Annotated in this window: 55 protein-coding genes and 5 tRNA genes (1 of these 60 only partly in view); 27 read left to right on the top strand and 33 right to left on the bottom strand. The window is 59.8% G+C overall.

Annotated features, from left to right (window positions below):
- Positions 1-117 precede the first annotated feature (117 nt).
- Positions 118-909 carry a hypothetical protein gene (locus WC698_01215; GenBank protein MFA6038869.1) on the bottom strand — a complete coding sequence of 264 codons (792 nt, stop codon included), beginning with the start codon at positions 907-909 and terminating at the stop codon, positions 118-120.
- A 254-nt stretch (positions 910-1,163) separates the two neighbouring features.
- Here WC698_01215 and argS point away from each other — a divergent pair, with 254 nt between their 5' ends.
- Entirely contained in the window at positions 1,164-2,876 is a 1,713-nt protein-coding gene (gene argS / locus WC698_01220; GenBank protein MFA6038870.1) for an arginine--tRNA ligase, read from the top strand.
- A gap of 60 nt (positions 2,877-2,936) precedes the next feature.
- Complete coding sequence (locus WC698_01225; protein MFA6038871.1) at positions 2,937-4,418, top strand: SH3 domain-containing protein; 1,482 nt, start codon at positions 2,937-2,939, stop codon at positions 4,416-4,418.
- A 234-nt stretch (positions 4,419-4,652) separates the two neighbouring features.
- Here WC698_01225 and WC698_01230 read toward each other — a convergent pair whose 3' ends face one another.
- Both WC698_01230 and WC698_01235 read right to left on the bottom strand, forming a co-directional pair.
- Complete coding sequence (locus WC698_01230; GenBank protein MFA6038872.1) at positions 4,653-4,949, bottom strand: hypothetical protein; 297 nt, start codon at positions 4,947-4,949, stop codon at positions 4,653-4,655.
- Between the two features lie 155 nt (positions 4,950-5,104).
- The gene (locus WC698_01235; GenBank protein ID MFA6038873.1) at positions 5,105-6,169 is read right to left on the bottom strand and encodes a peptidoglycan bridge formation glycyltransferase FemA/FemB family protein; all 1,065 of its coding nucleotides are present in this window, start codon (positions 6,167-6,169) and stop codon (positions 5,105-5,107) included.
- A gap of 298 nt (positions 6,170-6,467) precedes the next feature.
- Here WC698_01235 and WC698_01240 point away from each other — a divergent pair, with 298 nt between their 5' ends.
- Entirely contained in the window at positions 6,468-7,712 is a 1,245-nt protein-coding gene (locus WC698_01240; GenBank protein ID MFA6038874.1) for a serpin family protein, read from the top strand.
- Here WC698_01240 and WC698_01245 read toward each other — a convergent pair whose 3' ends face one another.
- The 3 genes from WC698_01245 to WC698_01255 form a co-directional block, all read right to left on the bottom strand.
- The gene (locus WC698_01245) at positions 7,713-8,978 is read right to left on the bottom strand and encodes an aminotransferase class I/II-fold pyridoxal phosphate-dependent enzyme (protein MFA6038875.1); all 1,266 of its coding nucleotides are present in this window, start codon (positions 8,976-8,978) and stop codon (positions 7,713-7,715) included. It abuts the gene before it with no gap.
- 54 nt (positions 8,979-9,032) lie between these two features.
- Complete coding sequence (gene murF / locus WC698_01250) at positions 9,033-10,658, bottom strand: UDP-N-acetylmuramoyl-tripeptide--D-alanyl-D-alanine ligase (GenBank protein ID MFA6038876.1); 1,626 nt, start codon at positions 10,656-10,658, stop codon at positions 9,033-9,035.
- A gap of 353 nt (positions 10,659-11,011) precedes the next feature.
- The gene (locus WC698_01255; GenBank protein MFA6038877.1) at positions 11,012-11,734 is read right to left on the bottom strand and encodes an alpha/beta hydrolase; all 723 of its coding nucleotides are present in this window, start codon (positions 11,732-11,734) and stop codon (positions 11,012-11,014) included.
- A 184-nt stretch (positions 11,735-11,918) separates the two neighbouring features.
- Here WC698_01255 and WC698_01260 point away from each other — a divergent pair, with 184 nt between their 5' ends.
- From WC698_01260 to WC698_01275, 4 genes are all read left to right on the top strand, one after another.
- The gene (locus tag WC698_01260; GenBank protein MFA6038878.1) at positions 11,919-12,176 is read left to right on the top strand and encodes a type II toxin-antitoxin system Phd/YefM family antitoxin; all 258 of its coding nucleotides are present in this window, start codon (positions 11,919-11,921) and stop codon (positions 12,174-12,176) included.
- A 97-nt stretch (positions 12,177-12,273) separates the two neighbouring features.
- Positions 12,274-12,870: a phosphoribosyltransferase gene (locus WC698_01265; GenBank protein MFA6038879.1), complete on the top strand. Its 597-nt coding sequence runs from the start codon at positions 12,274-12,276 to the stop codon at positions 12,868-12,870.
- Between the two features lie 457 nt (positions 12,871-13,327).
- A complete protein-coding gene (locus tag WC698_01270) occupies positions 13,328-13,615 on the top strand; it encodes a hypothetical protein (protein ID MFA6038880.1) in 288 nt (95 codons plus the stop codon).
- 132 nt (positions 13,616-13,747) lie between these two features.
- Positions 13,748-14,029, top strand: coding sequence for a hypothetical protein (locus tag WC698_01275; protein ID MFA6038881.1), 282 nt, complete (start codon positions 13,748-13,750; stop codon positions 14,027-14,029).
- Between the two features lie 18 nt (positions 14,030-14,047).
- On the opposite strand, the gene WC698_01280 is transcribed toward WC698_01275, so the two are convergent.
- The 3 genes from WC698_01280 to WC698_01290 form a co-directional block, all read right to left on the bottom strand.
- Positions 14,048-14,123 (bottom strand) — tRNA-Met (locus WC698_01280).
- 57 nt (positions 14,124-14,180) lie between these two features.
- Positions 14,181-14,477, bottom strand: coding sequence for a DUF134 domain-containing protein (locus WC698_01285; protein ID MFA6038882.1), 297 nt, complete (start codon positions 14,475-14,477; stop codon positions 14,181-14,183).
- A gap of 12 nt (positions 14,478-14,489) precedes the next feature.
- Entirely contained in the window at positions 14,490-14,741 is a 252-nt protein-coding gene (locus WC698_01290; protein ID MFA6038883.1) for a DUF5320 domain-containing protein, read from the bottom strand.
- Between the two features lie 196 nt (positions 14,742-14,937).
- Between WC698_01290 and WC698_01295 the strand changes: the two genes are divergently transcribed.
- Complete coding sequence (locus WC698_01295; protein ID MFA6038884.1) at positions 14,938-15,420, top strand: cupredoxin domain-containing protein; 483 nt, start codon at positions 14,938-14,940, stop codon at positions 15,418-15,420.
- 112 nt (positions 15,421-15,532) lie between these two features.
- The gene (locus tag WC698_01300) at positions 15,533-15,742 is read left to right on the top strand and encodes a hypothetical protein (GenBank protein MFA6038885.1); all 210 of its coding nucleotides are present in this window, start codon (positions 15,533-15,535) and stop codon (positions 15,740-15,742) included.
- 149 nt (positions 15,743-15,891) lie between these two features.
- On the opposite strand, the gene WC698_01305 is transcribed toward WC698_01300, so the two are convergent.
- Positions 15,892-17,061, bottom strand: coding sequence for a sulfite exporter TauE/SafE family protein (locus tag WC698_01305; GenBank protein ID MFA6038886.1), 1,170 nt, complete (start codon positions 17,059-17,061; stop codon positions 15,892-15,894).
- 173 nt (positions 17,062-17,234) lie between these two features.
- On the opposite strand from WC698_01305, the gene WC698_01310 reads away from it, so the two are divergent.
- Complete coding sequence (locus tag WC698_01310; GenBank protein MFA6038887.1) at positions 17,235-17,759, top strand: nucleotide exchange factor GrpE; 525 nt, start codon at positions 17,235-17,237, stop codon at positions 17,757-17,759.
- 7 nt (positions 17,760-17,766) lie between these two features.
- On the opposite strand, the gene WC698_01315 is transcribed toward WC698_01310, so the two are convergent.
- From WC698_01315 to WC698_01325, 3 genes are all read right to left on the bottom strand, one after another.
- Positions 17,767-17,955, bottom strand: coding sequence for a hypothetical protein (locus tag WC698_01315; protein ID MFA6038888.1), 189 nt, complete (start codon positions 17,953-17,955; stop codon positions 17,767-17,769).
- A gap of 164 nt (positions 17,956-18,119) precedes the next feature.
- Positions 18,120-19,406, bottom strand: a complete 1,287-nt coding sequence (murD, locus tag WC698_01320; GenBank protein MFA6038889.1) for a UDP-N-acetylmuramoyl-L-alanine--D-glutamate ligase — start codon at positions 19,404-19,406, stop codon at positions 18,120-18,122.
- Between the two features lie 3 nt (positions 19,407-19,409).
- Positions 19,410-20,684, bottom strand: a complete 1,275-nt coding sequence (locus WC698_01325; GenBank protein ID MFA6038890.1) for a hypothetical protein — start codon at positions 20,682-20,684, stop codon at positions 19,410-19,412.
- Positions 20,685-20,771: 87 nt separating this feature from the next.
- On the opposite strand from WC698_01325, the gene WC698_01330 reads away from it, so the two are divergent.
- The 3 genes from WC698_01330 to WC698_01340 all read left to right on the top strand — a co-directional run bounded on the left by WC698_01330 (position 20,772) and on the right by WC698_01340 (position 23,067).
- Positions 20,772-20,857 (top strand) — tRNA-Leu (locus WC698_01330).
- A gap of 359 nt (positions 20,858-21,216) precedes the next feature.
- Complete coding sequence (locus WC698_01335; protein MFA6038891.1) at positions 21,217-22,740, top strand: hypothetical protein; 1,524 nt, start codon at positions 21,217-21,219, stop codon at positions 22,738-22,740.
- Between the two features lie 78 nt (positions 22,741-22,818).
- Entirely contained in the window at positions 22,819-23,067 is a 249-nt protein-coding gene (locus WC698_01340) for a hypothetical protein (GenBank protein MFA6038892.1), read from the top strand.
- Here WC698_01340 and WC698_01345 read toward each other — a convergent pair whose 3' ends face one another.
- The 3 genes from WC698_01345 to WC698_01355 are packed head-to-tail and all read right to left on the bottom strand — an operon-like array spanning position 23,068 to position 25,512.
- Positions 23,068-23,556, bottom strand: coding sequence for a hypothetical protein (locus WC698_01345; GenBank protein MFA6038893.1), 489 nt, complete (start codon positions 23,554-23,556; stop codon positions 23,068-23,070).
- A 36-nt stretch (positions 23,557-23,592) separates the two neighbouring features.
- Entirely contained in the window at positions 23,593-24,279 is a 687-nt protein-coding gene (locus WC698_01350) for a phosphoribosyltransferase family protein (GenBank protein ID MFA6038894.1), read from the bottom strand.
- A 51-nt stretch (positions 24,280-24,330) separates the two neighbouring features.
- Positions 24,331-25,512 (bottom strand): 6-phosphofructokinase, encoded by a 1,182-nt coding sequence (locus WC698_01355; GenBank protein ID MFA6038895.1) that lies wholly within the window; start codon positions 25,510-25,512, stop codon positions 24,331-24,333.
- Between the two features lie 139 nt (positions 25,513-25,651).
- Between WC698_01355 and WC698_01360 the strand changes: the two genes are divergently transcribed.
- The 4 genes from WC698_01360 (at position 25,652) to WC698_01375 (ending at position 28,783) form a co-directional block, all read left to right on the top strand.
- Positions 25,652-26,599, top strand: a complete 948-nt coding sequence (locus tag WC698_01360; protein ID MFA6038896.1) for an FAD-dependent oxidoreductase — start codon at positions 25,652-25,654, stop codon at positions 26,597-26,599.
- 105 nt (positions 26,600-26,704) lie between these two features.
- Complete coding sequence (locus WC698_01365; protein ID MFA6038897.1) at positions 26,705-26,893, top strand: hypothetical protein; 189 nt, start codon at positions 26,705-26,707, stop codon at positions 26,891-26,893.
- Positions 26,894-26,945: 52 nt separating this feature from the next.
- A complete protein-coding gene (locus tag WC698_01370; protein ID MFA6038898.1) occupies positions 26,946-27,455 on the top strand; it encodes an NUDIX domain-containing protein in 510 nt (169 codons plus the stop codon).
- Positions 27,456-27,679: 224 nt separating this feature from the next.
- Positions 27,680-28,783 (top strand): DNA replication/repair protein RecF, encoded by a 1,104-nt coding sequence (locus WC698_01375; GenBank protein MFA6038899.1) that lies wholly within the window; start codon positions 27,680-27,682, stop codon positions 28,781-28,783.
- Positions 28,784-28,811: 28 nt separating this feature from the next.
- Here WC698_01375 and ruvC read toward each other — a convergent pair whose 3' ends face one another.
- Entirely contained in the window at positions 28,812-29,300 is a 489-nt protein-coding gene (gene ruvC / locus WC698_01380; protein ID MFA6038900.1) for a crossover junction endodeoxyribonuclease RuvC, read from the bottom strand.
- A 70-nt stretch (positions 29,301-29,370) separates the two neighbouring features.
- Between ruvC and WC698_01385 the strand changes: the two genes are divergently transcribed.
- Entirely contained in the window at positions 29,371-30,936 is a 1,566-nt protein-coding gene (locus WC698_01385; protein MFA6038901.1) for a hypothetical protein, read from the top strand.
- Between the two features lie 345 nt (positions 30,937-31,281).
- Here WC698_01385 and WC698_01390 read toward each other — a convergent pair.
- The 3 genes from WC698_01390 to WC698_01400 form a co-directional block, all read right to left on the bottom strand.
- A tRNA-Ile gene (locus tag WC698_01390) sits at positions 31,282-31,357 on the bottom strand.
- A 661-nt stretch (positions 31,358-32,018) separates the two neighbouring features.
- Positions 32,019-32,606 carry a hypothetical protein gene (locus WC698_01395; GenBank protein ID MFA6038902.1) on the bottom strand — a complete coding sequence of 196 codons (588 nt, stop codon included), beginning with the start codon at positions 32,604-32,606 and terminating at the stop codon, positions 32,019-32,021.
- A 97-nt stretch (positions 32,607-32,703) separates the two neighbouring features.
- Positions 32,704-33,633 (bottom strand): ribose-phosphate pyrophosphokinase, encoded by a 930-nt coding sequence (locus tag WC698_01400; protein MFA6038903.1) that lies wholly within the window; start codon positions 33,631-33,633, stop codon positions 32,704-32,706.
- Between the two features lie 146 nt (positions 33,634-33,779).
- Between WC698_01400 and WC698_01405 the strand changes: the two genes are divergently transcribed.
- Positions 33,780-34,313: a PRC-barrel domain-containing protein gene (locus WC698_01405; protein MFA6038904.1), complete on the top strand. Its 534-nt coding sequence runs from the start codon at positions 33,780-33,782 to the stop codon at positions 34,311-34,313.
- A 73-nt stretch (positions 34,314-34,386) separates the two neighbouring features.
- Here WC698_01405 and WC698_01410 read toward each other — a convergent pair whose 3' ends face one another.
- Together WC698_01410 and WC698_01415 are read right to left on the bottom strand one after the other, a co-directional pair.
- Positions 34,387-34,764 carry a hypothetical protein gene (locus WC698_01410; GenBank protein MFA6038905.1) on the bottom strand — a complete coding sequence of 126 codons (378 nt, stop codon included), beginning with the start codon at positions 34,762-34,764 and terminating at the stop codon, positions 34,387-34,389.
- A 122-nt stretch (positions 34,765-34,886) separates the two neighbouring features.
- A complete protein-coding gene (locus WC698_01415; protein MFA6038906.1) occupies positions 34,887-35,444 on the bottom strand; it encodes a hypothetical protein in 558 nt (185 codons plus the stop codon).
- Positions 35,445-35,604: 160 nt separating this feature from the next.
- Between WC698_01415 and truB the strand changes: the two genes are divergently transcribed.
- Positions 35,605-36,459 carry a tRNA pseudouridine(55) synthase TruB gene (gene truB / locus WC698_01420; protein MFA6038907.1) on the top strand — a complete coding sequence of 285 codons (855 nt, stop codon included), beginning with the start codon at positions 35,605-35,607 and terminating at the stop codon, positions 36,457-36,459.
- On the opposite strand, the gene WC698_01425 is transcribed toward truB, so the two are convergent.
- From WC698_01425 to WC698_01450, 6 genes are all read right to left on the bottom strand, one after another.
- Positions 36,460-36,536, bottom strand: a tRNA-Lys gene (locus WC698_01425).
- Positions 36,537-36,605: 69 nt separating this feature from the next.
- Positions 36,606-37,397, bottom strand: coding sequence for a hypothetical protein (locus WC698_01430; GenBank protein MFA6038908.1), 792 nt, complete (start codon positions 37,395-37,397; stop codon positions 36,606-36,608).
- The gene (locus tag WC698_01435; GenBank protein MFA6038909.1) at positions 37,394-37,747 is read right to left on the bottom strand and encodes a hypothetical protein; all 354 of its coding nucleotides are present in this window, start codon (positions 37,745-37,747) and stop codon (positions 37,394-37,396) included. Before WC698_01435 ends, WC698_01430 begins: the two co-directional genes overlap by 4 nt.
- A gap of 82 nt (positions 37,748-37,829) precedes the next feature.
- Positions 37,830-39,395 carry a hypothetical protein gene (locus tag WC698_01440; GenBank protein ID MFA6038910.1) on the bottom strand — a complete coding sequence of 522 codons (1,566 nt, stop codon included), beginning with the start codon at positions 39,393-39,395 and terminating at the stop codon, positions 37,830-37,832.
- Positions 39,396-39,399: 4 nt separating this feature from the next.
- Positions 39,400-39,747: a hypothetical protein gene (locus WC698_01445; protein MFA6038911.1), complete on the bottom strand. Its 348-nt coding sequence runs from the start codon at positions 39,745-39,747 to the stop codon at positions 39,400-39,402.
- Between the two features lie 3 nt (positions 39,748-39,750).
- The gene (locus WC698_01450; protein ID MFA6038912.1) at positions 39,751-40,383 is read right to left on the bottom strand and encodes a hypothetical protein; all 633 of its coding nucleotides are present in this window, start codon (positions 40,381-40,383) and stop codon (positions 39,751-39,753) included.
- A 208-nt stretch (positions 40,384-40,591) separates the two neighbouring features.
- Here WC698_01450 and WC698_01455 point away from each other — a divergent pair, with 208 nt between their 5' ends.
- From WC698_01455 to ftsZ, 3 genes are all read left to right on the top strand, one after another.
- A complete protein-coding gene (locus WC698_01455) occupies positions 40,592-41,539 on the top strand; it encodes a 5'-3' exonuclease H3TH domain-containing protein (protein MFA6038913.1) in 948 nt (315 codons plus the stop codon).
- A gap of 250 nt (positions 41,540-41,789) precedes the next feature.
- Positions 41,790-43,025, top strand: a complete 1,236-nt coding sequence (gene ftsA, locus WC698_01460; protein ID MFA6038914.1) for a cell division protein FtsA — start codon at positions 41,790-41,792, stop codon at positions 43,023-43,025.
- A 76-nt stretch (positions 43,026-43,101) separates the two neighbouring features.
- Positions 43,102-44,358: a cell division protein FtsZ gene (gene ftsZ / locus WC698_01465; protein MFA6038915.1), complete on the top strand. Its 1,257-nt coding sequence runs from the start codon at positions 43,102-43,104 to the stop codon at positions 44,356-44,358.
- A 171-nt stretch (positions 44,359-44,529) separates the two neighbouring features.
- Here the strand turns inward: ftsZ and dut are convergent, their stop codons facing one another.
- The 5 genes from dut to WC698_01490 form a co-directional block, all read right to left on the bottom strand.
- The gene (gene dut, locus WC698_01470; protein ID MFA6038916.1) at positions 44,530-44,967 is read right to left on the bottom strand and encodes a dUTP diphosphatase; all 438 of its coding nucleotides are present in this window, start codon (positions 44,965-44,967) and stop codon (positions 44,530-44,532) included.
- 41 nt (positions 44,968-45,008) lie between these two features.
- The gene (locus WC698_01475) at positions 45,009-49,643 is read right to left on the bottom strand and encodes a hypothetical protein (GenBank protein MFA6038917.1); all 4,635 of its coding nucleotides are present in this window, start codon (positions 49,641-49,643) and stop codon (positions 45,009-45,011) included.
- A gap of 2 nt (positions 49,644-49,645) precedes the next feature.
- Positions 49,646-50,125, bottom strand: a complete 480-nt coding sequence (locus WC698_01480) for a hypothetical protein (protein MFA6038918.1) — start codon at positions 50,123-50,125, stop codon at positions 49,646-49,648.
- Positions 50,126-50,390: 265 nt separating this feature from the next.
- Entirely contained in the window at positions 50,391-50,825 is a 435-nt protein-coding gene (locus tag WC698_01485) for a hypothetical protein (GenBank protein MFA6038919.1), read from the bottom strand.
- A gap of 512 nt (positions 50,826-51,337) precedes the next feature.
- Positions 51,338-51,414: transfer RNA gene (locus tag WC698_01490), tRNA-Val, on the bottom strand.
- A gap of 171 nt (positions 51,415-51,585) precedes the next feature.
- Between WC698_01490 and WC698_01495 the strand changes: the two genes are divergently transcribed.
- The 4 genes from WC698_01495 to thrS form a co-directional block, all read left to right on the top strand.
- Positions 51,586-52,230 (top strand): ComF family protein, encoded by a 645-nt coding sequence (locus WC698_01495; protein MFA6038920.1) that lies wholly within the window; start codon positions 51,586-51,588, stop codon positions 52,228-52,230.
- A 98-nt stretch (positions 52,231-52,328) separates the two neighbouring features.
- The gene (locus tag WC698_01500) at positions 52,329-53,444 is read left to right on the top strand and encodes a M50 family metallopeptidase (protein MFA6038921.1); all 1,116 of its coding nucleotides are present in this window, start codon (positions 52,329-52,331) and stop codon (positions 53,442-53,444) included.
- Positions 53,445-53,452: 8 nt separating this feature from the next.
- Positions 53,453-54,907: a chromosomal replication initiator protein DnaA gene (gene dnaA, locus WC698_01505; GenBank protein MFA6038922.1), complete on the top strand. Its 1,455-nt coding sequence runs from the start codon at positions 53,453-53,455 to the stop codon at positions 54,905-54,907.
- 243 nt (positions 54,908-55,150) lie between these two features.
- Positions 55,151-55,380, top strand: the start of a protein-coding gene (gene thrS / locus WC698_01510; protein MFA6038923.1) for a threonine--tRNA ligase. Its footprint extends 1,591 nt past the window's final position; the window shows 230 of its 1,821 coding nt (coding positions 1-230); it begins with the start codon at positions 55,151-55,153; the stop codon falls past the right edge of the window.

Consider the following 55,380-nt stretch of genomic DNA (forward strand, 5'->3'; position numbering starts at 1 on the left):
TCGTATTAAGTATCCCGTATTACGTATAAAAAACACATACGTAATACGCAATACGTGATACGTAATACGTTGAATCAACACATACGTAATACGCAATACGCCATACGCGATACGTTCTTAGAGCATCCACGTGCGGTCCTGGATCGTGGAGCCGCCGCTCCGCCTGCGGTTCTGGGCTTCCTCCAAGATCCCCAAGCTCTCCACTCCCGGCACTTCCACCACCTTGAGCCCGGAGATGAGGATTTCGCGGTTCTCCCCGATCGCCTGCAGCCGTTCATCCGCGATTTCCAGCAGCTCCTCGTAGGTGCGCCCCAGGTCCCGCACCTCCTCGTTCTCCCCGCCCACCTTCGTCTGCTCCAGCTTCGCGGTGCTCAATTCCTGGCGCAGCGCTCCCGCGGCGGAATAGTCCTGGTCGCGGAACGCCCGGTCAATGTTCTTCTGGAGCGTGGAAACCGCGGTGCGCGCCTCCCGCTCCTTCACGCGCAGGACATCCTCGCGCTGCTGCAGGTCTTCGCGCATCCGCAGGCAGCGTGCCGTAATGTTCTCGAGGGATTCCACGTACGCGTTCAGCGTGGTGGTGCGGTCCGTGCTGCGGTTGAGGAGGTCGGGGATGTCCACCTGCAGGATGTTCCCGAATTCCTGGAGGAGCGCGAACGTATCTTGGCTCTCCAGAGGGTTGAAGCCCGCGACGAGCACCAAACCCGCTTCCAAGCCGGTCATGGCGGAGGAAGTGAGCGGCAAAATGCCGCCTCCCAAGTAGTGGCTCACGAACATCCCCAGCGAGGCGCTCGGCCGTGCGAGGGTGGGCAGCTCCTCCTGCTGCGTCACGGGAGGAGGTTCTTGTTTGCGGCATCCTCCGAGGACGATGAGGGGGACGATGAGGATGGAGAAGAGGGGACGAAGTTTCATCGACGGGGATTGTAGTGTTTTTTGAAGAAGATAGGAATCACGGGAGCGCGCCAACCTCCGGAACCTGTGTTTTGCGTGTCTATACACTGTATAAACACTGTCATTACAGACGTTCACAAATAGTGTTCAGAATATGAGGACATTCTGTGTGCAAGATCAATTTTTTGTTTCAAGTGGAATCTGTACATACAGCTGCTACATTTGCGTACATTCCTGAGTAGCATTGTTGTTCAGGAGACGTCTGAGTCGCCCAGATGTTTTCCACACTGACAGCAGAGGCCTTGCGTGTTATCCGAAGCATAGCGGGTGACGAAGCTGTTGTAGAAGCCACTCTTTGGCAGTTCCCACGGGAACCGGAGCGTGGGGATTTGGCGACGAGCATCGCATTGAGCTTGAGCAAATCATTGAAACAGAACCCTCTCGATATCGCGAAGACTTTGGCGGAGGGAATGGGAAAAGTGGCGGGAGTGGAGCGGGCGGAAGCGACGGCCCCCGGCTATGTGAACGTTTGGCTCACCACCGCGTCGTTCATGGAAGAGTTGAAGGAGGCGAGAGATTCCACCGCTCCGGCGAAGACGCGGAAGAAAGAGGCGCCGGTGATCATCGATTTCTGCGGACCGAATATCGCCAAGCCCCTCGGCGTGCACCATTTGGGATCGCACGTCATCGGGCAGGCCATCATCAACCTCTATCGGCACACCGGCGCGAACGTCATCGGCTGGAGCTATCCAGGCGATTGGGGGACGCAGTTCGGCAAATTGGCGGTGGCATTCCGCAAATGGGGCGGGGGGAAGAGTCCCAAGGACTACTCCGTGGAGGAATTGTTGGCGCTCTACGTCCGCTTCCACGACGAAGCGGAGAAGGATCCGTCCCTGGAGGACGAAGCGCGGGCAGCGTTCAAGAAGATCGAGGACGGGGATCCGGAGCTGCGCAGCTTCTGGGCGGACGTGGTTGCGGTGAGCAAAGAGGCTCTCCTGAAGCTTTATGAGCGGCTGCATCTCCATGTGGATGTGGAGACGGGGGAGAGCTTCTATGAGGGGAAGATGGCGCCGATATTGGAAGAGGGGAAGAAGAAGGGGGTGTTCCGGACGGGGGAGGGTGGCGCCCTCATCGTGCCGTTCCCGGAAGAGGCAGGCATGCCGCCGCTTCTCATGCAGAAGAGCGACGGGTCCACCCTCTATGCCACGCGCGACCTGGCGATGATCCGCCATCGTATAGACGAGTACCATCCTTCCGCCCTCTATTACGTGGTGGATGTAGCCCAGAGCATGCACTTTAAGCAGCTCTTCGAGACGTGCCGTTTGTTGGGGTGGGAACTTCCCGTGCTGGAACACACGCTCTTCGGACGCATGCGCTTCCCGGATACGTCGATGAGTACACGTAAAGGGACGGCTCTCCGCATGGAACAAGTGCTGGACGAAGCGGTGAAGCGCGCAGACGACACCATCCGTTCACATGGGGAGTCGATACAGACGGACGATCCCTCCGGTTTGGCCGAAATGATGGGCATCGGGGCGGTGGTCTATGGCATTCTGAGCCAGAACCGCAAGATGGACATCGTGTTCGATTGGGACAAGATGCTCAGTTTCGATGGGAACAGCGCCCCCTACCTGCAATACACCCACGCCCGCGCGCGTTCCGTCCTCCGCAAGGCGAAAGAGGGGAAGATGGCAGTGAAGGAGGGGATTGTCCCAGAAGCATTGGGAGCCGGTGAACGCATCCTCCTGCGCTCCCTTCTGCAATTTCCCCTCGTCCTGGAAGAGGCGCGGGAGACGCGGTTGCCCCACAAGCTCACCAACTACCTCTACGCGCTCTGCCAGGACTTCAACAAATTCTACAACACGGACCCCATCCTCAAAGCGGAGGATCCCGCCCGTTCCTTCCGCCTCACCCTCACCGGCCTTGCTGCGGACATTCTCAAGAGCGGCGCGGCGATCCTCACCCTGCGTGTTCCGGACCGTATGTAATTCTTTTCGCGGGTACGAACATCCGCGCTTCATTCTCTTCTTCTCTTCCCTTCCCGTCCCATGAACGCCTATCGTCGCACGGCCCGCCGGCGCCCCTCGCGCCTCCACGCCGGTCCCATTCTCGCCTTTCTCCTTGTCGCTTCCTTCGGCATCCTGTTCGCGGGGTGCGGAAAGCAGGTGAACGTGAAAGGCCCCGAAGACATGCCGCAGGATGACATCACCTTCACGGAGGAAGACCTGGCGCGCTTCCGGCGCCTCGCGGGGGTGGATGAGGAGACGAGCTCGGCCGGGCTTGCGGGGGACCAGGCATCATCCGGAAGTGCAGAGGCCTCCAGCGCTCCGGTATTGCGGGCGGGCGAGGGGAGCGGGGCGGCGGTGGCGTCGAACATTCCCGTCCTGGATCTCAGCATGGTCCAGCGCTACGACGCCATGCGGTCCGCGGGGGCGGTGGAGGGGGAGAACCGGTACCGCGTGACCAACACATTCCTCAATGTGCGGTCGGAAGCCAAAGTGCAATCGGCGCTCGTCGCGCGGCTGAACGGGGGGGATGAGGTCATCGTGCTGGAGTTCGTGAATGCGGGGTGGGCGAAGGTGAAAGTGGGGGACAAGCAGGGATACGCCGCCATCCAATACCTGGCCAAAGTGACGACGGATGACCTGCTGGCCAAGGAACAGAAGGCATTCGAGGGGCTCTACTACGTGAGTTTCGGCTTCGTGAACGTGCGCGCGAAACCGGAGCAGAAGAGCGAGAAGCTGGGGGAAATCCCCGGGCAGGCGTTCATCCGCCCCTTGGCCATCGAAAACGATTGGGCGCGCGTGGCGTTCCAGGGGAAGGAAGGGTACGTCTCCATGGGGTACCTGGCGCCGTTCCGCCCCACCTTCGTGGTACGGCAGGAGAAGTTCGTGCTCCCCATCTTCCGCTACGCCATCGGACAACCGGGAATGCTGGACGCGCTTGCGGCGCACGTGGTGGCGCTCAAGCAAGCGGGGGCCGCCTTCACCACGCTGCGGGATTTCCAGGCGGTTCTTTTGCAGCAGGACCAGAAGAAGGATGCGCGCCTGCCGGAGAAGAGCGTGCTCATCGCCATCACCGACGTGACGCCGGAAACCGTGAGAAAGGCCTCGGACATCCTGTACGGCAACAGCGTGCGGGCGACGTTCTTCCTCCAATCGGGCCGCGTGGGCCTCTCCGGCATCACGCAGAAAGCCCTCATGACCTTGCTTGCCAACGGGTTCGACATCCAATCCGCCGGGCACAGCGGGGATGACCTGCGCGCCCTCACCAACACCCAGGTGCAGGCGGAGGTGGCGCAGAGCCGCAAGACGCTGGAGGACATGCTGGGGAAGCAGGTGTTCGCCATCGACTATCCCCAGGGCGGCGTGAACGACCGCGTAAGCGCGGTGGCGGCGGAGGCGGGGTACCTGTTCGGGGTGGGGAACGCGCCCGATAAGCAGTTCCTGCGCTCGCAGTTCCTGCGCCTGCCCAGTTACGCCGTCACCACCAGCATGACGGCGGAAGACATCCTGCAGATCATCAAATAGGACGCCCCACAAGCGTCCATCCATCCCTTTCCTCCCCATGACCAGCACCAGCTCGCCATAACCGGCCCTCCCGCGCGTGTGGACCATCGTCTGCGTTCCCGCAGAGAGTGACATTGAACCTCATGTCCTGTGTCGCTCACTTCAGCCCGAGTTCAGGTAGGGACAGGATGTTTGAACCATTTTTCCGGACGCCGAACGGATACGCCCGAGAGGGAGGAATGTCCCAACGGGGGATTATTTATTTTGAAAGAACTTCTGCAGCTGCTGCAGTTGTTCGCTCGAGAGGGATTCCGAGACTTCGGCTTTGGTGAATGATGCAGCCTGTTTAGCCGCTTCCGTTGTCACTTTCAGGATGATCTCATCCATGTGACGGATGCTGTACCACGTGGCGAAGAGGAAGATGAGGATGGGGATCAAGGCAAGGAGGCTGCGGATGAAACCTCCCCACGTCCGCAGGCGATCCCGGCGGTCGAGGTTCTGCAGATGCGTGAGGATCTGGTCGAGTTTGTCGTCGGGAGTGGAGGGTGACATGGAGGAGATGATAGCAGAGGGTTCTAGGTAGTAGGGGAGGAGGGGGTAGGGAGTAGGTAGTAGGGAGTAGGTAGTAGGTAGTACAAGCTCAAAGTAGTTGCTCCGTTTTCTCTGTGTGGATGTACTACAACCTACCCCCTACTACCTGCCACCTGTTAAAAGCCTCGCCTCCATTTCCTTATCATCTCAATCCCCAGCGTCACCAGGTACTTCTTGGAGAGGGGGATATCCGTGCAGTGGGCGAGTTCCAGCAGGCGGCCGCCGAAGGCCGTCTTGAACGTCCGCACGCCCGCGAAGGGGTGGCGGGTGACGCCCTCCGGCGAGATTCCCCAGAAGTTGTACACCCGGTCCCCGCGCGCCAGCGCTTCCGTCACCGCCGTCCACTGCAGCAGGTAGGAAGCGGGGATGTTCTTGTACTTCTGCGTGCTTGCGCCGTGGTGGTAGCTGGTTTCCCCCCCGAAGTGCATGTGGATGGAAGCCGCGATCACTTCCCCGTTGTAATGGGCCAAATACAGGCTCACGTCCCCCTTGGGGGCGAACTGGCTCACCTGCGCGCGGAAGAAGTCCGTGGAGTAGGGGGTGAAGCCGTGGCGCTTGCGCGTTTCCTCATGGAGCTTGAGGAAGAGGGGAAGGTCATCAATGGGGGAGAGGGAGCGCGCCACCGTCACGCCCTCGCGCTCCGCACGGCGGATGAGGTTCCGTGCCGTGGAGCGCATTTTGGCGAAGAGTTCATCCTCGCTCCGCCGCTCGGGAGGCGCATCGGAGACGAAGGTATCCCAGGTATCCGGGTACTGGAGCGGCAGGTACCACAGGTGCTCCGCCAGGAGGTGGAGAGGCGCCGCCCGTCCTTTCTCCGCCTTCACTTCTTCCAGGAGCGGGGACGCGGGGAACCAGAACGGGCTCAGGCGCACAAAGGCGCAGCCTTTCTCCCGCCCCGCCTGCTGCAGTTCCCGCAGCATCAAGCGCAGGGCTTCCGGGCTCTCCGTCACGGGCCCGTAGGGGACGGAGAGGTGCCTGCCACGGCGGGCGTTGACGACATGCGCAAAGCAGATCCCCGTCACTTCGTTCCCGTCGCGCACTTCCAACCGGAGGGGCTCCTGCCCTATGTCCCGATACACCTCGCCCATGGTCCAGCTCTGGAGGAACGGCCGGAACCGCTGTCGTGTGAGGAAAGCGTCCCAGGAGACGGGGTCGGGGGTGCGGGAGAGTGTGGAGGGCATCTGCTTCTACTCTAGCGTATCAAGCGAAGGTGTCAGCCTGGTTCCGTTGTCAATGGAGCATTGTACATACACCGCAATGGCAGACACATCTGTTGATTGTTGATTTGCCACCTTTTCCGGCGAAAAGGTGGCGCACCACCCCTCCACCTTCGTTCAGCAAGAGGAATTGAATGGATTGGGTGAGCACTCTCTCGCGGGAGAGGCAGGGGCTGTCATCGCAAGTAATTCAGATACTCTTTCTCGCCAGTCAATGCATTTTGCTTTCTCGTGCAGCCGGGAGATGTAGCATTTCAAGTGAATGCAGTCGAAGCGGCTCTTCCTTTTGGTACTCGTGGCCGTTCTGGTTGCCCTTGGCGGCTTTATTGTTGTGAATCGCAATAAGCAGATTGTGCAGGAGGAACCCGCCGACATTCCCGAAGCACATGTCGATTTTGGATTCGATCTTCTCCGGCTTCTGGGTATGCAGAGACAAGATCGCAATCTCCTCTTCTCCCCAGCCGGTCTTGCCTGGTCACTGTCGATGACGATGAACGGTGCTGAAGGGCAGACAAGAGATGAGATTGCTCGGACGCTTCATTTGGAGAACTATTCCATCGATGCAATCAATGCCGCTGCAAAGCGATCGATTGCGCATCTGGGTTCTCTTGATCAACAAATCCAGGTCAGTATCGCCAATTCCATTTGGCTTAAGCAAGGATACCCTCTGAAGGATTCTTTTAAGACGACGATGGAACAGTCCTATTTTATGGAAGGAGATACGCTGGATATTTCGTCACCCCAAGCCTTGCAACGGATCAATGGATGGGTAAATGAAAAGACGCAGGGAAAGATTCCGAGTGTCATTGATAGATTGGATGACGAGATGGGAATGATTCTTCTCAATGCCCTGTATTTTCAAGGGAAATGGAAGGAGCCCTTTAGGCCTGATGACACGGAGGAAAGGAGATTTTCATTAACCGATGCTTCCTCGCTCATGCATCCTTTCATGAAGAGGTCAGACATGATGCAGTATCTGGAAACGAAGACGTTCCAATCCGTACGTCTCCCCTATGGCGATAACAAGGAGATGCAGATGGTTGTCCTTCTTCCCAAGACTTCAGATGTGCATACATTCCTTGGTTCAATCACTTATTCTGATTGGATGAGATGGATGTGGCTATATGAGGAGGAAAACGGCACTCTTCTGCTTCCTCGTTTTCGCATGGAATGGAGCAGTGAGCAAAGTGATTTGAAGAGCGCGCTCAATCAGCTTGGTATGTCGCAGGCATTTCTTGATTCTGCAAATTTCCCGGGGCTTTCAGAGGAACCGACTAAGATTGGATTTGTCGGTCAGAAAGTATCAATGGAGGTGAATGAGGAGGGGACGAAGGCGGCGGCCGCAAGCCCCATCGGCTTTGGGATAGCTACAGGAGTGGGGATTAACAGTGAACCTCCGGAGCCGTTCTCTATGGAAGTGAACAAGCCCTTCTTCTTTGCCATCATCACTACCGAAACGCAGGAGCCTCTCTTCATGGGAATTGTAATGAATCCCGCACAGGATTGATCATTCGAGGCCATCCAATCGGTGTTCTTGTAAGAATGGGTGCAAAGCTCTGATGAGCCGTTCCGCGTCTTTCATCCGCATGCCCGTATGCGTGGGGAGCGTCAGGATCTCTTCGCATGCTTCCTCCGCCCGGGGGTCCGTTCCCTTACGGTACCCCACCTCGTCCACCCGGACGTCCGCGGGGCATACCACGCAACCCGTCCAGCCGTCGTTGAGGTGGATGTTCCGCTGCTTGAGCTCCCTGCGGATCTTCTTTGCGTCCTTCATGAAGAGCGGGAATTTCTGCAGCGGAAGGTCACTGCGGATGCCGTGGAGAACGCCCCAGCCGTGTGCCGCGCAGGCTTGCAGGTACGTTCCGGTGAGCATGCGGCGGTGGTCATTGATCGCCCGCAGGTTCCTCCACTGCTGCAACGCCAGGGCGGCGCAGGGCTCCGGCATGGCGTGCAAGACCATTCCCTGTTTCCCGTGCTTCTCTTCCCCCGTGACGATGGGGAGCAAAAGGCGGAGGGAGCGGGCTGCGGCAAGCATCAGCTTCCCCGCGCCGATGCCGTAGAGGGGGCGGGCGAGGGTGTAGAGGAGGGGATAGAGGAGGAGGCGGAGGATGACGTTCCGCGGGAGTGACGTTGTTTGTTGTTCATAGTCACGGAGTAGGGACGCGGCAGGCCGCGTCCTTACGACAATAGCGCCGCCGGTGATGCCCGAGATCGCCTTATCCCGTCCGAAGCTCAAGAGGAGGGCGTCGCCGCGCGATCCCACGTCCTCCGGCCCCCGGTCATCCGGCAGTATGTGGGCGCAGTCTTCGATCAAGAGGAGGTTGTGCCTATCGCAGATTTCCCGAAGGGCGGCGACAGGCGCCGGAATGCCGAAGGTGTGCTGGCAGAGCACGGCTTTGGTCCGAGGCGTGATGGCGCGCTCTACGGCTTGGGGATCCAGGCTCAGCGTCGCCTTTTCGATATCCGCGTACATCGGCACGAGCCCGGCCGCCTGTACGGCGTTGGGCACCACCACGCAGGTGTACCCCTGCACGATCACCTCATCGCCCTTCCGGAACCGTTCGGGATCCCCTTGGAACAGCGCCAGGAGCGCTTCCCTGCCGGAGGCGAAGAGGAAGGCTCTCCCCCCGAAGCGTTCTTCCAGCGCGTTCATCAATTGGAGCCGCGCCAACTTTCTCCCTTTCCAACCGCGGAGGATCCACGCGAGGGCGGAGAGGACCTGCCGGCGGTCCGCGAGGGGGGCGAACGTATGATGGATGGGACGTGTCATCATGTTCAGTGCGAGGGAAAACAGGGATGGTAGGGACGCCCCGCCGGGGCGTCCATGTCAGGAAAACGGTAGGAATCGTTGGAGGGTGGCCGGGGACATCCTGCCGACGCAGACCAGGAGGGATCCTGCGGGGACGCGGGGGGTTAGCCGGGTGAGACTCGACACGGGCTTTCCGTATCCCTCCGCGAAGAACGTAGCGCTCCCGGGGTCCAGGAAGACGGCGTCATGGAAGACCGCGGCGGAGAGCATCCCCAGTTCCCGGTGGGTCCGCTCGTGTTCCTCCCCCAGCTCGATGATGCCGCTCGTGAGCAGGATCTTGCGCTCAAAAGGCTGGTTCTTTGCCCAGGCGATAGCCGCCTTGAAGCTGGCGGCGGAGGCGTTGTGCGTGTCATCCAGCACCGTCACGTCCCGTTCCCTGCGCACTTCGAACGTCCGGTGCGGCGGCGTAAAGGTCCGAATCCGTTCCGCTATCGCTTTGCGGGAAATCCCCAGCCGCTCCGCCACGGCGATGACGAGGAGGATGTTGGCTACGTTGTGCGTGCCGTGGAGGGGAAGGGAGAAGGGGACGTCTCCCACGGTGAACCGGATGCCCGAGGTCGTCTCTTCAATATCGAACGCTTCCAAGTCCGCGGCGCCGCCCGTTCCCACCACCGTCACGGGGCAGCGGCAGAACGCGCGCATGTCCCTGCATCGTTCGCAGTCGCCGTTCAGGAACGCATGCCCCTCGTCCGGCAGCGCCTGCAGCAGTTCCCCCTTGGCTTCCAAGAGCGCCCGTGACGATCCGAAGAGCGCCAAGTGCTGGTTGCCGATGAAGGTGACGATGCCGAAGCGCGGCTGCACGATGGAGCAGAGGTTGCGGATCTCCCCCTTGCGGTAGGCGCCCATTTCTATGATCAAGGGCGTGCCCCGGGGGATCGTCTTCCCCGAGAGGTTTTTAAGCATCCACTGCGCCACGCCCACTTCCGTATTCACGTGCGCCGGGGTGAAGAGGACCTCACCCACCTGACCTCTCTCCTCCTGTCCTCTCTCCGCCGGAGAGAGGAGAGACGGGTTGTTGGATGCCCCGGCCTGGCTGCTTGTTTTACCAGAAAGCACATGTGCCAGGAGTTCCTTAGTGGTCGTCTTTCCCACGCTCCCCGTGATGCCGATCACGAGCAGTTCGGGATGGGCGCTGCGCACCGCTCGTGCGGCCGCAAAGATCCTCCTCTTCAGCGCGCGGTCCACCGGCAGGAAGAGCGCCCAGGAGAGGGTGAGGACGGCGGATTGGAGAAGGGGGAGGAGGGGAATGACGAATGGCGCATGGCGAAAGAAAAAGGGGGCGGCGATGATGAGTGCGGTATCGAGAAGGAGGGCGAGCGCCACGAGGGCTTTCGCTTTGGAGGTCCATACGGGCGTCCGCTGCTTGCGGAAGGCGAACTGGATGACGGTGAGGAGCGAGAGCAGGAGGAGAGTCGCCGGGACCAGGCTCCCGGTCCGCAAGAAGAACAGGGTGATGGCATAAACGATGACGAGGAGCGGCCGGATCTTTCCTCCTACGAGCGGCAGGATCGTCCGCTCCCGCACGATTTCTTCCCGCAGCCTGTCCCAGCGCCACTCCTTGACCTGCCAGAGCGAGGCATAGGTGAGGAGGGGGGAGAGCGCCGCCAACAAGCCCAGCGGCACGGTGAGAAGAAGGGCATCCATGGGAAGAATGATACTGGAAGTCGGAGGAACGGTCAGCAGTGGGAAAGGCCGATCCGCTGCGGAAAAGCGCCGTGCAGCCCTGCGGCCGTCTGCCGGGGATACGCCTGCATCCACCTTTCCGGTTCCTGTCTGCGGCAAGCGGCGCAGGATATCGGCGTTGATCATCAAAAAAACGGCCTCGAGAGAGCGGGAGGTGTATGCCTCTCGAGGCCTGATCGTTGTGTTCCTTCTTCTGTCCTCCTTTCTTGAAAAAGGTGGTTATCGTTGAAGGAATGACTCGCATCTTTCCCTTTGCATGCATCACTGTCAATACGTCCATGTGCCTAAAAAATAGGGCGTAGAACGCGAGAGGCTCAGCGAAGGTGCTTCCGAATCACCTCCGCGATCTCCTCCGCCTTGTCCCTGTGGACGCGGTGGCGGACGTCGGGGAACAGATGGAGGGTGCTCTTCTTGATCCTCTCATGCATCAGGCGGGCGTCGGAAACGGGGGTCATACCGTCCTTCTCCCCCCAGAAGATGTCGGTTGGCATCTTGATGAAAGGGAGGAGCGGACGCAGGTCCTCCTTGGACACGTTCACCATAGTCTGGCGCATCACCGGGCTGGCCGTTTCGTAATCGTGGACGCGGAAGAGCTTGTAGAGCGCCTTCTTGCCCAGGCCGTCCAGTTGCTTGAGGCCGGGAAGCGAGAGGAGAAGCTTGCCGGGCTTGGCGACCATCAACCCCAGTGCGCGGCGGAAGTGTTTGGGATGGCGAATGCCCGCTGCGGCGCACAAGTAGAGGTGCTTGATCTTCACCTTTCCGCGGTAGGCCACCTTGAGCGCAATCCTTCCGCCGTGGGAATGACCCAACAGGAAGAGGGGATTTTCGATCTCCTTCATCTTCACCAGGCGCTCCACCCATTCCGCATAGTCCGTGACAGTCCAGGGATGTGCAGGCTCGGGTTCTTTTCCGAATCCGGGGAGGTCGGGCGTGAGGATGGTGAGTTCGGTTCCCTTGAGGGCGGCGCGGAGTTCCGTGAAGGATGCGCGGGAACCTCCCCATCCATGCAAGCAGAGGAGTGTCACTTTTTCAGACATGCGATGAGTATACACGCAGTGGAAAAATCCACGATGCACATTCAGCGATAAGGGAAGAGGGAGAAGGGAAGGTGAAGTGGACGGGAGGGCATGTGGGCTCAGGGGGAGGATCCGTCAAGGGAAAGGCCTTGAAATGTGTACACATATGTGTACCATCATCGGCGCTACCCATTCCCCCAGAACCATGTCCCGAGCAAACCTCGTGAGTGTCCGTGAATTCCGATCCAACATGACGCGCTACCTGCAGGAGGCGCAGGAGGAGGGGAAGTCCATTGTCATTATGCGGCACGCGCAACCCGTGGCGCGCATCGTCCCCTTCGAGGAAGGCACGGTGCTGGAAGATCTGGTGAAGGAACTGCCCCGGGCGAAGAAAGTGAAGGGCAAGAAACACGCCCCCAAAGCCAAGAAACGCTCCGGTCTGCGGAGGATGTTCGGGCTGTGACGCGCGTTCGTCTCTTGGGAAGAGCCGCCTGGGACGAGGAGACGATCCCGCCACCGGGCTCATCCCCGCCCTCCTGGAAGTGTGATAGAATCGGCGCATGCTCATCCCCCGGAAACTGATCTCCGATAACGTGAACCCCATGGAGTGGGGCGAGTTTGGGCGGGCGATGGATACGCTTATCCGCAAGCTGGAGAAGTACATGAAGGACACGGGCATACGCTTCAACCTCATCGCGCCCATTCTCCGCAGCGGCGGCATCCCCGGCGCCATGATCGCCATCCACTTCAACATCGTCACCATGCTCCCCATCCAGCTCAAGCGCCTGCCGGGGTCCATGGAGCCGGTGGAGGTGATCGTCACCAAGCTCAACTGGGGCGTGCCCAAAAACCCCGTGATCCTCCTCTGCGAAAACAACACCGGCCACGGCACCACGGCGCGCAAGGCCATCCGCATCATGCGGCAGAAGTATCCCGAGGCCAGGCTCTTCTACGCCACGGTCACCAAGGCGTACGGAGGGCCGGACAAGCTGGATGGCGTGGAAGAATACTTCTACGGCGCGCTCACGGACGAGCTCTTTGTGGCGAACGCCGAGGACATCCGCAAGAAGCACATCCGCCCCAATACCGTCCTCTTCCCGTGGGAAATCCTGGAGGAGGAAGTGAACGAGGCGAACAAGCTGAACGGGGTGGCATGAGGGAAGGGGGGCGATGTTCCGGTGGAAGGAGACACGGGAATCGGCAGGGAATGAGCGAATGCGGGCCATTGACCGATAGTACGGTGCGGTATAGTCTCCCCCCTTCGTTTGTTCTTTGGAAACATCGTTCTTCCTCCATCCATTCTCTCTCTACGGTACAGCGGATGTTCCGTTGTACGGATGGGCAGCCTTCGTTTAGTGCCACGGCTTCCCTCTGCAACGAGAGAGGATGCCGTGGGGGAAAGGAGCGTGTGTGATGAATCTGGAAGTGGTAAACTATTGGACTCACATTGGCGTGAGGGAAGGAGCGCAGAAATTTCTAACAGAATGCCTTGGGCAACCGATGGGCGACCTACGCGTGAAGCTTGTGTATCCGACGGACCTGCCGGACAGATGGGTCAAAGATGCCGCTTACTTTCGCTGGATTGCGCGGAAAAGTCCCATGGATCCGAGTGGTATGGATGAGGATACCAGGCTTGCGAAAGCCGAACTCCTCAATACGCCGCTCGGATGGGCGTTCTTCCATATTCTGAGGGGGAAAGTGTATGTTCCTCTCGTTTTGGTTTCCCCGCCCTTGTCTAAAGGCCTTAGGACAGAGGTCTATCAGGCGTTCATCAGGGAATTCTGGAACATGTGTGGAAGTGTGGTCTGCTTCCTCCCCTTTGCCCAAAATGAAATCCTTCAGACAACCTTGCAGCGAAGCGGTTTCATAGCATCAGATGTGGGGTGGACAAAGTACAAGTAATACCACGGCAAGCGCCGCCTGTTCGAAAGAGCAGGCGGCCTTCGTTAAAACCATGTGTTCATATGGATAGAATGTAACAGATAGAGGCATCTCACTACCGTTGAAAGCCGGATTCTGCTACGCTTCCCGCATATGGAAAATTCACACAATCCTCGTCCGGTAAGCCGCAGCACCATCGGAGAAGTTCTCATAGTCGCTTTGGTTGTCGTAGGCTTCTTCGTCGCCATACTTCAGAACAAAGTCACACTGCAGGATATCTCACTCGTGGGGTTCCTCGCGCTCATTGTCATCTTTTACATGGCACTTCTCTTCTGCAGAATGCTGTTCTTCTGGATGACGGGCGGCGACCGACCACACTATCCATGGTGGAAGAACGTGGAAATGATGAAGAAGTATGAGCAAAAGTCGAAGTGATGAGGTATGAAACGCCAATGGTGCCACGGGCCAGGATTGAACTGGCGACCCCAGGCTTATGAGTCCTGTGCTCTACCAACTGAGCTACCGTGGCACGGGGATAGGTGTAGTATGCATCAGATATTGCGCTACTTGAAGGGCATTTCTAGCTCTAACACCTCCCTCTCACCACGCCCCCCTCGATCTTGATCGCCTTCCCGTTGAGGAGCGCGTCGGCGGTCTTCTTGTTTGCGGAGACAAGGATACGCTGGAAAGTGCTCTGGGAGACGCCCATCTTCTTCGCGGCTGCCGTCTGGTCCATCTCTTTGAGGTTCTTCAGGCGCAATGCCTCCACCTCATCCAACGTGAGGATGACCTGTTCCAACGTGCGCAGCGGGATGCCGCGGGGCTTGAAGTACGTTGCGCCGGGTTCGGCGCCGATGCACCGTGGTTTGAGGGGACGGACCATGGGGCAAGTGTATCACTTGCCGCCGAGTTCCTTGAGGCGCGCCTGGAGTTCTTTGAGGTACTCCGAGATCCCTTGCACTTCCTCGGCGAGCATCGTGCGCTCATCAGCCGCCGTGATGCGTGGGCGCCTAGAGGAGGGGAACCCGAAGAAGCCTCTGCGGCCGAACCCGCGCCCCATTCCGCGTCCGTTTCCGGCGCAGCAGCCCCTGCCCCAGCCGGTCATTAGACCGTATCCCAGGGGACCTGTTCCATCCAATGCTGGCATATACGTGGGGGTAAGAAATGAAACGTATTGAATATATATTCATAACTATCAAACGTCAAGAAATATTCTGGTTACTGATTCTTCCAGAAGAACGTGGCTGTCCTCTGAGAGCAACAGAATGATTCAACGCACGTAAGAAACTGCCCCTCATTCCGTTTCATAAGCAGTATTTTCCCCTACACTTTCCCCTCTCCCTATGTCCGTTCGCATGCGAACATTTGCCGTTTCCGCAGTTCTTCTTGTCTTGAGCGCCTGTACGGGAGCCGGTACCCCCGTCCCCGACGGTGAAGATACCTCCTCGTCATCATCTTCCGCGGTTTCCTCTGTCCTGCAAGAAGAGGCTTCCAGCAGCTCCTCTTCCCTCGATGGCGGCGCCCTGTCCGCCTCCGGTGCTTCCGCGGCAGTCCGCGTGATCGATATCACCGCCAAGGATTGGGAGTTCTCCCCCTCCGCCATAACCCTCAAGAAGGGAGAAAAGGTGGCATTCCGCATTACGGCCATCCAAGGCCACCACGGTTTCCTGGTTCCGGAGTTGGGCTTGAATACCGACATTCCCGAAGGCCAGACGGTGACCACGGAATTCCCCACGGACCGCGCCGGCACCTTCCAGTTCCGTTGCTCCGTGCCCTGCGGAGAAGGACATATGGACATGACAGGAACTATTGTTATCCAGGAGTAAAGAGAGTGGACAACATGGCGTTTGTCCAGCGGAATAGAGTGCCCAACAATTCCGCCGACTGCTATGCTTCGTCAGTCCTTTACTTTTTTCCAAACATACCATGTCTGTTCGCATGCGTACGTTCTTGTCTACTGCGGCGATAGGGCTTCTGCTCACCGCCTGCAGTGCTACTCCTCCCGTTGAGGAGCCCACGCCTCCCGTTGAGGAGCCCACGCCTCCCATGATTGAGGAGACGTTGCCCCCCACGGACGAGGAAGTGGTGGATCCCGCGGCCGAGGAAGTGCCGGTAGACGGGACGCCTGAAGAAGTCCCGGCTGAGTGAGAGAGGACGTCCATTCACTCGCAATTCTTCATCAAGAGCGGCGCCGCTCCCGCAAGGGGGCGGTCCGCTTTTGTATTTGCCACGAATCAGTAAATTTTGGCTGATACAAAAGCACTCTGATGTCTGTAGTCTCGCGCACGTCTCCCTATCTATTGTTGGATAACATGCACCTCCGCCCGGTACATGCCCATGGAACAGGTGAGGGAAAAGTCCTTCCGGGGGTCGGAGATGGGTCCCAGCCAGTTCCCTCCCTTTTGAATGGGTGTGGCGAGGTTGTAAGCGGGGGCGGTGAGGAATGCGGCGCAGCCCGCTACATCCTCGGGGGCGTAGGCGTACACCCACGTCTCCTTCCCCGCGCGGATGGTGAAGGAGGAGGGGGAATACCCCAGGCTCGTGACCGTGACGGCGATGACCTGCCGCCCTTGTTCATCAATGGACACGGAGGGGTCCCGGTCCTGCGCCAGGGGAGCGGGAAGGAAGGAAACCACGTCCACGCCGAGGAGCAGGAGCCCGCCGCGCAGGTTGAGGAGCCCCAACACCACCACCAGCATGCCGGAGAACTTGAAGAACCAGCGGAGGAACGCCCCTTCCGCCAACGAGCTCAAGAGGCTTATGCCCAGGAGGGAGGGCAGGGTGCCCAGGGCGAAGACGAGCATGATGGTCCCGCCTTTGAGGAAATTCCCCGAGGAGAGGGCGAAGAGCTGCATGGACTGCGTGAAGCCGCAGGGGAGGAAGAACGTGAGGGCGCCCAGCAAAAGGGCGATGGGGGCGCTCCCCGAACGCGCCATCCGCATCAGGCGGTTGGTCACTCTGCCGGAGAAGGGGGAGCGGAAAGGAAAGCGTGGGAGGAGGCGGAGGAGGTGCAGCCCCAGGAGTACCATGATGGCGGAAATGACCGCCGTGAGGGCGCCCGTGGAGCGCAGGGAGGGTTGCAACACGGCGCCGAGCGCGCCGATGGCGCCTCCCAGAAGAAAGAACCCCGCCAGCCTTCCGCCGTTGAAGAGGAGGAGCGGGAGCAGGCGGCGGGCGGGTGTTTCCCTGTCCGCAACTTCTCTCCATGCGATGGAGAGGGAGAGGAGGAGCCCCCCCACCAAGCTCAGGCAGCTGCTGGAGGAAGCGACGAAACCGAAGAGAAACACCGCTCCCAAGCCGGTGGTGCTGTCGGCGGGCGTCGTGATGGTGAGTCCGAGGGGCGCAAGGAGTTTTCCCAGGATGAGGATCAAAGCCAGGGCGCCCCCGAGTTCCACCCAAAACTGCACTCCGTGGGGCTCGGCGGGGGCGCAGGCGGCGCAGTGGGGATGGGAATGCTGTTCCGTCATGGATGGGGCATGATTGTATCAGAAGGAAGGTGTGGTTGTGTGTTTTTCCCTCTCCCCTAGCCCCTCCCCCATAGGGGGAGGGGAATGTTTTTGTTTTGTGGTTGTTTCTCACTTCGAGTATGCAATGAGGGGGGAACTCGCGCGGCAGGCCTTGCATTTGGTACTATAGGGTCATGGAACCCAAGAAGACGCAGCCGAAAGCAGAGGGAAACAAATCCACCCCCCCCGCGGCGGATGGCATGATCGCGGACAAGGTGCGGGAGCTGGAGGAACAGGTGAAGAAGCTCACGGACATCGCCGGCCGCGCGCAGGCGGACCTGCAGAACGCGAAGATGCGGCTGGAGAAGAGCGCGGAGGACATGCGGAAGTACGCGGCGGAGTCGCTATTGCTGCGACTGCTGCCCACCATCGACAACTTCCAGCGCGCCTTCCAGCACCTGCCGGAAGACCTCCGGGAGAACGATTGGGTAAAGGGGGTCACGGCCATCGAACAGGAATTGATGCGACAGCTCACGGAAATGGGGCTCAAGAAAGTCGATGCGCTCCATCAACCGCTCGATCCCTCCAGGCACGAAGTGCTCCTGCAGGGGGAAGGGGAGGAGGGGAAGGTCATCGAAGTGCTCCAGGAAGGCTACGAACTGCACGGCCGCGTTCTCCGCCCTGCGAAGGTGAAGGTGGGGGCGAAGAAGGAGGGATAGGTGGATGCTAGAAGAATGCGTCCACCGCTTCACGTGCTTGGGAAGAATCCCTGCGCACCTCCTCGGCGAGGTCCTGGGCGGAGAATTCGCGCTCACCGTCCGTGTACACCGGTTCCTTCACATGGGGGACGGAGGCCAGCACCGATGCGATCTTCCGTTCCTTCTTGAGCCAACGCGCAGAGTTCTTGAGTGCCATACGGTACTACTCTATGCATTGCAGACCCAAATACAAGCAACATCGCAAGTCTTTTGATTTGGGCTTGGGTAGGACAAAAAAAAGAGTTATGCCTCCTTTGGGGTGACCGTTGTAACCAATAGGTGATTCTTGCGCTGCATGCGGCAGCATGGCATCCATGACATTCACGCATTGCCCGTTCCAATCCATTGTTTGAACTGGTCGCCCTTATCCTCGAAATTCTTGAACATTCCATAACTCGGGGATGCGGTGGAGAGAAGGCAGATCATTCCGTCCGGTGTGGATTCCTGTGCAATGCGGACGGCATCTTCCATGGAATCGGCGTCGTGGAACGTCACCGTAGCCTCCGCGTCCTCAAGCACCTTGCGGATGCGGGGGCCGCTTCCAGGGAAGAGGATCACGGTGCGGACGGACGATCCCTTGATCCTCTTCGCAAGCTCCGAAAAGTCATTCCCGCGGTCTTGGCCGCCCAGGATCACGGTCGCAACCCGGCTTCCCAGAGCGTCGAGCGCGGCGATGGTGGATTCCGGCGTGGTGGAGATGGCGTCATCCACCCACGTGATGTCGTGGAAGACACCCAGGTCCTGCAGGCGGTGGGGGAGGCCGTGGAAGTTGCGAAACACATCCAGGCAGGTCTCCTTGGGGATGCCCAGTTCCTGCGCCACCTTCCATGCGGCGGCGATGTTGCTCAAGTTGTGTACACCCAGAAGCTTCGTTTCCCCGATCGCCACCGGCGCATCCTGCGGGCCGAAAGGGATCTTCTTACCCGCGCTCTCCTCCGCGATTTCCCGCGCCCCCGGGGAATCGTGAAGGAAGAAGACAAGGTCCTCCTCCGTCTGGAACCGCGTAACGTGCTTCTTGGCTTCCTTGTACGCTTCCAGGCTCCCATGGTAATCGAGGTGCTCCGGGAAGAAGCTCGTGACCACGGCAATGTGGGGGCTCCTCGTCACGTCCATCAATTGGTAACTGCTCATCTCCAGAACGAAGAATGCGTTCTCTTGGGAACGCTCCAGATAGTCGAGCGCGGGATTCCCGATGTTCCCGATGAGGGAGGCATTCTTGCCGGCTGCGGTGAGGAGCTCAAATATCAAACTGGCTGTGGTGCTCTTCCCCTTGCTCCCCGTGACACCGATGACGGTTGCACGGTCCTCGGCGACGGTATCGAGGAAGATCTGGGTGGCATTGGTGAGTAGGGAGGAATGAGTATGGAGTATTGAGGGCGGGATACCGGGGGATTTGATGAGGACGTCGAACTTCTCCAGGTTCATGAGCCACCCGGTGCCCACCTGCAGCCAGCACTTTTCGGGAGGAGCGACGAGCGACGCATTCCGGTCCGCGATCGTTATCTCACAATGCGTCGCATGCGCGTTCAATGCACGGAGGATCGATTGGCCCTCCTTGCCGAATCCCAGGATACACACGTTCTTGCCGCTGAATTCGCGGATATGCACGCGTCAGGAGGGGAACGAAGCGGTGAAGAGCTCCATAGCCGGCGTCCCTTCCCATTCCTTGCGCCCATGGGCGAGGCGGAAGGCCTCCCGGGTCTCCTCCGGCGTCCCCACGCACTCGAACGGCTTGAAGCCTTCCAGCCCCAGGAGCTGCTTGTACAGGGGGAGGAGGTTGGCATCGGCGAAGAGATCCTTGCCGAAGGTCTTGAGGAGCGTTGGACGGGGGAGGGAAACGGCATACAGGGCGAAGACGAAGGCGCATTTGGGGCATTCCCCGCACCATAAGTTTGCCGGCCGCTCCTTCACGATCCTCCAATTGGTATTACAACTCGTCGTCAGGGGAAGGTACTGCGGGTACTTGGCGAATTCCCGCACAACGTTCAATTCGCTCCACGTGCGGAGGTGACTGAAATACCGGAGGGAGGGATGAATGGAGGCAGCAATGTAGTTCCGCACCATCTCTTCGCACGCCAGGCTCTTGCTCCACTGGTGGTTGATCTCCTTTCCCAGGTACGTCACGTTGCCGTAGGAAGCGCTCTCTTCGTTGCCGAAGGCCACCGCGTCAAAATCACCCAGCAGGGCGACGACGACGGCGAGGAAGGAGAGATAGCCCGTAATGGGGACGTGGCCGTTGAGGGCGCCCTCCTCGTTCAATGTGAAGAGGCGGGAGGAGAGGCTGCGCTTGACGGTGAGGAGGGGGAGACCCATGGCCTCGGCCAAGCGGTCGATCACCGGGTGTTGCCCCACGCGGAACAGGGTCACCGTGGCGCCGGCCTTGCGGAGGAGCTCGGCGGTGACCACCGAGTCTTTTCCGCCGCCGATGGGGACGAGAACCTTCTTTCCCTGCATTCCCTCTTCTCGCGGGGGGAGAGGGGGAGTACTCCCGGTTTCTAAGCCCGGCTCGAAGGGAAAATGAATGAGGCCACGGAAATCGATCCGGTTCCTGAAGAAGAACTCGCCCAGGCCTTCCTCGTACATCGTGTGCCAGAACCTTGCTTGCGCTTCCGTGAGCGGCTGCGTCCTCACCTCGATTGTTTTGGGGAGGCAGGTCTTGTAGTAACTGATGCCGCCGATCATGTGGAGGGCGTGGAGGGCTTCCGGCAAGCCGGGCTTGTCTGCCGCAGGGGGAAGGCCCAGGGGTAAGGTAAGGGTTTCGGTGAAGCGGATCTCATCGCCTGTGGTGAGGCCTTCCGCACCATCCAGTGCGTAGACGAGTTCGATGGTTCCCGTTTCCGCGTTGTGGGAAAAGGAATCGAAGATGAAGGTCGTGTAGGGCTTCATGGGGAGTACCAGCATACCCGAAATCCCATTGCACTGCCCCACCGTTCCCTTCCTGCCGTTCTCTGCATCGAGTACAATAGAGGGCGTGCCGGAGTGGCGGAATTGGTAGACGCGCACGACTCAAAATCGTGTGCCGCAAGGCATTGAGGGTTCGATTCCCTCCTCCGGCACCATCCGGCTTCGTGCCCTCTGGGGCACTACGCCGCGATATTCGTTCATGAGAATAATAGAGGCCAGATGCCGCGGCGCAGTCCGCAGACGAAGCCGGGCTAACAACAAGGGGTAGAGGCATGCATTGCCTCCACTGGGTGTGCTGTCGCCCCGAACAAGGGGGGGACTGTATGCGGAAAAAAAAGCAAGGATAAGGAATCCCGAAGTGGAGCCACCGGGTTTCGTGCGGCCATGGGAGCGGAAAGAATCGTCATCCCGATCCTTCTGGTTCGGGGGAGGACTTCGTGAATACCATGGAATCCTTTCCATCCCCCCTCATCCTCCTATGGAAAAGCAACCTCACATACTTTGCATCAGTCAAATGGTGAAGGATATCAAGGTTCCGACGGGGAATCCGGAACTGGAACAGGCGATGGGGAAACTGCTGCGCGGGGTGAAGAAACATAAATTCGTCCCCGGCAACAAGATATCCGCCGAGTTGCAGCCGCGGGAGGTCAATGCCGAGGGGGTCCTGGTTGCCGATCTTGCCGGTGGGAAGTTGAACAGCGATCTCGATGTGAGGATCACCCAGTCTTTTCCGCTCCACCTTGAAGGATACGAAGGGCCGATGGATATAGAATCCATCTTCAGCCGTGTGGAGGGGGCGCGCATTGATGACGGCGGCAACGTGCAGAACCAAGTGGTTGATATGGCGCTTGTCGTGGCTTTCTCCAATATCCAACAACTGTTGGATGATGTGCACAAACGCCTCGTTCTCACCGTGGCAAGCAGCGGTGACCCCTTTGATAAACTCCCGCTCCACCTGAAGAACCGGGTAAAGGGAGTGGTGGACGTCCATACATTGGACCTGCCGGGCCGCGTTGCCGTACAGGTGCCGTGGGTGGACGGGGCTGAGCATGGAACGCTGGGCATCACGTCCGAAGCGAGGGAGTCGAAAGCGGCCGTGGAGAAGCTCATACAGGAATGTGACGAGTTCCGTAAGGCGTTTCACGTTGCGACGTGTTTTGCCACGACCGACTCGCTCTTTGAGCAACTGGAGAAATTTGCAGAACCGGATTACTGCTACATCATCAATGCGTCCACGGCGTTCCGGACCAGGGTCGCGGAGCAATCCTATAAACGGGCGGTTCTTCTCCCCATGAACGAAGGCGAAGCGGCGGATGTGTGCAGGGTCCTCCTCCTGCGCGCGACCGATGAAGAACAGGAACGGCCGCCTTTCCCCTCGCCGTTCAAGCCGAACGGGTATGAGGTGGATACGGAAGCATTGCGCCAGCTCGATGTCTCTCTCGACGTATTCCGCACGTACCTGCCCTTTGACCGTCAGATCAAGCGGGGAAGTTTTGCAGCCCCCATCAGCTTCGGTCCCAAGGGCGGGTTGATCGTGGGGGTGGGGCACGAGGACCTTGCCTGCTTCACTACGATCCCCAATCCCGATGGAGAGACCCGCATCCTCAAAGACTACTGTGAGCCGTCGGACGTGGTGATGGGCCGGGAATTTGAAATGGGGGCGGGGGATGCGGTGGCATCGATGGTGACGCTCTTCCAAGCCATTGATCCCCAGCTGTATATCAAGCCGTTCATGGAGGAGGGGGAAGGCAACAACAGGCAGTTCATCAATCTCGTCAGCACCATCTTCCTCAGCGTGCTCAGCAGGATCGTGGGAAATCTCGCCGTCCGTAACCGCCAGACCAACCTCTCGAATGTGCGGCCGGACGCCTTTACGAGCATCTTCGAGGATGTTGCGCAGGAATCCATCACCCTCGCGCGCACGCAGTCGAACATGATGGGGGAGAAGCATGTTTCCGGCACCATACCTCGCTGGGGTATCAGTGCGCTCAGTTGGAGGGTGGGACAGATCGCGTATCCGCCGTCGCGGTTATCCTGAGCGCAGGACGTCGCCATGGCGGCGGCATCTCCCGCGGCACAGTAGACGGCAATCGTCCTCTCTTCTACAGTAGGGGCCATGTTGCCCACCACCCGCCTCACAAAGTTGAGCCTCTTCCTGGGAATCCTTTCGGTGGCCTCAGCGGGTGTCGCGTTGCGCTCAACGATACGGTTGGGGGCATCGCTGGACGAGTATTACCTGTTCCAATCATCACAAGGAGTGGTGGCTGAACGTTCCCCCGGAACGGAGATCATGGAGCGGACGGCAAGCGGGGGCGTGATGGAGGAGCAATCGTCCCTGTTGGGAACGCTGCAGCCGCTGGAGTGATCACTCCAGGGGATTGCCGAAGATATCCAGGAGCGCCCGGCGCAGTTGTTCCGCAGGTTCCGCAGCCAACACCACCATGCGTCCGCGTTGGTAAACCTGCAAACGATCCGGGGGAAGCCCCAGGGACGAGAGGTCATTGCCCAGGGTGAGGATCCTGCGGGCGTCCGTTGCCGCAGCCTGCGTGGATTCGTAGCTCACGAGGAGCAGGGATTCCTCCCCCACGCGGATGGTGCGAACGGGACGGTGCAGCGCGGGGTCCACGGCCACATTCGAGGCCAAGGCGTCAATGCCGCGTTCGCGCAGGATGGCGGTAAAGGCGTCCGTATCGGTTTCCAATTGCTGCGTCAGCGTGCGCGAGTGCGCCGTGCCGGCGGAGAGGGTGGAGCCCGTTTCCGTTTCCCGCGTTCCCAGCACGTCGGAGGGGGAGCAGGCGGAAAGGACGAGCATGGTGGCGATTCCCAGTGCAGGAGCGGTGATACGTGTGTGCATAACCGAATAGTGTACGGCATTTTGCCCGCCGTTCCATCACTTTGAGGACTTCTGCGCCGTGCGTTTTCCGCCTTTTCCCTTGCGTTCCAGGAGCAGGAGCACGTCCTCATCCGTGAGCTGCGGGAAGGAAAGGTACCACTGTCCCACGGCATGGAACGGCGCGGGGGCGGCCAGCACCACCACTTCATCCGCTTCCTTGCGCAGGTGATCGGCCGTGTCCAGAGGGGCTACCGGCAGGGCGACAACGATGCGCAAGGCCTGCAATTTCCGCATGTCCTCCAGTGTGGCGAGGAGCGTGGAACCGGTGGCGGCGCCGTCATCGGTGAGGAGCACGATCTTGCCGGTGAGGGAAACGGGTTCCGGCGGCGCAAAAACTTCTCGGCGCCTGCGCATTTCTTGCATTGCATCCTCGATGATGGGTTCGATATCCGTGAACTCCAGGCCTTCATGCGCCATCATGTCCTCATCCAAATAGGTCCCACCGTCTTCCGCAATGGCCCCTAGCGCGAATTCCGGGTTCGCCGGGTGCCCGATCTTGCGCACGTTCCACGGGAGAAGCGGGAGGGAGAGCGCATCCGCCAACGCGCGTCCCACGGCCACGCCGCCCCGCAGGATGCCGATGATCACGGTGTCCTTGCGTCCGCGGAAGCCGCCGAGTACTTCGGCCAGTTTCTGCCCGGCATCGCCGCGGTCCAGGTAGGGGAGAGGGTCGGGAATATCCATTGGAGCATTGTCGCCGTTCCGCGCCGCGGCGGCAACGGAACGGTCTGTTTTTCAGGGTTCAATCCACGAGGGGCGTTCGGGTTCAGGCATGAGAGGTTTCGTATAGCGCAGTGTTTCCGGGTCGTAGGCGGTAGGATCAAGGTTCTTCCCGCCGCGGATGGTTGCCATGTCCATGAGGGCGAGCGTGTCTTCCAGTGACCTGCTTCCTTCCGGAAGATGGGCAATGACGCCGTCTTCCCCTTTGAGCGCCGCCTGCATGGCGGTGTTGCCCAACCGGCGGGCGAAGGCCGCATCGCGGGTCGTAGGGGGGCCGCTTCGGAAGAGGTACCCCGGGCAGAGCTGCATGGTGCTGATATTTGCGTTATTGAGCCACCGTTCGATGTAGCCTCGCACCCCTCCCAAGCGCATATGGCCGAAAGCATCGGGCAGACCTGCAAGATGGATTTTCATCCCGTCGATCGGGTACCCTTCCGCAACCACGAGCACGAGCGCCTTCCCCTGCGAGCGGATCTTCTGCTGGATGGCGCACACAACCTCATCTTCAGAAAGCTCCATTTCGGGGATCAACACGCCGTCGGCATTCTCCGCGCTCGCCGCAGCCAGCCATCCGCAATCCCTTCCCATGGCTTCGATGATCATCACTTTCTGGCAGTTCTCCGCTTCCACGCGCCCCTCGCGAACGAGATGCTGTCCGCAGAGCGCCGCAGTGGTTGCGCCGAAGGAGTAGGCGATGCGCAGAAAATCATTGTCGATCGTCTTCGGAACCCCTACGGCTTGAACAGTTTGAGACTTCCCGTGCGCGTTCCTCCTCTTCAGGATGTCGTAGCGGTGGAGCATGCTCGCGCCGCGCCAGAGCGTATCGTCGCCGCCGACGATCGCCAGGATATCCACGCGGTTGCGCGTGAGGTTTTCCTGGATCACCTCCGCATTGCGATGGAACACCTCCAAGTCCACTTGGATGATGTTCCCGTCGGTGTTCACGGGAATGGGCTTGGTGCGGGATGTGTGCGGCAGGGATCCCGGCTCGAGGAACAGAGCGTCCAATCCCCTCTGTTGCACCAAGGGATACGAGAAGATGTCCCGGTATTCCTGTTCAGGCGTTATCAACCCTTTATACCCCTCGGGGATCACCACCACTTCATGGCCTTCTTTTGTGGCGGTTTGCGTGAGGCCGTAGTGGGCTGCGTTCGACCCGGGGCAGGTTCCGCCACCCTGGAGGAGTGCGATTTTCATTGGTTGGGAAAATTAGAGTAAGGGGGGCCGCGTGTCAAGAAACAGTGACACCTGTCTCTCCCATGGTCGTTTTGATTCTCGGGGCGTTTGGCTTCATACTATGGGCGGTTCAAGATCGTTTCATCTTCGGTTTCGACCTATGTACGACGTCCTAGTCATCGGCCTCGGCGCCTCGGGATACACGGCCGCCATCTACACGGCGCGCTATCAGCTCAAGACGTTCCTCGTGGGCTTGGAGGAGGGGGGTTTGGGGATCACGGCGGCGGAAGTGGGCAATTGGCCGGGTGATGTGGAAGTGCACGGACCGGAGCTGATGGAGCGGTTCAAGAAACATGCCCTGAGCTTCGAGGAAGTGACGCACAAGGTGGCGCGCGTGGAGAAGATCGAGAAGGTCGCAGAGGGCTTCAAGGCGACGTTGAGCGGCGGAGAGAGCGTGGATGCCAAGGCGGTGATCTTGGCTACGGGCTCCAACAAACGCCATTTGGGCGTCCCCGGGGAAAAAGAATTTGCGGGGAAGGGCGTCTCCTACTGTGCCACGTGCGACGCGTTCTTCTTCCGCAACAAGACCGTGGCCGTGGCGGGGGGAGGGGATGCGGCGGTGGAGGGGGCGGCCATCGTGGCGCAGGTGGCAAAGCACGTCTACCTGGTCCACCGCCGGGATGCGTTCCGCGCGGAGCCGTATTGGGTGGATAGGGTGAAAGCGCGCGAGAATGTCACGTTCGTCCTGGAACGGAACGTGCGGGAGATCCTGGGCGAAGGGAAAGTGACGGGTATCAAGCTCGATCAGCCGTTCGAGGGGAACGATGTCCTCGCCGTCGACGGCATTTTCATCGAAATCGGCTCCGATCCGGCTTCCGCATTGGGGAAGAGCCTGGGGGTGGAGGTGGACGGGAAGGGCTTCCTCAAGGTGAATAACGCCATGCGCACCGCCGTTCCCGGCGTCTTTGCGGCGGGCGATGTGACGAACGGCAGCAACCGCTTCGCGCAGTTCGTCACGGGGGCGGGGGAGGGAGCGGTGGCAGCCAACAGCGCGTTCGGGTTCATCCACGGGGATGGCGTGGGGATGGGGGCGATCGAAGGTGGATGACCGTAGGGCGGGCATTCTTGCCCGCGTGAACCTTGCGCGGTCAATGTCTAGATTGGCTTATCCGGACTTGCATTCCTTGCGTTTTGTAAGTAAAGTCTCCGGGCTATGCCTCGTGGTAAGCGCACCGTCTTCGGCATGTTCTGCAAGGAATCCGGCAACCGCGTGGGAACCGTCCGTTTGCATAAGCAGAATGCAAAGGGAGTCGGTTGGAAGGATTTCAAGACCGAAAAATACTGTCCCGTGTGTCGCAAGAAGGTCGCCATGAAGCTCAAGGAGGAACGGCACGCCGCGTAAAGCTTCCGCGTTCTCCCTACACCTCCGCACGCATCAGTCCTATAGTACTCTCATGGAAGAGAAGTACCGTTTGGCGGCGTCCGTGATGGTCCTCAAGCCCATGGAGGTCTGTACCCGGGAAGGGTGCAAGACCATCCATCAATTCCTTCTGCTCCATAAGCCGCGCAAGAACGATGCGTGGCAATTGCCGCAGGGGGGTGTGGAGCAGGGGGAGACCGAGCGGGAGGGGGCGTTGCGGGAACTGAAGGAAGAGGCCGGCATCAGCGACACCACCTTCCTCGCCTCCAGCCCGAAGGTCTACCAGTACGATTTCCCGCCGTCGTACCGCCATTTCCGTCCGGATAACATCTGCGGACAGAAGATCTCCTTCGTCTTCACGCTCGTGGAACCGGAGGCGCGCGTGGAGGTGGACGGCAAGGAAGTGGATGCGCACGCGTGGGTGGATCCCTCCCAATTGCAGTTGTACGTCCATCGGAAGGAGTACTTGGAGCTGCTGCAGGGGCTTTACGAAGAGGCGTTGAGGTTCGTGGAGGAAAAGCCATCCGTCCCTCTTCGTCCATGAGCGCTATTCTATGCGTTGTCCTGCTCTCCTTTCTTTTGTCAGGGCGACAAAAGAAAGGAGCAAAGAAAAGCGCTCCGCCGCCGAAGCTCCTCCTCCCGGCCCTGTGCCTCCTCGTCAGCCCCTGCAAGGTTTCGAGGCTGACTCGTCGGCCGGTATGTGGAAGCAGGGCCTTCCCCTTCACCCCCCGCGGCGGCGGAACCCCCCTTTTTCACCATTGATCTCCCATGCGTTTACTCTCGTTGTCCCTGCAGGATTTCCGAAACTACGCAACCGTGCAATTGGATGTTTCGGAGGGGCTGCTCCACCTCTTCGTGGGAAAGAATGCGAGCGGCAAGACGAACCTGCTGGATGCCGTGGCAATCCTCTCCCAAGGCGCGTCCGCGCTGGGTTTGCAGGAGGAAGACCTGGTGCGCCGGGGGCGGGAGTTCTACAGGGTGCGGGGGGAAGTGGCGGGTGATAACGGCGAGGGGGCGGCGTTGGAAGTGACGAGCCAGCTGGAACCGCGGCGGAAGAAAGCATGTTTCCGCAACGATGTGAAGACGGCTGCCGCCGATTTTGTGGGCTTGCTGCCCACCGTCCTGTTCCTGCCCCAGGACCTCGACCTCTTCACCGGCGCCCCCGCCGAGCGCCGGCGCTTCTTGGACAACCTGCTCTCGCAAGTCTCCCCCGCCTACTACCGCGCGCTGGGCAAGTACCAGCAACTCCTCAAACAACGGAACACCCTCCTCAAGCGCATCGCGAACCGCGAAGCCAAGGAGCGCGATCTGGAGCCCTGGGACGCGCAACTTGCGGAGGAGGGGAGTGTTGTCACCCTGGCGCGGCTGGAGCTCATCGAGACGTTCACGCTCACGTTGGGGGAGGAGCTGCGGGCGCTGGGGGAAGCGTGGGAGGCGGTGCGGCTCGAGTACCGCCGGAAGGGGAAGGAGCGCAGCCGCGAAGGATTGGCGCGGGAAATGGTCACGCTCCTGGAAGCCGCGCGGGAGCGGGATATCCTCCTCCAGTCCACATCCGTAGGACCCCACCGGGACGATTGGGGCATCCTCATCAACGGGCTTGCCATGGAACGTTTCGCCTCGCGAGGGCAACAGCGCGCAGCCGTGGTGGCACTGCTCTTTCTGGAGGCTTCCTACCTGGAACTCAAGCGGGGGGAGCGGCCGGTGATATTGCTCGATGACGTTTTTTCGGAACTCGATGACCTCCACCGGGAGCGCGTGGCGGCGGCGTTCCCGCAGAACCAGGTGTTCCTCACCTCCACACACCTCCCCCCCTCTCTCGTAAAAGGGGCGGTCCTGTGGTCCATTGAAGAGGGGACAGTGAGAAAGATGTGATACGAAACAATCCCGCTTGAAGTCATCTTTAGGAGAAAGCCAAGGAAGTATGTGTATGGAGCGCCCCGTACGCCGCCATCGCCAATGCGTCCGCCGCATCGTCACCGGGCCGTTCCGCAAGGTTCAGCATGCGCATCACCATATCCTGCACCTGCCTCTTATCCGCCTTCCCGTCCCCCGTAATGGCGGATTTCACCTGGAGGGGGGTCACTTCGAGCAGGGGGATTGCCGCCTGCCGGAGGGTGAGGAGGATCACGCCGCGCGCTTGCGCCACATCCATGGCGGTCTTCACGTTCGTCTCGAAGAAGAGCTTCTCCACCACGGCAAGGTCCGGCTGCCGTTCCCGCAGGTACTGCGTGAGGTCATGGTGGATTTCCGCAAGCCTGTCTCCCATGCCCAGCCCGGCCTTGGTACGCAGGAGCAACCACTCCTCCAGGCGGATGTCATGCGGAGAAGATGTTATCACAACACCTAAACCGATAGTGGCAAGGCCTGGATCGACACCGAGGACTCTCATGCACGGAGTGTATCAGCAGAGGGTGAATGCGTAGAATGAAAGCCTGTAAACTGCTATAATAGAAGGAAAAATGGGCTTCCTGAACTTCAAAAACACACAGCGGCACCGTCACCTCGTCGCGGCACCCCTCGTGCTCCTGGCGGCGCTGCTCACACTGGGCGTAGCGGATTCTTCGCTCTGGAAAGCGTCGGCCGTACCGGTGACAACCATCACCATCCCGTCCGGTACGGAGGTACGGCTGGGGGGGGGTCTGCGGGCGCTGGGGGGGGAGGAGGGCGCCACGATGGGGGGGGGGGTGAAAGAATACACACTCCTCCGCGGCAGCATGCTCTTGAAGAGCGAGGGTGTCGCACGCGTGCAAATGGACCGATGGGCCATCACGCTGTTGGATGGCACGGTGTTTGTGGAGCGCACGTCATCCCAGAAGCTCTCCATCGCGGCCATCACGGCGCATGCGCTCGTACAAGACGGCGAAGGGAGGGGATTGGTGGTTCCCGTCACCCGCCAGTGGAAGAGCACGGACCCGTTGGAGGCGGCTTCCCTGCAGGATGTTCCCGCTTCCTTCCTCCAGGAACAGAGGACACGGGCGCAGGGGATGAAGGAGGAGGCCTTGCCAAACATCGTCAAGGAGCCCCCTGCGCTCATGGGCGGCCCCTGGGTGTTCCCCTCCGCGGTGGAGCGTGCACAAGGACGCAACGAGGACGCGGTCTTCGGCTATATCCGTCACCTGTTGGCTACGCGGCAATGGTCCGTATTGCAGGGGTATCTCGCCCTCCCGGAGGTGACGGCATTCCTGGGGGAATCGCCGCTCACGCAAAGCCTCCTGCCCGCTCTCATCCTGCAATCAGAGGATACGCAACGCGCATCCCTGCTCCTCTTGCCGTTCGTCGCCGCGGATCCGGATGCGTTCGTGCTCCTCTCCGTCCATCCCGTCTTCCGGGACGCAGCCTGGTTGCTCCCCGCGCCTCCACCGGAAGGGGAGAGGATGCTGACGCTCCTTCGGAGCGTCCCTGCGGCAGATACCCTGGCGGAGGCCTTTTCTGAGGGCATACACCTACGCTGGCAAGAGGCCGTGCGCCATGCCCTCACACGCGCGGAGACGCCTGCGACGCTTGCGCAATCATTCCTGGAAGACGGCATCGCCACACTGGAGAGCCTTCTCGAACGCGGGTACGTGCACAGGCTCGTGCGGTATGCGGAAGAGTACCGGGAGCTGGCGGAACCCTATGCGGACAGTGCCGAAGAGGTACAAGCCGCTCTGCGGCGCATCCGTGCGCTGGAGGCGGGGGCGGAGGCTGCGGGTGGGAGCGCGGGGGCGGAAGAGGAGCGCGTGGCTGATGTTCCGGCTCCTGTTTCCCCAAATTCGCCCTCCGAAGATCCGCTCTACACGGAGGAGGAAATCCGTTCCCTCACCTACACGGCACTTCGCGACGCGGGGGCGCTCTTCATGGTCACCACCGAGATCCGTCCACTCACCACCGGCAAGGCGGCCGTGGAGGGAATCCTCTTCGGCAATGGCTCCTTCTCCTTCGAATTCGATCCCCTCACGCGTACGGTCAACAGGATCACCAAAGGGGAAACTGTGCTGCCCTTCTCCCTTTCCTTCGAGAAATTCGTGGCGTGGGCGAGGGAATGAAGAATGTAGAATGATGAATGGAAAATGCAGCGGGGTATCAATTTGATTCGAGAGTCGCCTTCCGGAAAAGTGCATCGCATACTTCTTCCGTTACGTCCAAAATCCGTAGCAAAGGGTCATCCTCTCCGATCGTGAGCAGGCCTCGCGCCCCCTTGCGTATGGATTGCTTTATTAATTCCCGCCCCTCTTCACCTGCGTTGTATCCCTCTATCACATTCGTAACGCAATCGTGCTCAAAGCCCGCCAGTGGCCTGCCCAATTGTTCTTCTACAGCCGATACAACTCGGTTGTTATGAAGATGTATCATGCTTTGACAGTAAGATTCTCCTGTATTTGTGTCAATGATGGTGGGCGATGATGGATTTGAACCATCGACCTCGACATTATCAGTGTCGCGCTCTAACCCCTGAGCTAATCGCCCTGATAGAAACGATCCGTATCCTCGGCTGGCAGCAGTAATGCCTGGTCGTGCCCTCAGTACCCCGAAGCGGGAGCAACTTTAACGAACACGGAAAGACCCACTGCTCAGACCCAAAAAGCCTACGGGGAGCGGCCTTGTGAGTCAATAACAGGCGGATCTTCGATGGTTTGACAGTCTCTATTTCTCCGCCTTCTATTCCCATCGCCCACCAACCGTTTCTTTCAGTCATAGGGGTGAATGGATACTGTTGGTTGTAAGGGGGAATGAAGATATGGAAGCAATAGAAATACATTGAGTTTATGCCTTTCCGAGCGCAAATTGACAAAAACATACAACACGATAAAGTATAAAAGTGTTTCAGGAATCTACGTTGTTCTTTCTTGTACGAGGAGGTCCGCCATGAATTCGTGTGTCCTCGATTGCCATCCCAATCAATTGCAGACTGCGTTATCTACATGGTTAACAGAGCATCCGAAGGTCACTATCGTTCATGCTCAGCAAACTGTGTATAACTGCAAGGGGATCGAAAGAGTCCTCTTCACCATTATTTACACATAGAGCCTGCATAAACCTGAAGCCTGCCGCAGCTCACGCTGCGGCATTTTCTTTGATCACAAAAAAGCGGGGAACGTTCCCCGCTTGCAAGATCTCCAAGAGACGATTATTGGGAGCTTACGGATGAACTGCTGGAGGAGGAGCTCACACTGCTGCTCACGGAAGAACCGGAGCTGGCGGAACTCACGCTGCTCGAGGAGGAGCTGCCGGAGCTGGGTTGGAGCTTTTGCCATTTCTGTTCCAGTTTGATGCTCCTCGCTTTGGCCTGCTCTTCCAGATGGCGCTTCTGATTCTCGTATTTCTGGTTCACATGTTCCAGCTTCTTCTCGAATACCTGCGTGTTGGTCACCTTCTTCACTTCCAACTTCTTCAGTGCGGCGGCCTTGCGGGCTTCGATCTTCTGCTTTGCCTGCTCCCTCTTCCATTCCAGGAGGAGTTTCTTCTGTTTTGCGAGGCAGACCTTCTTGGCACCGGCACCCTTCACCACGGCGCATGCTTGCAACTTGGGTCTGACGATGCGCGAGGAGACGGAGGATGCAGAAGATGCAGAGGATGCAGAGGAGACAGACGAGGAGCTGCTTGTCACCGAGCTGGAGCTGCTCGATGAGGAGGAAGAGGACTCTTCCGCCAGGGCGGTGGATGCTACGGAGCCGGCAAGCACCAACACGGTGAACAGGGAAACGAATGTCTTCATACGGAGAGGTGGGAAGGTACGTATGTATGGTACGCAAGCTCGCCAGGAATCCAATTGCGGTGCACCCCCGGTCACCTTCTCGTATATCCTTGCCCTGTCATCTCTTGTAGATGGCGGTGACGCTCTGTCCACTTTCAACGTGTTGTATCACCCAGGCGAGCAGGGGGGCGATGGGGAGGATGCGCAAGCCCGGGAAGGCTTTGGGATCCAGCGGCATGCTGTCCGTGACCACCGTTTCCGTAAAGGCGGCTTGACGCAGGCGTTCCACCGCGGGACCGGACAATACGGCGTGGGTGGCGGCTGCGTACATCTCTTCCCGCGCCCCATTCTCCCTGAGCAGTTTCTTGGCGGAGACCAAGGTGCCTGCCGTATCGATCAAATCGTCGTACAGGATGCACGTCTTGTCCTTGATATCCCCCACGATCTCGTGGATTTCCGCAGTCTGGTGCGCGGGACGGGTCTTGTGGAGGATGGCCAGTTCCGCCCCCAGGGTATCCGCGAACTTCTTGGCGCGCTTGGCGCCTCCCACGTCCGGCGCCACCACCACGGGATCCGGAAGATTCTTTTCCTTGAAGTACTTGGTGAAGATGGGGCGGGAGGAGAGGGCGTCCGCGGGCACGGAGAAGAAGCCCTGGATCTGGTCGCTGTGGAGTTCCAGGGTCATCACGTGGTCCGCGCCCGCTTCCTCCAGCAGGTGCGCGATGAGCTTGGCGGAGATGGGTTCCCGAGGTTCCGTCACGCGGTCTTGGCGCGCGTACGGGAAGTGGGGGAGAACCACGTGCACGGTGTGCGCGAAGCTGAGCTTGGCGGCCTGGCACATGAGCAGCAGTTCCATGATGTCCTCATTGGGGCGGTGCGTGGCCGTCTGCAGCAGGTACACGTCCTGTCCGCGGACGGATTCCTCGAACTTGACGTAGTTCTCGCCGCAGCTGAACTTCTTGAGCGCGATCTTCCCGAGCGGGATGCCCAATTCCCGGGCGAGGGCGTTGGCGAGGGCCGGGTGTGAGGATCCGCTGAAGAGGTGCATGGTTGTGGAAGGAGTGACGAATGGGATCGTACCATAGGAGCCCTCTCCCCGCCCTCTCCCATTGGGAGAGGGGGACGAGGAAACTGTGAACTGCCTTGGGGATGCATACGGGGGAGTATCCTGTAGGATATTGGTACCTTTGTTCTATGCACGCACGGTTCTCCACCACGCTCCATCTGCCGGTCGTCGACGACGACGTGGTGGAGGAATTGGGGCGCATCAACGGCGTGCTCATCCATCCGGATACGGGAAAGGTGGAGGGGTTCTTCCTGCGCACACACGGCTTCTTCCGCCGCCAGAACTTGTTCCTGGCGACGGAGGACATTCAGCGGTGGGGGTTACGCATCACGGTGCGGGGACCGGAAGTTCTTGCGCCCGTGGAGGAGCGCGTGCGGTTGCAGACGCTCCTGGAGGAAGGGCGCTACGTTCTGGGACAGCGTGTGGTGACGGAAACGGGCCGCACGCTGGGACGGTGTGCCGACGTGCAGTTTGAGACGGAGTTCTTCATGGTGGAGTGGCTCTTGATCCGCAAGTTCTGGCGCTGGCGCACCTCTCTCCCGCTCTCCCAGATCCTCGAAGTGCGCAAGGATGCCGTGGTGGTCCGCGATCCCCTCAGCCCCGTCCCCGAGAAAGCGAAAGAAGAGAAATCACCCATGCTGCAGGTGCCGGAGGCCGCCTAGCCTCACCCGGCACCTTTTCTTCAAAAATAAAAGCGCGCCTTCCGGCGCGCTCTGAAAACCGAAGCGAGGAAGATCATGTGCCGAAGATGCCCGGCACCGTACCCATGATGAAGCCGACGATGATGCGAGCGAGCAAAATGACGATGAGGCCCACCACCACGTAGAGGATGGACTTCTTGGCCTTCTCCTTCGCTTCATCCTCCCCCTGCGAAACGATGAGGCGGATGCCGGCAATGATGATGAAGGCGATGGCGACGAGCGCGACGAGGTCGAGGACGAAGACGATGATGCTCAAGATGGCATCAATGAGGTCATCCTTGCCGCCTTCACCGCCGGAGGGCAAGCCGGGGATCTCGGGGATTTCTATCTGCGCGTGGCTGATGGACGGGGAGAGCAAGGTTGCCGCTGATGACAGGGCTGCCCACAGGCGAAGAGAGACTCTGTTGAACATGAGGGAGGGTGGAAATTACGGTTATTCTTGCTTGCTCTTCAGCTATCTGCAATGTGGAGCGCAGTGTTTGACCTTGACGGAAACCGCGTATCTTTCTGCTTTGCTTGCTCCGGGGGAAAACCCTACGTGTTGCTCGCAAACCCCGCGCCCACCAGCACTATGGCCGGCGCGGCGAAGAGCAGGTCTTGATTGAAGATCATGAGTTGCATGAGCATGCTCTGCCGGATGATGGGGGAGAGGGAGGCGAGGTTGGGGAGGGAGGCGTCCAGGAGGGGGAGGCCGCTGGCGTACGTGAGGAGGGTGGAGAGGAGCAAACCCGCCGTGGCCACGCCGCACAGCACCGTGATGACGATATTCACGATCATCGTCTCCCGTGCATACACCACCGTGAATCCCGCCTTGATGGTGAGCAGGATCATGATGACGATGAAGAGGATGAGCTTGGTGATGGAGAGGAGGGGAATGCCTTCCCCCAGCCCGAAGAGGCTGTTCTGGGTGAGGCCCGCCTCCGCGCCCACGCGCTGGATCACGTTGCCGATGCCCTGCACGGCCAGGATGGCGATGTACGTGGAGATGATCACCTTCACCGATTCCCTCTTTCCGATGATGAACGTGTAGGTCACGACGATGGCGAAGAACACGATGATGAAGAGGTCCCAACTCATCTGGAGGTTCGCCATGGGAGGGATCATACCGTGTTGCATCCCATCTTCAGCTATGAGGTATTGTTTCATTGTTGAATTGTTGCATTGTTCGCAAGCGAGACTTGCACCGATGGGAGCAATGGAACAATGGAACAATGGAACAATGGAACAATGATGTCTACAATGGCCACCACTCATGCGACACGGGTTTCTCCTCATCGATAAACCGGCGGGCATCACCAGCCACGATGCCGTGGCCATGGTCCGCAGGACGCTGCCGGAGACCCATGCGGGCCACCTGGGCACGCTGGACCCCGCGGCGACGGGTCTCCTGGTGATGGGCGTGGGACGCAAGGCGCTCAAGGTGATCGAACTGTTCAACGGGCTTTCCAAGGAGTACGAGGCGGGCGTCCGCTTCGGCGCGGTGAGTACCACGTACGACGGGGAGGGGGTGATAGAGGAAGTGAAGCCGCCGGGGGGATGGACGGTTCCCCAGCAGGTGATTCTGCAGCGCACCATCGCCGACCGCTTCATAGGGAAGATCGACCAAGTACCCCCCTCCTACTCCGCCATCAAGGTGGGCGGGGAGCGCGCGTACCGTAAGGCGCGGCAGGGGAGGAGCGTGGAGCTGGCCGCGCGACAGGTGGAAATCATCTCTTGCACCATCCTCTCCTATGCCTATCCGGACCTGGTGCTGGATGTCACCTGCGGCTCGGGCACCTACATCCGCTCCCTCGCCCACGACCTCGGCCGCCTCCTCCGTTGCGGCGGGTACTTGAAGAGTCTGCGGCGGACAAAGGTCGGCCGCTGGTCCGTTACCGATGCCGTGCCTCCCGATAAGGCTGCCTGGGCGCGCGTGATACCCCTCAAGGAGGTCCTCAGGGGCTTCCCCCGCCGGGAACTTACTTCCCAAGAGTTCAAAGCGTTGGGCTATGGCCAGGACATCGCGGGTACAACAGCCCCGGGTACCATCGCATGGCACGAGGAACTCCCCGTCGCCCTCTTGGAGCAGAAGGGGGAGGGGGTAATCCACGCGAGGAAGATGTTGTGATGGTGGGTCAGGTGGGATTTGAACCCACGGCCAATTGCTTAAGAGGCAACTGCTCTACCGGACTGAGCTACTGACCCGTTACGGGTACGGTACCAAAACAGACCGCTGTTGACAACGATCCTTAGGGGGGAAGACCGGGCTTACGATCACTCAGAACCCCTCTCCAGCTTGGCGCGGAGGGCTTCCTCGAATTGCTTGCGGTGTTCCCTGTGGCCAACAATTTCCTGCTCCCGCTTGGCGAAATCCTGTTCCAGTGAGGCGATCTGCGCCGCCGTACCGTCATCGCCCTTGCCGTCGTTGACCTGCGCTTGCAGCTTATCGTGCAATTCCTGCGCCTCCTCATTCTGCTTCACGAGCGGGTAGATGACGCCCGTGAACGCATGGATGGCATCCAGGAGTTCCTGTTCGCTCATGCCTCCCGTGTCTCCGGGGAGGGGGGGCGGGGCTGCGCGTTCCTCTTCCGTCGTCTGCGCTTCCGGGGCTTCACCTGCCGCCGGTTCCGTAACCGTCACAGGGGCGTCCGCAGGCGTTTCGGGGGGAGGGGAATCTGCCTCCGGGGGCGTTTCCTCTTTCGCCGTCTCTTCCGGGGCGGCCTCCTGCTCCTCTTCCTCCGGCGTGAGTTCCTGCGCCGCGGGCGCTTGCTCGTCACCCAAAAGCTTCCCACCCTCTTCGGCCGGCACCAGGGCATCGTAGATTCCCTGCACCTTCTGGAGGTCATTCAAGTCCGCCTTCTTCCCCAACGCCTGCAGCGGTGTGAGCACGAAACGTTCCGAAAAATGGTGCGCCGCGCCAGCCCGGTTCTGCGCATTGCGCAATTCCGGGGAAAGAGAAAGGATCTCCTCGCTCTCCGAAAGGGAAGGCCCCGGCTGCGGTACTTCCTTCTGCATCTGGAGGAGCCGGTGCTCACCTGCGCCGTTGCTGAAGGGCAGGAATCTCATTCGGCGGGGAATGCGGGGAGCGGGGAAAAATCGGAGAGCAGCGATGCTTCGTCATCCTTCTTGGACTTCTTACTCACGGCGTGGGTGCGGCACTGCTGCACGGCTTCCCGCAGCTCCTTGGTGAGCGCCGCAAACGCACGGTCATACTTGGCGAAGGCCGCCAGGTACCGCTTCCGGCGCTCGGCGTTCTGCTCCGGCGTCTCGTCCTTGTACGTGTTCTCGAGCGTGGGGATGGTCGCTGTCACCAGATCTGGCTCAATCTGCGCCATGAGCGCGTCGTAGATCCGACGTCCCGAGGGGATGCGCAACGGCAGCGCTTTGGAGGAGGGTTTCTGAGGGTTCAGAGCCATCCAGACATTATAGCACAACGAAGAGTATTTGTCTTGTGGAAGCGGATATCTTTAAATAGGCCCTTCGCTCCTTTCCGTCCGTTCAGGAAGTCTTTTTCATCATCTGTGACATCATCCGTGGGAGGACGATGGCATTATTCACGTTGTTGGCAACGGTCCGCAATTCCTTATCCGTCGGAAGGGTGGCGATCATGGTTTGGGAGACGGGGTCCGCCCTAAAGCCTTGCGTGTCCAGGATCTTTAAGAGATTGACGATTTCCGCGTCTGGCACCCCGCCCCTGTTCCTCAATTGGTTCAACTGGACAATCATGGTGTACTCGCCGTTGTCTTCCCGCGTAACGGCGATGGAATTACGAACGTAGACGGCATTGTTCTTATCATGCGGAAGCATGACGAAGGCGTTTTGAAGTTCCGTCCACACCTGGTTCTCCACGGTGGCGGTTTCCCGCGTCGCGGGTTGCTGGGGCGTTTCCACCGTCATGGACGGTGCCGGAGCCTCCGCAGGCGCGGCGACGGGTGTGGCGGTCGGTTGTGCGGAGGGCGCCGCTTCCGGTTGTGTGGGTTGGGGAGCCGGTTCCACCGCCGCAGCGGGGGGGGCCGCGGGGGCAGGCGCCGCAGCTTCCGCAGGAGCGGTAGCTGCCGGAGCGGGGGCGGGAGACGCCGTAGCACGGGGAGAAAGGAGCTTCTGGATCGCAGCCTTCTTCTCTTCAGCGGTTGCAAGTCCCAGCCAGTCGATTCCGAGTTCCTGTTTCATCTGTGACTGTAGGCCTTCCATGCGGTCCCCCGCGGGAAGAGGAATGTAGGGAAGCTGGAGGAATACATCGAATTCCTCTGCGGTCATTTGGGGAATGAGCGAGGACACGTTCTTCAGTTCTTCAGGGGTCAACGCTTGATGCTCCAATATCTTCCGGGAGGCTTCCGGCAAGCGTTGGAACAGACGAAGGGTGGGCAGCTGTTCCTGCGGATTGGTGGTGAGAATTTTCTCACGCGCCAGCTGCTGCAGTTCCGGCGACGCGAGCTTGTCGATTTCGGTTGTCACCTCAGCGGGGAGTTCGTCCGGCTTGGTGATCCCCTTGATGCGGTCCATGATGTCCCGGAAGATGGCGCCGAGGTAACTGAAGGTGCCCATGAGGCGGTTGAGGGACCGCTCCCATCCGGGGCTCTCGAGGCCGTACGCCTTGAGGTTGGGGTACTCCACCGCACCCTTCTCATTCGTCTGCGATTCGAGAACCTTGTCCCCGGCGCTCACATCCACCCCCACGCCTTGCAGGCGTGCGAGGAGCTTCGCCTTTTCCACGGCGGAGGCTTTCTTTGGGTCAAAGCCTTCGGGAATCAGTTTCTGCGCCTTCTCCAATATGTCGTTGTTCTCTTGCTGCGTCAGCGGTTCCGGCTCGAACATGCGGTCGGTGGCGTTCGTCAACTTATCCAACACCGAAGCGGACTCGAGCTTTTTCGTTGCCCTGTCCACGCCGTCCTGGGCCTGGGCGGTGCGATCCCCTGCGGCGCGTTCAAGATCCTGCTGCGTCTCCACTGTGGCTTCGGGTGTCGGCGTATCCATCACGTCCGTCAGTTCCGGCGTCGCCTGGGGGGCGTTCTGGAAGAGGAGACGGTGCTCACGGATGCCGGCGGGGGAGGGGAAGCGGAACATGGGATCATGCAGTGCCGATCTGGGATTCCAGTTTGGAAATCGCGTCGTCATCCTCCCCTTGCGCCTTCATCTCCGCCGTCTGCAACGATTGCCTGTGTATGCTCGTCACGGTCGCTTGCAGCTCCGCGGACCAGGCGCGGAACGCCTCGTCGTACAGCTTGTAGGCCCGGCTGTAGCGCGCGAAACGCTCCTTCCTCTGCGCCTCCGATACCCCGCGGTATTTTTCCTCCAAACCGGGGATGGCGGCGGTGAGGAGGTCGGGCTCGATCTGTCCCATGAGCGCGTCGTACACGTCCGTTCCGGTGGGGATCGGGAAGGTGACGCCGCCGACGGTGATAGTTTTGCCGGACATGGGTCAGGAAGTACGACGTTCCTTCTTCATCACCGTTTCCATGCAGTGGCGCTGTATGGTGCGCCAGTCGAAGGGGAATTTGTGCGTCTCTGCGGCGCGGACGAATGCGGCGAAAATGCCCCACCGGTCACTCCTCTCGAAGAGGAAGCCGTTGCCCGTCTCCTGAACGGGGTCGTAGTCCTCCAGGAGATCGGTCCCGGCGGGGGCAATGGGGACCACGCCGTACTGCAGGCTGTTCGCCACTGCCTCCATGCCGGATGCGTCCTTGAGAAAGAGGGCCATGTCCGATGCCGCGAGCATCTGGTGCACCTCCTTCTCATCGTCCGTCACAATGTGCACGCGGTGGTTCTGGTCTGCGGCGAGCTTGGTGAAGAGCGCCCCGTACTTCTCCGATCCCTTCCCCAGAATCAGGATTTCCATGGGTAGTGTGAGCAGGCCGGGAAGCGTTTCCATGAGGATGTCTCCGCCCAATTTGTCCGTCATCCCCGCAGGGAGACACACCATGGGGCGGCGCGGCTCAGCCGGCCAACCCAGTTCCCGCTGGAGCGCGGTCTTGTTCTGCAGCTTGAGATCGAGGGTCCCAATGCTGAATTTCCGCGCGATGAGGGAGTCGTAGGAGGGAAGGAAGGGGTGCATGGAGATTTCTAGATATTATAGCGCAAAAGTGGGTTTTTGTGGAGCCGTCGGGACTTGACGTAGGTATGAGAAAGTATGAAATGTTACATTTTCTTTCCATCCCCGGCACCCTCTCAATACACCATACGTAATACGTCATACACACTACGAAATACGCATACGCAATGTTGGTTCCCTCGATCTCTTTTCCGTGGCAGTCTGTGCTTCGATGAAGCACCTCGTCCTCATCGACGGTCATCACCTGATGTACAGGGCGTACTACGCCATTCCCCGAACGCTCTGCACGTCCAAAGGGGAGCAGACCAATGCCATGTATGGGGTGGCTTCCATGCTCCTGGCCATCCTCACCATCGAGAAGCCGGATGCGCTGGTCTTCTGTTTCGATGCGGGGGAAGAGACATTCCGTCACCAAGAGAACGCCACATACAAGGAAGGGAGGGCGGAAACGCCGGACGATTTCTACCTCCAGATCCCGCGCATCATGCAGATGGTGGAGGCCTTCGGGTTCAAGCATGTGTCCGATGCCAAGTACGAGGCGGATGACTTCTTATGCGCGTATGCCACGGCCGCCGCGGAAGGGTGGAAGGTGACCATTGTCACGGGGGACCGGGATGCCTTCCAATTGGCCACCGAGAACGTCCGCGTCGCCATTCCCCACAAGGGATACCAGCAGACGGAGTACCTGGGGCCGCAGGAGATCCTAAACAAATACGGCGTGCGGCCGGACCAGATCGCTTCCTATAAAGGCCTGGTGGGGGACGCGTCCGACAACCTTCCCGGGGTCACGGGGATAGGGCCCAAGGGGGCGGCGGCGCTCCTGCAGCAGTACGGGACGCTCCGGGGCGTGTACGAGCACCTGGCCGATATAAAGGAGGGCGTGAGGGCCAAGCTGGAGCGGGACCGCGAACAGGCGTTCTTCTGCGAGCACATGGCCACTCTCGTTTGCGACATGCCCCTCCCGCACTCACTGGACGATGTGACGCTACGGAACATGCCCGTGGAAGCTGTACACAACTTTTTCCGCGACGTGGAGTTCGCGGCCCTGGGAAAGAGGTTTGATACGCTCCTCAGGAGCCCCTATGGCCGGCAACATTGGAACGTACCGATGGTGGAGAAGAAGGTGGAACAGGTGGAGAAACAGATGTCGATGTTCTAAGAAACTCGAGAAAAAATGTTCACAATTCGTATTCACCTCTAAAACAGGGGTATATTCATTGAGTAACTTTTGTGGTTCATCCCTGTGTGTACACAAAATACCTGGGTAGAAAATGTGATCAGGTAGCGGATTTCTGAACACGAAAGATATTCATAGGCCTCTTGCGTGGCTCATCCAAGCCCCGTTAGACTTCCTTCCGTTTTCTTTTGCGACTTCGCCCTCTTCCGCCGGTCGTTTACCCCCTGCTTGTATGTCAAAGGAACGCGTCCTAGCGAGTCTCGACATAGGGAGCGCTAAGATCCGCACCGTCATCGCCGTCGTGGACGGCGCCGACGCCGACCATCGCATTCCCAATGTGATCGGCGTGGGCCTTTCCCCGTCCCTGGGCATGCGCAAGGGGCACGTGATCGATGTGGAGGAACTCATCCACAACATCATCTCCTCCTTGGAGGACGCGGAGCGCATGGCCGGCGTCCCCGTGAACCACGTGTGCGTGGGCATGAGCGGCTCCCACATCGAGAGCTTCGACAGCAGGGGAGTGATCGCCATCTCCGGGTCGGAGATCACCGTGGAGGATATCGCGCGCGTGTTGGACGCGGCGCAGGCCATCTCCATCCCCGCCAACCGCCGCATCCTGCACATCGAGCCCAAGGCGTACGCCGTGGATGAGCAGCGCGCCATCAAGAACCCCCTGGGCATGACGGGGATCCGCTTGGAGGTGGAAGCGCACATCGTCACGGGCCACGTGCAGCACGTGAAGAACATCGAGAAGTGCATCGACCAGGCGGGCGTGGATATCGACGCCCTCGTCCCCTCCACCATCGCCGCCGCGGAAGCCACGCTCACCAAGCGCCAGAAGGAACTGGGCGTGCTGGTGATAGACGTGGGTGCGGGGTGCACCAGCGTGGCCATCTTCGAAGAGGGGACCATCCTCCACTCCTGCTCCCTGCCCGTGGGGGGCGAGAGCGTGACGAGCGACATCGCGATCGGGCTGCGCACCTCCATTGATACGGCGGAGAAGATCAAAATCGAGTTCGGTTCCGTGCTCCCCGGCGAAATGAGCGAACGCGAGATGATCGACCTTTCCACTGTTTCCAAGGTGGATACGCAGACGGTGAGCAAGAAGTACATGGCCGAGATCATGCAGGCCCGCTATTACGAGATCTTCACCCTCATCAAGAACGAGCTCCAGCGCATCGGCCGCAGCGGCATGCTGCCCGCGGGCGCCCTGCTCACGGGAGGGGCGGTCAAGGCTCCGGGCGTGCTGGACCTCGCCCGCGACGTGCTGGGATTGCCCGTGCAAATGGGTTTTCCGGTGGATATCGGCGGCGTGATCGAAAAGGTGGATGACCCCGCTTATGCCACCGCTCTGGGCACACTGGTGTGGGGCATGCGCGAGGAGGAACACCTGGGCAGCCGCAATCCCTTCCAGATGAAACGTGCCGTCAAACAAGTGAGTTCCTGGCTCAAATCGCTCTTTCCCTGAATAGTTTCCTACGACGCCCCGGCGGGGCGTCCCTACACCGGTTTCCTTCCTCCTGTACCTTCATTCCCTCCCTCCCATGTCCGACACGTTCCGTTCCATCTTCGGCCCCCGGCCACAGGCGACACCCCCCACCGTCAGCGGTAGCGGAAGCGCCGGCAGTTCCGCGCAAGATGACACCAGCGCGCGTGAAGTGCGCCCCGATGCCCTTCCCGGAGCGGTGATCCGCGTCCTGGGTGCGGGAGGGTCCGGCGGCAACGCCGTTTCCCGCATGATCCACGAGAAAGTGCAGGGTGTGGAATTCATCGCGGTGAACACCGACGTACAAGCCCTGTACCATAATCCAGCCGACCGCAAGATCACCATCGGGCGGGGGACCACCAAGGGGCTCGGCGCCGGCGCCAACCCGGACATCGGCAAGAAAGCCGCCGAGGAGAGCCTGGAGGAGATCAAGGACGCGCTGGAGGGCACGGACATGCTCTTCATCACCTCGGGGCTGGGCGGAGGCACGGGGAGCGGCAGCACGCCCATCATCGCCGAGGCAGCCCGCAGCATGGGCATCCTAACGGTCGCCGTGGTCACCAAACCCTTCAGTTTCGAGGGGTTCAAGCGCAAGAAGCAAGCGGAGGAGGCTCTGGACCTGCTCAAGGGCAAGGTGGATACCCTCATCACCATCCCCAACGACAAAATCCTTTCCCTCATCGATAAAACCACGCCCCTCGTGGAGGCGTTCCAGGTGGTGGACGAGGTGCTCAAGCACGCCATTGAGGGCATATCCAGCATCATTACGGTGCACGGCCTCGTGAACGTGGACTTCGCGGACGTGAAGGCCATCATGCAAGACGCCGGTACGGCACTCATGGGCATCGGTTATGGCACGGGAGACAGCCGCGCCGCGGAGGCCGCGCGCGCCGCCATCGACAGCCCCTTGCTGGAAACCAGCATCCACGGCGCCATGGGCATCCTCTTCAACATCACGGGCGGCACTGACCTGAGCATGTTCGAGGTGGACGAGGCCGCGCGCATCATCACCGAAGCGTCCGCTCCCGAGGCGAACATCATCTTCGGTGCGGTGATCGACGAGCAGTTTACGGGCCAGGTGAAAGTGACGGTGGTGGCCACGGGCTTCAGCGAGAAGGAGAACATCATCACGCCCGCGGCGGCCAACCCCGCGCAGCGGCTCATGAAGGCGACGTTCTCGCGCCCCGCCACGACAAACGAGCGCGACCTGCGTTCTCCTCCCATGATGGACCCCAACGTGAAGTCCGCTTCTCCGCATCTGAATGAGGAAGAACTGGAAGTCCCGGCGTTCATGAGGAAGCCGCTCAGCAAGTAATTGTTTGTTGTCTCCCTCTCCCCTAGCCCCTCCCCCAAAGGGGGAGGGGGATGTTTGTGTTTGTTTCTTCGGCATATGTCCTCGAAGGAATAACAACTACAGAACATAAACATACCCCTCTCCCTCCGGGAGAGGGGTCAGGGGAGAGGGAGAGGAACACACACAACAAACCTACACATGCGTCCCCGTCGACCCGAATCCCCCCCGGGTCTCCGCACCGTGGCCATCGACTTCTTCCCAAACAGCCTTCTCCACTTTGACGAACAATCCCTGCGCTATCCGTTCGCCCCGCTCCACAGTGACAGGCTTATCCGTCACGTTCTGCACCTGCACGAAGATCTCGTCCTTTGGGCCGTGGTAGTCGCAATCAATCACCCCCAGGCTGTGGGGGCAGATAAGGCCCTTTTTGCGGGGGAGGGAGGAGCGGGGGAGGACGAGGAGGGCGTAGCCCTCCGGCACCTTGATGATCACGTTCCCCGGGACCAATCCCATTTTCCCCGCCTCAATCACCGTCGTCTCCCGCGTGAGAAGGTCAAAGCCCACGGCGCCGGGGGTGTGGTACGTAGGTAAGGGGAGGGTGGGGTCGACACGCTGAATGGAGACGCGCATGGAAAAAGCATACCGTGTCTCCTCCGCACGAGCGAGGGTCATCAGTGGGTGGCTTGGGAGCCGGGAACAGGCTCAGGAAGGGGGGTGTTGGGGATGCCGACATCCCGTGCCATTTCGCGTTCACTGCTTACCTCCAGAACTTTTTTGTACGTTAGTTTCTCGCTTCCCCCCTCGTTGAGGAAGTTATCCGATTGTGCAGCAAGCACCTGTTTGAATATTTCTGGGTTTTCCAGGATGACACGTTCCAGTTGCCGCACGAACACGATGAACGTGTTTTCTTTGCAAACTTTTTCCACGACCTCCTGTTCATTTCTCTTAAACTTTCCCGTTTCGAGCGAGAGCATTGCATTCTTTTGCACTTTGACTTTATTCCAATCAATCTTATCCATGAGCCCCGCGTTGTCCAGTGCTTGGAGGAACTCAATCATCTTGTTCCGGTAATCTCTCGTTACTGTGCCGCCGATTCCCGATGGGGAGGGAGTAGTGAATTGATATTCACTGAGGGAGGGGGGGGAGCCGCGCTCGGGGGAGCCATTCAACGTGAGGATGTTATCCATAAAGATATAGGCTCCCAGGTTTTGTGCGAGCATGCGCGCGTCCGCACCGGTGAAACGGTCGTTCCCCTTACCCTCCTGCTCCATCCTGGCGAGCATGCCGAAGATCTTGAATTTGGAATTGAACCCCACGTAGGCGTTCTTCCAGCCTTCCGGCGTCACCTTCTGGCGTTCACCGGAGATGACCTTGGCCATGTTGCTCATTTCCTTGTAGTCCATTTGTGTGACCAGGAAGGGGATATCCTCGTGGTCAATGCCTTCGGCGGAACGCGCGGAGCCTTTGCTCAAACGTGCGCGGACCGATTCCTCACGGGACACTTCAAAGTGAAGCCACAAGGTGGTTTTGATGCCGGGCTTATACGGCGCATCGGGATTGTCAGACGTTCCCTTTTCCCGAAGTTTTTTTGCTATGCGGCCGATCTCCGGGAGCGTGTTGTTCTTCTGGTAAAAATAATCAATGAAAGGGAACGTATTGATGATGCCGCCATGCTGGCCCGCCAGAGCGCGCAGGCGTTCGATGGAGAGGATTCCTTCAGAGACGCCCTGTACGAGGTAGTACATCTTCTGTTCCATGCTCATCTTCCCGTTCTTGATGCAGTATTCGAGGAGCTGTTCATACAGGTGCGGCTTTACGTCTTCCGGGAAAGGGGGATGTTTGGGGTCGGCTTTCCACAGAATGTACAGCTTCAGCTGCTTCTCCAGGTTTCCTGCCAATCCGTTTTGGACGTTGCTGAACTGGTCCACGATGGGGATGTACTTCTTCTTGTGAGATTCCGTGTTGGAGTCGTTGGCATTGCGCCAGTTGTAGTAGAGCTCTTTGTCGTTCCAGATCTTGGATATCATGCGGCGCAACCACACGTCGCGAAGGATGTCGTCCCGCGAACACGCCTCTTTGAGCATCTCGTATCCGGAGAACTTCATGAGTGTTCTCCAAGCGTTTTCGTCATCCCAATTCATTTCCCCGCGTTCGGTGAGCAGCTCAAAGATCCCCTTTGCCTGGTCCTTGTTCTGGGTGCTGCCGAGGATATCGAGGAGCCGGTGGCTGTCCTCGTTCTTCAGTGCGTCCTTCCATTTGCCCACCGATTCCACTTCCGCACCGGAGTAGCGGCGGATGTGATACCCCTTGAGGCGTTCCAGATAGCGAGGCCCCACGATGGGGATGCCTTTCATGTGGTAGGTGGCTTCGTGCACTAGGTTGCCGAAATCCTGCAGGAGGCGCTGCTGGTTGCGGCCCCAGATGGTCTTCACATCTTCAACCGAATCCTTCCAGAATTTGTGGAGATCGAGGAGACTCATGAAGCGTATGCGGCCCCAGAAACCCGCATGTTTCTTGGGGGATGCCATGGACGATTTCTCCAGCATTTCGCTGTCCGCAGCCTTGACCTGTTTAATGACACTATCAACCTCATCCTTGAACGCATGCAATGCCCTGATGAAACGCTCATCCTTCTCCGGTTCGGGAATAGCGGGGTTCTTTCCGAGCAGCGTGATGCGGGCTTGTTCGTAGAGTTCTCTGAATTCCCGATGACGTTGCTGCAGGATGGGAACGATATCCGCGAAATCCGGATTTGTACCGTACGCATTGATGAAGGAACCGATCACCTGCAACATGCGCTCGATATCTACGAGCATCTGCTTCAGGTTGGGAGGTTCGGAATCCCTGGCGCTCTCGAATGTCTGTTCGATGTCCGTCTGCTCCACCTCCTCACCGTCTACCTCATCCACACCCACACCGGAAGCGCCCTGGAACATTTTCAGTTCCAGACCGCCTTCGATGTTCATGGGGGTGGGGAGCGTTCCCGGCTCCAATTCACTCTCGATCATTTGGAATGCCTCACGCTCAATGCGTTCCTCTTCAAGTGCTTTGGCGCCAAGGGGGTGGCGGTCTTGCGCCCACAGGGCGTATCGCGTGAGCAGTTCGTCCATCAATGCGTCTTGACGCAGTTTCTTGGCATACCGGGCGGCCGCGCGTTCATCGTTGGGGAAACTGCGTCCCGCTGCGGTTCGGATTGTCTCTTCCTGCTGTGCGATACCGTAGTGCTGCGCCAGGCGTTCCAGGAGTTCCGTAAATGACTTTTGTTTACGTGCAGCGCTCTGCTCCAATTTGCCGTAGGCATCGGCGAGGAGGAAGGGGAACACTTGGGCGCGGCGCGTGAGAATATCCACAATCGCATGTGCGCTCTCGTGCCGCCATACGTGCTTGCGCTCCGTCTCCATGATGCCCTTGCGGACGTACACCGTCCCGTGGGAGCGGTCGTAGTAACCGTTTCCCCACTCCGCGGGGAATCCGCTCGCTTCCACCATCTTCTCTTCCGACACTTCCCGCAGCATTTGCTTGGCCTGTTCCAATCGCACCAGCTCCCGTTCCGCGCGGCGGATGTATTCCCGGGGGTTCCCTTCCGCGCCGCTCGCGGCACCCAGCAGATGGCTTTCTGTTTCCGTTTTCTTGCAGGCAAGGAGTTCGGGGAGGTTCAATGCATCGCTGATGGGATGGTCTTTAACGGCGGAGAGGAGCTCCGGAATGACGGCCTCCAAGCGCCTGCGCATGCCGCGTTGGATTTCGGCGACTTGCTCTCCCGTGTACGGCGCCTTTTGCTGCGATTCCATGGACGCCCTGCGCTCTTCTTCCATGGAAGAAGCGAGCGTTTGGTCCCTCTGTTCCAGGGTAGTGAGCAGGGTAGTGACCAGGTGTCCGCGTTCAAGGTAGAGGCGTTCCACTTTCCAGTGTTCCGCATGGGAATCGCGTAGGCGGATGAGGGCGTCCTTCTCGCCCTTCGTCTCCGCATAGGGGCGGAGAAGGCCGCGGATGGCCTGAAGGTCTTCCATGCCGTCCTCCCCCAGGAATTGCACTGCAAAACGTTCCAGATCTTCCCGTTCCCGCCCTTGCAGGCTCAAGAGCGCGTCAATCTTGGATCCCGTCCGGTGCGCCCACGTCAGTTCGGGCGTTTCCGCCGGGTGTTCCGCGGTTGTTTCCGCAGAGTGCTGCTTCTTGCGGGGGGGGACGGCTTGTTCCTTCTCCCACAAGCGGAACTTCTGCAGCGCGCTCGGCACGGTGATGCCGAGGAACTCCTCCGTTTCTGTTACGGCGGGAAGGTTCCGTATGTCGTCGATCTCCACGGCCCGCCTGGCGAATTCGTCCAGTATGGTGATGCCGGATGTGCCGTACTTCTCGCGGGCGCGGCGTTCCGCCTCTTTGCCCATCTCTTCACCCGTCCGCTCGTTCTCCGAAAGGCCGAGTGTTTCCACGAATCCCTCCCACTCCTTGTCCAGTTGCAGTGCGGCGTCTTCCGCCTTTGTGACCAATTGGCCACGCAGGTGCTCCTGGAGCGTATCCAAGCTCTCCGTGAGTATCCCGTAGTAACGCGTATGCCAGGGGCCTTCCTCTTCCTGTTCCGGGCGCCCGCGCAGTTCGTACGTCTTCCGCTTGTAGTGTTCGTCCAGAGCCTCGATGACCATATGCACCAATTGTTCACGGTCTTTCCGCTGCGCACGCGGGGCGTCGGGAGGGAGGGGAGTGAGCCCAAGCTTCTCCTCCACCAGGGCTCGGTCCACGGTCATGCCTTCCACTGCCTGTGCAAATCGCTCGATGGGAAGGGTGCCCTGCGGGATTTGGAATACGCGCTTCATGCGGTCTTCCACTAGATGGACGTGCTCATCGTAGCGTTCGATCTTCTTCTGCACGGCTTGCGCGAGGTCGAGCGTCGTCTCCGGCGCGCCGAGGAGTTCCCGCACCAGGTCCTGGCGATCCGTGGCCGTCCAGGTTTCCGGTGTGTTGGGTGTTTGCGATTGCAGCAGGGTGCCGCGGCGCTCCGCCAGGCCGATCATCTTGCGTTCAAGATCCGCGTTCGATTCCATTGCGAGCGTGGCCAGCAGGGGGCCGTTCTCGAGGATGGCTTTCTCCATGCCCAGCGAAAGCTGGGGGACGGCGACTTGGCTGCGCAGGCGCATGGAAGCCGCTATCTCCTCAATCTTCCTGCTCCCATCATCCCCGTTCTTGGGAAGCAATCCTTGCCTCTCCAGGTCCTTCCTCTTGCGTTCGTCATCCGCAAACCGCAGCTCCCGCTTCTCCCGCTCGGGGGAGCCGAAGACCTGCGTGCCGACGATGGTGACGTAGCGCGTCATCGTCAGAGCTTGAAGATGCGGATGAGATAGTCGAGGAGGCGTTCCTTCTGGTTTTTGCGTTCACGCAAGAACGGCGACAGGGTGTTGCGGATGAGTACCGGGTCCACGGAGCCGGTCTGAATGACCGTCTCGCGGTTCCATCCCGCTTTGCGGAGGATGCGGAGTTCGGTATGCGTGGGCAGGCGCACGAGCCAAAAGTCCGCGCAGTCCTTCCATTCCGTGAACGTGTCATCGTACTGGAAGCCGTGTTCGTCCATGCCGATGCGGTGGAGTGCGGGACGGGCATTGCGGAGGAGAAAGTAGATGCCGCCGAGGAGGACGACGGCCAGGGTGAAGCTCCAGGTATGGGTCAGGATCCCGTACGTTGCGCCTACCATCACGAGGATTCCCGCGATGAGGTACCACCGGGCGGAACGTTGGGGAGAGGGCAGGGAGGGGGCCTCCCATGCCAGGAGCGGTGTGGGAAGAGTTTGTGTGTTCAAATCCTATAATTCTAGCAGAAAAACCGACTTTTTTCTTACCCAAAAAGTTGCATATTCACACAAATATTGTATACATTAAACCTTTTCTCAAATCGTCAATAGCGCTTTCAAAACATCGTAGGAAAGACGAATGAAAATCCGCTTTGGGGAAATGAAAATGGACGTAGTTCAAGGACACGCCAAAGGGTTCGGGAGGTGGTATCACGATTGATACACACCCCCCGATTGTGGTCTTTCGCCTTGCGGCTACCCATCACATCCTTGATTACGACTGGTACGCTTCGACCGCAGCGCGAACGGAGAAGCGATCCTTCTCCTTTTCGTCCTCGCTGAGCTGTGCGTAGGGCGGCTTCTGGTGTTCGGACGCATCCGCGCCATTCCGTTCGAGCCACTTCTCGTGGGCGACCGCCGAGGCGGCTTCCACGAAGTTGGAGTCGAGCGGCTGGCTGGCGGCGACCGCGTTGAGGAGATAATCCACGACAACCTCAGCATTCGCCTTGTTCTCAGCTTGCCAGTCGGTCGGCAGATCGGCGTAGGCCAGTGCGGAGATGTCCACCTCTCCAATGCCACGGGCGTGAAACGCCGGATCCTTGGTCTCCTTGATCCGGGGCTTCCCCGGATTCTTGGCCAAGTAATCGGCCCTCCACCGCTCGTGCGACTTGGAGGCGACCATTGTCACCAGTTCGTCACGCGTCTTCATGGGAACTCCTTTGCCGCAGCGCGGCGAATAGGAACTGTGCTCCGCTCACTGTGAGTACCACCGACGCAAGGTGGCGCTGGTCGTCCAAAGGTATGGACGCGGAGAAAGCCAGCAGGGGAAACTACAGGCTGGAAATGGCCTTGATCAGCCGCTTCAAGCCTGTAGCTTGCATTTATAGGGTGTGATGATTGAAAAGAACACGCGCCATCGTGAAAGATGGCTCATTATTAAGATAACACTCAATTATATAACAGTCAATGTCCTGCGCAGCTTTGTAGGAGCAGGCAAAATTTCGCGGTGGGAGCAATGTGATTTTGGATGGCGTGCCACGCGAAGCTTCTCCGCAGAGGAGCATCCTCATTGGTGGACGAAGCTTGATGATGTTTGAAAGGCAGATGGACAGTAAGCCTTCGAACGTAATGGCCTGCCAACCGTAGACGCAGCGATCCAATAGCACGAAAACCCGCTTTCGACCTCGGGACAACGGTTGGTAACATCCGCTGCGCGAAGGTTGGTGGGCAATACTGGATTCGAACCAGTGACCTCCACAATGTCAATGTGGCGCTCTAACCAGCTGAGCTAATTGCCCGTGATGTAAAAGAGAAGTTCCTTCGATGCTCTCATAGCTTCCAAAGCGAAGCTGGAAGCTGCCTGCCCGCCGTAGTCCCGCAAGGCGGGACGAAGGTGGGAGCTAATTGCCCTGGAGCCGACATACGGTACCAATACTCCAAGAAGTTGGGAAGGAGTAAGCTGAAGGACTATGTTCCAAACCCTCCTCGACTTCCTCTTTCCCCGCCGCTCCCTCACCGGAACGGAAGGGGAGTGGATCACGGAAGAAGAACGGGCGCAGCTGAAGGCCGATCCCGTGGTCCTCGAAACGGAGCAGTTGCGGCGGCAGGGGTTCCTCTCCCTCGACCGCCTGGTGGCCGCCGCCGATTACCGAAAAGTTCCCCTGGTGCGGAAGGCGGTCCACACACTCAAGTACCGCGGGACGCGCGCCATGGTGCAGGAACTTTCCGCGTTTCTCGCGTCCGTGTCGGACCGGTTTTCCCTTCGGCAGCATCCTCACATCACTCCCGTCCCTCTCCATTGGTCGCGCCGTTTTAGGAGAGGATTCAACCAGGCGGAACTCCTGGCGCGCTGCGTCGCGGAAAAGCTCGGCCTCACGTTCAGCGATCTTCTTCAGCGCAAGCGCGCGACCGGCTCGCAGGTGGGGCGGAGCAGGGGGGATAGGCTGGGCGCGATGGAGAATGCCTTCCGGGTGCGAAGAGGGGGACCGGTGCCCCCGTCCGTCATTCTGGTTGATGATATCTGCACCACGGGGGCCACCATGGATGCGTGCGCAAAAGCGCTGAAGGAAGCGGGTGCGTCGTTCGTGGAGGGGTGGGTGGTGGCGAAGGATTGATGGCTAGTTCTACCACCTCCTCATTCCACTATCAGCGCAACCCAATAACGATGTGGATAACTTTTTAGTTTTCCACCAAGGCTGTAGCATCCCGATCCATGACCTTGTTCATCTCCGCCGTCGCATTCCTCATCCTCCTCTCCGTCCTCGTCATCATTCACGAGCTCGGGCACTTCTTCGCCGCGAAGGAAGCGGGCGTGGTTGTGGAAGAATTCGGCTTCGGGCTGCCGCCGAAGGCCATGCACCTCTTCGTGTGGAAGGGGACGAAATTCACGCTCAACTGGATCCCGTTCGGGGGGTTCGTGCGGCTCAAGGGGGAGAATTTGGAGAGGGAATCGGACCGGCATGTGCGGGGGAGTTTTTCGGCGGCGTCCATCCCCGCGCGCATCGTCATCCTCACGGCGGGCGTGGCCATGAACTTCCTCTTCGCCATGCTCCTCTTCACCATCGGGTTCTCGGTGGGGAGGTGGATCCCCACGTACCTGGATTACGAAGGCCTGCAGGCCGCGGCGGCGCGGGGGGAGGTGCACATGGTGCCGGCCGTGCTCATTGATGAATTGGTGCCCGAAGGAACAGCCCAGGCCGCCGGGGTGTCCGTCCCCAGCATCCTCACGCACGTCAACGGCCAGCCGATCACCTCGCCCGGCGAAGTGTCCGCCATCCAGAAGGGGAGGAGGGAAGTGACGTACACGCTCCTCGCGGGCGAGGCGCTGGACCAGGAGCAGACCATCACGCTTCCCATAGGGGAGGATGGCATCACCGGGGTCATGCTCCGTCCGTTCCCGCGGGAGCTTTCCGCCCCCATCCGCTCGCCGCTCTCCGCCGCCTACTACTCCCTCCGTGAGGCGCACATCATGACGGTGCAGACCATCCTGGGCATGAAGCAACTGGTGGTCTCCCTCTTCTCCCGCGGCAGCGTGCCCGAAGGAGTCACGGGAATCGTGGGGATCGCGGAACTCACGCATATGTCGGTCCAGGACGGTTTCATGACGTACCTGCGCCTCGTCGCCATCCTCAGCTTGAGCCTGGCCGTGCTCAATATCCTGCCGCTCCCGGCGCTCGACGGCGGCCGCCTGGTGTTCGTCCTCGCGGAACTCATCCGGCGCAGGCCGGCGAACCGCAAGTTCGAGGTCACCACGAACCTGGTGGGCTTCCTGGTCCTCATCGGCCTCATCCTCATCATCACGTACAACGACATCATCAAGCTCTTCTGAATCCTCCTGTGCCCATCGCAGCCCCTCCTGCACCGGCTTCTGCCGTCGACCCCGCGCTTCGAGAACTGTGGGTGGCTATCCTCAAGAAATTTTCCTCCCAGCTCCAGCGCAGCCAGTTCATCACCTGGTTCAAGGACACCGCCGTTCTGGGGTATGAGGAGGGCAACCTCGTGATCGGCTTGCCGCTCCCCATGTTCCTCAATTGGCACATGGAGCACTATCGGCCCCTCACGCTGCAGATCGCCCAGGAGATCGACCCCAACATCCGGCAGATCGTGTACAAGGTGGATGTGGGGCTGAAGGACAACCCGGAACGCTCCATCGATATCCTCCAGCTCTTCCCCGAGCAGAGGCGGCGCAAGCTCCCGGGCCGGCAAGAAGTGAAGCTGGCGGAGGGCATCGTGAGCAAGGTGCTCAATCCCCGCTACACGCTGGAGCATTTCGTGGTGGGGTCCAACAGCCGCCTCGCCCACGCGGCGTGCCAGGCGGTGGCCGCGCAACCGGGCGGCAAGTACAACCCGCTCTTCCTCTACGGCGGCGTGGGGCTGGGGAAGACGCACCTGCTGCAGGGCACGGGGAACGCCATCCTGCGCCAAATGCCCAAGGCGGCGGTGGTCTACACCACGTCCGAGGACTTCACCAACCAGGTGATCGAGGCCATCCAGCACCAGAAGATGGAAACGCTGCGCCGCCGCTACCGCCTGGTGGACGTCCTCATCATCGACGACGTGCAGTTCCTGGCCAACAAGGAGCGGACCATGGAGGAGTTCTTCCACACCTTCAACGCGCTCTACGAGGACCGCAAGCAGGTGATCATCTCCGCCGACCGCGCGCCGCAGGAACTCCAATTGGAGGACCGCCTCATCTCCCGCTTCGAGCGCGGCATGATCGCCGATATCTCCGTCCCAGATTACGAGACGCGCCTCGCCATTTTGGCGGAGAAGGCGGCCGAGTACGAAATCTTCCTGGACATGACCGTGCTCCAGTTCATCGCGGAACACGCCACGCGCAACGTCCGCGAACTGGAAGGCATCCTCATGCAGGCCGTGGCGCTCTACGAGCTGGAGCAGCGCATGCCCACGGTGCGGAGCATCGCGGAGATCATGCGGAAGCTGAACAAGGACCCCTACGCCGAGGAGGTGCCCGTGGGGTTCGAAACGCCGGAGAAGCGCAAGGCTACGTTCCAAGACCTTCTGGAGGCGGTGAGCCGTTACTACTCCGTGTCGGTGCAGGACATGATCGGCCAGTCCCGCGTGCGCGAGATTCTCATTCCGCGCCAGATCGCCATGTTTTTGGGCAAGAAGCATCTGCTCATGAGCTACGTTCGCCTGGGCGATATCTTCAGCAACCGCGACCACACCACCGTCATGAATGCCTGCGAGAAGATCGACCAAAAGCTGCAGAACGATCCCCAACTGTTGCGGGAGGTGCGTGCCATAGAACAGGAGGCGGGGTTGGTATGAAGATTGGATGGAGAGTGCCCCGATGAAGATCTTTCCACCTTTTCCCGGCGGAAAAGGTGGAGCCAAAACGCCGGCGCGCCGAACCCCCCTCCACCTGGCCCTGTGCCTCCTCGTCAGCCCCTCCAAGGTTTCGGGGCTGACTCGTCGGCTGCCATTTCGAAACAGGGCCTTCCCCTTCACCCCCCACGGCGCGCCACCCCCCTTCCGTGGCGGAGACAATGCTCTTCTGTTACCCTTTGTCCCATGTCCGATCAGAAAGCCCAACCGCCGGTCGATGACCTCTACAAGATCCGCCATAGCGTTGCGCATGTACTGGCTCAGGCCGTGCAGCGGCTGTTTCCCGAAACGCAGATTGCCATCGGGCCGCCGATCGACATGGGCGCATACTACGATTTCCTCTTCACAAAGCCCATAACGGAGGAAGACCTTCCCAAGATCGAGGCGGAGATGAAGAAGATCATCAAGGAAGGCCA

The sequence above is a fragment of the Candidatus Peribacteraceae bacterium genome (genome assembly GCA_041661065.1).
Classification (GTDB): Bacteria; Patescibacteriota; Gracilibacteria; order Peribacterales; family Peribacteraceae; genus CAIKAD01.

Bases quoted from the DNA above. Each gene is read 5' to 3' on its own strand.
- WC698_01385 (MFA6038901.1), top strand. From the start codon at position 29,371: ATGGGCTTCCTGAACTTCAAAAACACACAGCGGCACCGTCACCTCGTC.
- truB (MFA6038907.1), top strand. From the start codon at position 35,605: ATGCGACACGGGTTTCTCCTCATCGATAAACCGGCGGGCATCACCAGC.
- WC698_01255 (MFA6038877.1), bottom strand. From the start codon at position 11,734: ATGTCTGAAAAAGTGACACTCCTCTGCTTGCATGGATGGGGAGGTTCC.
- WC698_01365 (MFA6038897.1), top strand. From the start codon at position 26,705: ATGCCTCGTGGTAAGCGCACCGTCTTCGGCATGTTCTGCAAGGAATCC.
- WC698_01265 (MFA6038879.1), top strand. From the start codon at position 12,274: ATGCTCATCCCCCGGAAACTGATCTCCGATAACGTGAACCCCATGGAG.
- WC698_01345 (MFA6038893.1), bottom strand. From the start codon at position 23,556: ATGCACACACGTATCACCGCTCCTGCACTGGGAATCGCCACCATGCTC.
- WC698_01260 (MFA6038878.1), top strand. From the start codon at position 11,919: ATGTCCCGAGCAAACCTCGTGAGTGTCCGTGAATTCCGATCCAACATG.
- WC698_01410 (MFA6038905.1), bottom strand. From the start codon at position 34,764: ATGTTCAACAGAGTCTCTCTTCGCCTGTGGGCAGCCCTGTCATCAGCG.
- WC698_01235 (MFA6038873.1), bottom strand. From the start codon at position 6,169: ATGCCCTCCACACTCTCCCGCACCCCCGACCCCGTCTCCTGGGACGCT.
- WC698_01370 (MFA6038898.1), top strand. From the start codon at position 26,946: ATGGAAGAGAAGTACCGTTTGGCGGCGTCCGTGATGGTCCTCAAGCCC.
- WC698_01305 (MFA6038886.1), bottom strand. From the start codon at position 17,061: ATGACGGAACAGCATTCCCATCCCCACTGCGCCGCCTGCGCCCCCGCC.
- WC698_01325 (MFA6038890.1), bottom strand. From the start codon at position 20,684: ATGAAGCCCTACACGACCTTCATCTTCGATTCCTTTTCCCACAACGCG.
- ruvC (MFA6038900.1), bottom strand. From the start codon at position 29,300: ATGAGAGTCCTCGGTGTCGATCCAGGCCTTGCCACTATCGGTTTAGGT.
- WC698_01500 (MFA6038921.1), top strand. From the start codon at position 52,329: ATGACCTTGTTCATCTCCGCCGTCGCATTCCTCATCCTCCTCTCCGTC.
- WC698_01450 (MFA6038912.1), bottom strand. From the start codon at position 40,383: ATGCACCCCTTCCTTCCCTCCTACGACTCCCTCATCGCGCGGAAATTC.
- WC698_01400 (MFA6038903.1), bottom strand. From the start codon at position 33,633: ATGCACCTCTTCAGCGGATCCTCACACCCGGCCCTCGCCAACGCCCTC.
- WC698_01395 (MFA6038902.1), bottom strand. From the start codon at position 32,606: ATGAAGACATTCGTTTCCCTGTTCACCGTGTTGGTGCTTGCCGGCTCC.
- WC698_01310 (MFA6038887.1), top strand. From the start codon at position 17,235: ATGGAACCCAAGAAGACGCAGCCGAAAGCAGAGGGAAACAAATCCACC.
- WC698_01360 (MFA6038896.1), top strand. From the start codon at position 25,652: ATGTACGACGTCCTAGTCATCGGCCTCGGCGCCTCGGGATACACGGCC.
- argS (MFA6038870.1), top strand. From the start codon at position 1,164: ATGTTTTCCACACTGACAGCAGAGGCCTTGCGTGTTATCCGAAGCATA.
- WC698_01445 (MFA6038911.1), bottom strand. From the start codon at position 39,747: ATGTCCGGCAAAACTATCACCGTCGGCGGCGTCACCTTCCCGATCCCC.
- murF (MFA6038876.1), bottom strand. From the start codon at position 10,658: ATGGATGCCCTTCTTCTCACCGTGCCGCTGGGCTTGTTGGCGGCGCTC.
- WC698_01215 (MFA6038869.1), bottom strand. From the start codon at position 909: ATGAAACTTCGTCCCCTCTTCTCCATCCTCATCGTCCCCCTCATCGTC.
- WC698_01225 (MFA6038871.1), top strand. From the start codon at position 2,937: ATGAACGCCTATCGTCGCACGGCCCGCCGGCGCCCCTCGCGCCTCCAC.
- WC698_01295 (MFA6038884.1), top strand. From the start codon at position 14,938: ATGTCCGTTCGCATGCGAACATTTGCCGTTTCCGCAGTTCTTCTTGTC.
- WC698_01230 (MFA6038872.1), bottom strand. From the start codon at position 4,949: ATGTCACCCTCCACTCCCGACGACAAACTCGACCAGATCCTCACGCAT.
- ftsZ (MFA6038915.1), top strand. From the start codon at position 43,102: ATGTCCGACACGTTCCGTTCCATCTTCGGCCCCCGGCCACAGGCGACA.
- WC698_01240 (MFA6038874.1), top strand. From the start codon at position 6,468: ATGCAGTCGAAGCGGCTCTTCCTTTTGGTACTCGTGGCCGTTCTGGTT.
- WC698_01435 (MFA6038909.1), bottom strand. From the start codon at position 37,747: ATGGCTCTGAACCCTCAGAAACCCTCCTCCAAAGCGCTGCCGTTGCGC.
- WC698_01350 (MFA6038894.1), bottom strand. From the start codon at position 24,279: ATGGATATTCCCGACCCTCTCCCCTACCTGGACCGCGGCGATGCCGGG.
- WC698_01495 (MFA6038920.1), top strand. From the start codon at position 51,586: ATGTTCCAAACCCTCCTCGACTTCCTCTTTCCCCGCCGCTCCCTCACC.
- WC698_01375 (MFA6038899.1), top strand. From the start codon at position 27,680: ATGCGTTTACTCTCGTTGTCCCTGCAGGATTTCCGAAACTACGCAACC.
- WC698_01245 (MFA6038875.1), bottom strand. From the start codon at position 8,978: ATGATGACACGTCCCATCCATCATACGTTCGCCCCCCTCGCGGACCGC.
- WC698_01415 (MFA6038906.1), bottom strand. From the start codon at position 35,444: ATGGCGAACCTCCAGATGAGTTGGGACCTCTTCATCATCGTGTTCTTC.
- WC698_01290 (MFA6038883.1), bottom strand. From the start codon at position 14,741: ATGCCAGCATTGGATGGAACAGGTCCCCTGGGATACGGTCTAATGACC.
- WC698_01300 (MFA6038885.1), top strand. From the start codon at position 15,533: ATGCGTACGTTCTTGTCTACTGCGGCGATAGGGCTTCTGCTCACCGCC.
- WC698_01405 (MFA6038904.1), top strand. From the start codon at position 33,780: ATGCACGCACGGTTCTCCACCACGCTCCATCTGCCGGTCGTCGACGAC.
- WC698_01335 (MFA6038891.1), top strand. From the start codon at position 21,217: ATGGTGAAGGATATCAAGGTTCCGACGGGGAATCCGGAACTGGAACAG.
- WC698_01315 (MFA6038888.1), bottom strand. From the start codon at position 17,955: ATGGCACTCAAGAACTCTGCGCGTTGGCTCAAGAAGGAACGGAAGATC.
- ftsA (MFA6038914.1), top strand. From the start codon at position 41,790: ATGTCAAAGGAACGCGTCCTAGCGAGTCTCGACATAGGGAGCGCTAAG.
- WC698_01270 (MFA6038880.1), top strand. From the start codon at position 13,328: ATGGATGAGGATACCAGGCTTGCGAAAGCCGAACTCCTCAATACGCCG.
- WC698_01455 (MFA6038913.1), top strand. From the start codon at position 40,592: ATGAAGCACCTCGTCCTCATCGACGGTCATCACCTGATGTACAGGGCG.
- WC698_01430 (MFA6038908.1), bottom strand. From the start codon at position 37,397: ATGAGATTCCTGCCCTTCAGCAACGGCGCAGGTGAGCACCGGCTCCTC.
- WC698_01285 (MFA6038882.1), bottom strand. From the start codon at position 14,477: ATGGTCCGTCCCCTCAAACCACGGTGCATCGGCGCCGAACCCGGCGCA.
- WC698_01340 (MFA6038892.1), top strand. From the start codon at position 22,819: ATGTTGCCCACCACCCGCCTCACAAAGTTGAGCCTCTTCCTGGGAATC.
- WC698_01355 (MFA6038895.1), bottom strand. From the start codon at position 25,512: ATGAAAATCGCACTCCTCCAGGGTGGCGGAACCTGCCCCGGGTCGAAC.
- WC698_01440 (MFA6038910.1), bottom strand. From the start codon at position 39,395: ATGTTCCGCTTCCCCTCCCCCGCCGGCATCCGTGAGCACCGTCTCCTC.
- WC698_01475 (MFA6038917.1), bottom strand. From the start codon at position 49,643: ATGACGCGCTACGTCACCATCGTCGGCACGCAGGTCTTCGGCTCCCCC.
- WC698_01275 (MFA6038881.1), top strand. From the start codon at position 13,748: ATGGAAAATTCACACAATCCTCGTCCGGTAAGCCGCAGCACCATCGGA.
- dut (MFA6038916.1), bottom strand. From the start codon at position 44,967: ATGCGCGTCTCCATTCAGCGTGTCGACCCCACCCTCCCCTTACCTACG.
- WC698_01485 (MFA6038919.1), bottom strand. From the start codon at position 50,825: ATGAAGACGCGTGACGAACTGGTGACAATGGTCGCCTCCAAGTCGCAC.